35 protein-coding genes, 1 pseudogene and 1 riboswitch are annotated in these 43,782 nt (G+C 71.0%); of the genes and pseudogenes, 17 read left to right on the plus strand and 19 right to left on the minus strand.

What is annotated here, in order from left to right; translation table 11 throughout:
- A partial coding sequence (locus tag AQJ91_RS48950; RefSeq protein WP_234381915.1) for an ALF repeat-containing protein occupies window positions 1–135 on the plus strand: 135 nt, incomplete at its 5' end.
- Here the strand turns inward: AQJ91_RS48950 and AQJ91_RS08245 are convergent.
- Both AQJ91_RS08245 and AQJ91_RS08250 read right to left on the minus strand, forming a co-directional pair.
- Entirely contained in the window at window positions 132–335 is a 204-nt protein-coding gene (locus AQJ91_RS08245; RefSeq protein WP_067017938.1) for a DUF397 domain-containing protein, read from the minus strand. The two genes, AQJ91_RS48950 and AQJ91_RS08245, sit on opposite strands and share 4 nt — an antisense overlap.
- Window positions 316–1,170: a helix-turn-helix domain-containing protein gene (locus tag AQJ91_RS08250; protein ID WP_067017940.1), complete on the minus strand. Its 855-nt coding sequence runs from the start codon at window positions 1,168–1,170 to the stop codon at window positions 316–318. The genes AQJ91_RS08245 and AQJ91_RS08250 overlap by 20 nt, the downstream gene beginning before the upstream one ends.
- Before the next feature lie 118 nt (window positions 1,171–1,288).
- Between AQJ91_RS08250 and AQJ91_RS08255 the strand changes: the two genes are divergently transcribed.
- The 7 genes from AQJ91_RS08255 to AQJ91_RS08285 all read left to right on the plus strand — a co-directional run bounded on the left by AQJ91_RS08255 (window position 1,289) and on the right by AQJ91_RS08285 (window position 8,690).
- Window positions 1,289–1,492: a hypothetical protein gene (locus AQJ91_RS08255; RefSeq protein ID WP_067017942.1), complete on the plus strand. Its 204-nt coding sequence runs from the start codon at window positions 1,289–1,291 to the stop codon at window positions 1,490–1,492.
- Window positions 1,489–1,848 (plus strand): ATP-binding protein, encoded by a 360-nt coding sequence (locus AQJ91_RS08260; protein WP_067017944.1) that lies wholly within the window; start codon window positions 1,489–1,491, stop codon window positions 1,846–1,848. Before AQJ91_RS08255 ends, AQJ91_RS08260 begins: the two co-directional genes overlap by 4 nt.
- Before the next feature lie 134 nt (window positions 1,849–1,982).
- Window positions 1,983–4,373: a glycoside hydrolase domain-containing protein gene (locus tag AQJ91_RS08265; protein WP_079084776.1), complete on the plus strand. Its 2,391-nt coding sequence runs from the start codon at window positions 1,983–1,985 to the stop codon at window positions 4,371–4,373.
- The gene (locus AQJ91_RS08270; protein ID WP_067017946.1) at window positions 4,373–5,032 is read left to right on the plus strand and encodes a hypothetical protein; all 660 of its coding nucleotides are present in this window, start codon (window positions 4,373–4,375) and stop codon (window positions 5,030–5,032) included. Before AQJ91_RS08265 ends, AQJ91_RS08270 begins: the two co-directional genes overlap by 1 nt.
- A gap of 327 nt (window positions 5,033–5,359) precedes the next feature.
- On the plus strand, window positions 5,360–5,947 hold the full coding sequence (locus AQJ91_RS08275; RefSeq protein ID WP_067017948.1) for a peptidoglycan-binding domain-containing protein: 588 nt from the start codon (window positions 5,360–5,362) through the stop codon (window positions 5,945–5,947).
- Between the two features lie 74 nt (window positions 5,948–6,021).
- Window positions 6,022–6,558, plus strand: coding sequence for a peptidoglycan-binding domain-containing protein (locus tag AQJ91_RS08280; protein ID WP_067017950.1), 537 nt, complete (start codon window positions 6,022–6,024; stop codon window positions 6,556–6,558).
- Window positions 6,559–6,818: 260 nt separating this feature from the next.
- The gene (locus AQJ91_RS08285; RefSeq protein WP_067017952.1) at window positions 6,819–8,690 is read left to right on the plus strand and encodes a serine/threonine-protein kinase; all 1,872 of its coding nucleotides are present in this window, start codon (window positions 6,819–6,821) and stop codon (window positions 8,688–8,690) included.
- Between the two features lie 86 nt (window positions 8,691–8,776).
- Here AQJ91_RS08285 and purH read toward each other — a convergent pair whose 3' ends face one another.
- Together purH and purN are read right to left on the minus strand one after the other, a co-directional pair.
- On the minus strand, window positions 8,777–10,360 hold the full coding sequence (gene purH / locus AQJ91_RS08290; protein WP_067017954.1) for a bifunctional phosphoribosylaminoimidazolecarboxamide formyltransferase/IMP cyclohydrolase: 1,584 nt from the start codon (window positions 10,358–10,360) through the stop codon (window positions 8,777–8,779).
- Window positions 10,357–10,986, minus strand: a complete 630-nt coding sequence (gene purN, locus AQJ91_RS08295; RefSeq protein WP_067017956.1) for a phosphoribosylglycinamide formyltransferase — start codon at window positions 10,984–10,986, stop codon at window positions 10,357–10,359. Before purN ends, purH begins: the two co-directional genes overlap by 4 nt.
- A 287-nt stretch (window positions 10,987–11,273) precedes the next feature.
- Here purN and AQJ91_RS08300 point away from each other — a divergent pair, with 287 nt between their 5' ends.
- The gene (locus AQJ91_RS08300) at window positions 11,274–12,062 is read left to right on the plus strand and encodes a hypothetical protein (RefSeq protein WP_067017958.1); all 789 of its coding nucleotides are present in this window, start codon (window positions 11,274–11,276) and stop codon (window positions 12,060–12,062) included.
- A 188-nt stretch (window positions 12,063–12,250) separates the two neighbouring features.
- On the opposite strand, the gene AQJ91_RS53425 is transcribed toward AQJ91_RS08300, so the two are convergent.
- The gene (locus AQJ91_RS53425; protein WP_079084760.1) at window positions 12,251–14,002 is read right to left on the minus strand and encodes a cell division protein PerM; all 1,752 of its coding nucleotides are present in this window, start codon (window positions 14,000–14,002) and stop codon (window positions 12,251–12,253) included.
- Between the two features lie 96 nt (window positions 14,003–14,098).
- Here AQJ91_RS53425 and AQJ91_RS08310 point away from each other — a divergent pair, with 96 nt between their 5' ends.
- Window positions 14,099–15,307, plus strand: coding sequence for a helix-turn-helix domain-containing protein (locus AQJ91_RS08310; protein ID WP_067017960.1), 1,209 nt, complete (start codon window positions 14,099–14,101; stop codon window positions 15,305–15,307).
- A gap of 103 nt (window positions 15,308–15,410) precedes the next feature.
- Here AQJ91_RS08310 and sucD read toward each other — a convergent pair whose 3' ends face one another.
- The 7 genes from sucD to AQJ91_RS08345 form a co-directional block, all read right to left on the minus strand.
- Entirely contained in the window at window positions 15,411–16,295 is an 885-nt protein-coding gene (gene sucD, locus AQJ91_RS08315) for a succinate--CoA ligase subunit alpha (protein WP_067017962.1), read from the minus strand.
- Window positions 16,296–16,316: 21 nt separating this feature from the next.
- A complete protein-coding gene (sucC, locus tag AQJ91_RS08320) occupies window positions 16,317–17,495 on the minus strand; it encodes an ADP-forming succinate--CoA ligase subunit beta (protein ID WP_067017964.1) in 1,179 nt (392 codons plus the stop codon).
- Between the two features lie 487 nt (window positions 17,496–17,982).
- Window positions 17,983–20,451 carry a hypothetical protein gene (locus AQJ91_RS55285; protein WP_234381900.1) on the minus strand — a complete coding sequence of 823 codons (2,469 nt, stop codon included), beginning with the start codon at window positions 20,449–20,451 and terminating at the stop codon, window positions 17,983–17,985.
- A 267-nt stretch (window positions 20,452–20,718) separates the two neighbouring features.
- A complete protein-coding gene (locus tag AQJ91_RS08330; protein ID WP_067017967.1) occupies window positions 20,719–21,687 on the minus strand; it encodes a hypothetical protein in 969 nt (322 codons plus the stop codon).
- Between the two features lie 317 nt (window positions 21,688–22,004).
- Window positions 22,005–23,171: a VWA domain-containing protein gene (locus tag AQJ91_RS08335; protein ID WP_067017968.1), complete on the minus strand. Its 1,167-nt coding sequence runs from the start codon at window positions 23,169–23,171 to the stop codon at window positions 22,005–22,007.
- A gap of 151 nt (window positions 23,172–23,322) precedes the next feature.
- Window positions 23,323–26,088, minus strand: a complete 2,766-nt coding sequence (locus tag AQJ91_RS08340; protein WP_067017970.1) for a DUF5682 family protein — start codon at window positions 26,086–26,088, stop codon at window positions 23,323–23,325.
- Between the two features lie 61 nt (window positions 26,089–26,149).
- Window positions 26,150–27,280 carry an ATP-binding protein gene (locus tag AQJ91_RS08345; protein ID WP_067017972.1) on the minus strand — a complete coding sequence of 377 codons (1,131 nt, stop codon included), beginning with the start codon at window positions 27,278–27,280 and terminating at the stop codon, window positions 26,150–26,152.
- Window positions 27,281–27,413: 133 nt separating this feature from the next.
- On the opposite strand from AQJ91_RS08345, the gene AQJ91_RS08350 reads away from it, so the two are divergent.
- Together AQJ91_RS08350 and AQJ91_RS08355 are read left to right on the plus strand one after the other, a co-directional pair.
- On the plus strand, window positions 27,414–28,769 hold the full coding sequence (locus AQJ91_RS08350) for an SWIM zinc finger family protein (protein WP_067017973.1): 1,356 nt from the start codon (window positions 27,414–27,416) through the stop codon (window positions 28,767–28,769).
- Window positions 28,770–29,055: 286 nt separating this feature from the next.
- Window positions 29,056–30,702, plus strand: a complete 1,647-nt coding sequence (locus tag AQJ91_RS08355) for a DUF5691 domain-containing protein (protein WP_067017975.1) — start codon at window positions 29,056–29,058, stop codon at window positions 30,700–30,702.
- Between the two features lie 98 nt (window positions 30,703–30,800).
- On the opposite strand, the gene AQJ91_RS08360 is transcribed toward AQJ91_RS08355, so the two are convergent.
- Window positions 30,801–31,217 (minus strand): coenzyme B12-dependent isobutyryl CoA mutase small subunit, encoded by a 417-nt coding sequence (locus AQJ91_RS08360; protein ID WP_067017977.1) that lies wholly within the window; start codon window positions 31,215–31,217, stop codon window positions 30,801–30,803.
- 629 nt (window positions 31,218–31,846) lie between these two features.
- Between AQJ91_RS08360 and AQJ91_RS08365 the strand changes: the two genes are divergently transcribed.
- Both AQJ91_RS08365 and AQJ91_RS08370 read left to right on the plus strand, forming a co-directional pair.
- Window positions 31,847–32,716 carry a lipase family alpha/beta hydrolase gene (locus tag AQJ91_RS08365; RefSeq protein ID WP_067017979.1) on the plus strand — a complete coding sequence of 290 codons (870 nt, stop codon included), beginning with the start codon at window positions 31,847–31,849 and terminating at the stop codon, window positions 32,714–32,716.
- Between the two features lie 248 nt (window positions 32,717–32,964).
- Complete coding sequence (locus tag AQJ91_RS08370) at window positions 32,965–34,452, plus strand: M23 family metallopeptidase (protein WP_067017981.1); 1,488 nt, start codon at window positions 32,965–32,967, stop codon at window positions 34,450–34,452.
- A gap of 72 nt (window positions 34,453–34,524) precedes the next feature.
- On the opposite strand, the gene pcrA is transcribed toward AQJ91_RS08370, so the two are convergent.
- On the minus strand, window positions 34,525–37,008 hold the full coding sequence (pcrA, locus tag AQJ91_RS08375; RefSeq protein WP_067017983.1) for a DNA helicase PcrA: 2,484 nt from the start codon (window positions 37,006–37,008) through the stop codon (window positions 34,525–34,527).
- 150 nt (window positions 37,009–37,158) lie between these two features.
- Window positions 37,159–37,653 (minus strand): hypothetical protein, encoded by a 495-nt coding sequence (locus AQJ91_RS08380; protein ID WP_159054509.1) that lies wholly within the window; start codon window positions 37,651–37,653, stop codon window positions 37,159–37,161.
- Window positions 37,654–37,817: 164 nt separating this feature from the next.
- Window positions 37,818–37,985: riboswitch (cyclic di-AMP (ydaO/yuaA leader) on the plus strand.
- Between the two features lie 8 nt (window positions 37,986–37,993).
- Between AQJ91_RS08380 and AQJ91_RS08385 the strand changes: the two genes are divergently transcribed.
- Both AQJ91_RS08385 and AQJ91_RS08390 read left to right on the plus strand, forming a co-directional pair.
- Window positions 37,994–39,187 carry a C40 family peptidase gene (locus AQJ91_RS08385; protein ID WP_067017987.1) on the plus strand — a complete coding sequence of 398 codons (1,194 nt, stop codon included), beginning with the start codon at window positions 37,994–37,996 and terminating at the stop codon, window positions 39,185–39,187.
- A gap of 437 nt (window positions 39,188–39,624) precedes the next feature.
- Entirely contained in the window at window positions 39,625–40,617 is a 993-nt protein-coding gene (locus AQJ91_RS08390; protein WP_079084762.1) for a tellurite resistance/C4-dicarboxylate transporter family protein, read from the plus strand.
- Here AQJ91_RS08390 and AQJ91_RS08395 read toward each other — a convergent pair.
- Window positions 40,595–40,948: a hypothetical protein gene (locus AQJ91_RS08395; protein ID WP_067017991.1), complete on the minus strand. Its 354-nt coding sequence runs from the start codon at window positions 40,946–40,948 to the stop codon at window positions 40,595–40,597. The genes AQJ91_RS08390 and AQJ91_RS08395 overlap by 23 nt on opposite strands.
- Before the next feature lie 434 nt (window positions 40,949–41,382).
- Here AQJ91_RS08395 and AQJ91_RS08400 point away from each other — a divergent pair, with 434 nt between their 5' ends.
- The gene (locus tag AQJ91_RS08400; protein ID WP_067017993.1) at window positions 41,383–42,462 is read left to right on the plus strand and encodes a C40 family peptidase; all 1,080 of its coding nucleotides are present in this window, start codon (window positions 41,383–41,385) and stop codon (window positions 42,460–42,462) included.
- Window positions 42,463–42,518: 56 nt separating this feature from the next.
- Here AQJ91_RS08400 and AQJ91_RS55290 read toward each other — a convergent pair whose 3' ends face one another.
- The 3 genes and pseudogenes from AQJ91_RS55290 to AQJ91_RS55300 form a co-directional block, all read right to left on the minus strand.
- Window positions 42,519–43,373: a M48 family metallopeptidase gene (locus AQJ91_RS55290; RefSeq protein ID WP_234381916.1), complete on the minus strand. Its 855-nt coding sequence runs from the start codon at window positions 43,371–43,373 to the stop codon at window positions 42,519–42,521.
- Window positions 43,292–43,519 (minus strand): annotated as a pseudogene (locus AQJ91_RS55295) (hypothetical protein); the annotation flags it as partial. The gene AQJ91_RS55290 and the pseudogene AQJ91_RS55295, both read right to left, overlap by 82 nt.
- Complete coding sequence (locus AQJ91_RS55300) at window positions 43,516–43,641, minus strand: type I restriction-modification system subunit M N-terminal domain-containing protein (protein ID WP_234381902.1); 126 nt, start codon at window positions 43,639–43,641, stop codon at window positions 43,516–43,518. The gene AQJ91_RS55300 and the pseudogene AQJ91_RS55295, both read right to left, overlap by 4 nt.
- Window positions 43,642–43,782: the final 141 nt, after the last annotated feature.

Here is a 43,782-nt window from a genome sequence, read left to right on the forward strand (position 1 = left end):
GTCGCCCGCATCCTGGCCGACCCGACCATCAGCGACGCGCTGCGCACGGCGGCCGAGGATGTCATCGACGGCACGCCGGAGGAGCTGCGGTACTTCCTGGAGGTGGGGCGGTACCAGGTGGATTCGGGAGCCTAGGACATCTGGAGCGAGCCGAGGAACAGGGCCCAGGAATCGTGGGGGAACGCGAGGACTGGGCCCTGGGGGTTCTTGGAGTCGCGGACGGGGACTGTGCCGGGGAGGTTGTGAGCGACCTCGACGCAGTCGCCGCCGTCGCCATTGCTGTAGCTGCTCTTCCGCCAAACAGCCGTGCTCAAGTCAGTCCTGTTGCTTGCCATTTCGGTAGTCCTCTGCCGCTGCCTCGATCATGGCGAGGGACGCCTCAGGCGGCAGTGCGGCGGCCCTGAGCCGATCGTATGCCTTGCGGTACCTCTTCACGAGGGCCGGGTCGTCGATGGTGTCACCGCTGTACGACGACTCCGTGTAGACGAGGGGTGGGGCGTCCGGGAAGGTCATGATCTTGGCCATGCCCAGCATGAGCGGATGCGGTCCGCAGTTCCACGGAAGGATCTGTAGAGTGATCCGGCGCCGCCGCGCCAACGCCGCGATGCTCTCCAGCTGTACGGCCATCTCCTCCGGCGGGATGATCGGGTTGCGCAGCAACACCTCGGGCAGGATCACCCAGTACTCGGGCTGCTTGGCGTCGTCCTCGAAGAGACGGGCCCGCGCCAACCGGGCGCTCACCTTCTCCTCCACCTTGTCGTCGGACATGTACGGGTGAGCCGCCAGCACCACCGCCCGCGCGTACGCCGCCGTCTGCAACAGCCCGGGGACGACGGTGGGACACCATTCCTCAATGGTCTCCGCGTGCTTCTCCGCCTCCAGCACCCGCTCGAAGTACTCGGCGTGCCCCTTCTTTCGCGCCTTCCGCACATCCCCGCACCGCCGCCCGAAGAACCCGTCCGTCTTCAGCACCCGGTCGACGTGATGCGCCAGATCCTCCGGCATACGGCGCTGCCCGCGCTCGATCTCGCTCAGATAGGTCGGCGAGTAGAACGACCCGGTCACCGCGTCCTGTTGCGACAGCCCCGCCTCCTCCCGCTTCCACCGCAACTCCTTGCCGTAGAACTCGGGAACACTCGCTGAGCCGTCAATGTCCTTGGCCCCAGCCACCCTTGACCACCCTTCTCCACATTCCCCGCAGTGAAGCCCAAACGTCTTTGACGGTACGCCGATCCACGCCACTGTGTGAGTGATTCGTCACCGAGCGCACACAGAAAGGCGTACGGCCATGACCGACCCCCACGAGGCCGACACCCACGTCGAACAACTCCGCGCCGCGCTGGAGGCGAACGGCGTCAGACTCCCCTCCGTGCGCGTCGAACCGACCTCCCTCTCCGCCCCGTACGCCCCACCGCTCATCACGCTCGGAAACTGCAACCTCGCCACCGCCCACGCCCTGACCGCCGCCCTCCGCAAGGCGGCCGACCGGTGACGCCACTCGTCCTCGAACTGCCGGCGCTCCCCAAGGCCGTACCCGAGGCCCGCCATGCCGTGCGCGAGCACCTGGGCATCCCATGCCCCGACGTCCAGCTCTGCGTCAGCGAGTTGCTCACCAACGTCATCACCCACCTCGGCGAGGGCACCCCGGTGACCCTGCGTCTGACCCGGACACCGGCCGGCGCCGTGCGCCTGGAGGTCACCGACCCGGACGTGCACGCCTGGCTGGTCCTGCGCCATCCATCCGGCGACGACGAAACCGGCCGCGGCCTCCTCCTGCTCGACGCACTCGCGCTGCGCTGGGGCGTGGAGCAGGCGTCGGGAGGCAAGACGATCTGGTGCGAGATCTGAGCAGCCCGAAGGCACGTGTTCCACACATTGCACCGGCAGTCATCCTGAAATGTTGCAGGGTCACCTCATCCGTAACTCCCGCCAAAGTAAGGCTCGCCCGGGAAGTCAGGACATTCGCAGGGGGAGAAAATGGCATGAGTGATCCGAACGTGCTCGCGGCCCAGAGATGGGTGAACGCGACCTACGCCGGCGTGGACGGGTACAGAGACTGCGACGAAGACGGCAGGACCGGATGGGGCACCGTGCTCAGCCTCACCCAGGGTCTCCAGCATGAGCTGGGGATCTCACCGACCGTGCAGAACTTCGGGCCCGGCACGTTCGCGAAGGTCCAGGCACGCAACCTCAGACCCGGCTCGGAGACGAACAAGAACATCGTCCGGATCTACAACTACGCCCTGTGGTGCAAGGGCTACTACGGCTCGGCATCGTCTGACACCTGGGACTCCACGGCCGAGAGCTCGCTCAAGGAGCTCTACGTCGACGTGGGGATCCCGCGCGAACTGCAGATCGGCGCCGAGCTGTGGGCCCGTGTGACCAAGGCGCTGCTGCGCATGGACCAGTTCCGCCTGGTGGCGGGCGGCGACACGTTGACCCAGGGCATCCAGCGCCACCTCAACTCCCGCTACGTGGTGGGCATCCGGATCCCCGCCATGAATCTCGTCCCCTGCGACGGCGTGTACTCGCGTGACGTCCAGCAGGGGCTGATGATGGCCATCCAGTACGAGATCGGCATCGCCAAGGCCGACATCAACGGATACTTCGGGGAAAAGACCATCGCGGGCCTGAAGAGCAACCCCGTCTACCCCGGGGACGACGGCCCGCTCGCCTACCTGTTCCGGGTGGCCTGCCTGTTCAACTCCCCCACGTATGACGAGGACTACGGCGAGTACCCCTACGACTGGTCCGCCGACGGGGCGGCCCAGGGCGAGTGGCTCCGCGCGTTCAAGCGCTTCTCCCAGCTGGAACCGGTCAACGCCACGGGCGACTACCAGACCTGGGCACAACTGCTGGTCTCCATGGGGGATCCGACCCGCCCGGCCAAGGGATGCGACGGCATCACGGAGATCACGCAGGCACGCGGCAAGGCCCTGTACGAGAAGGGGTACCGTCTCGTCGGCCGCTACCTGGACGAGAAGCTGAGCGAGGGCGACCAGGGCTGGCTCGACAAGGTCATCAAGCCCGGCGAGCTCCGGACCATCTTCGACTGCGGACTGCGGGTCTTCCCGATCTCCCAGTACTACGGCGGGGAGGCGAGCGAGTTCGACTTCGCGAGGGGCGAGGAAGACGCCGAGAAGGCGTACCAGAAGGCCAGGGGATTCGGCTTCAACCGGGGCACCTGCATCTACTTCGCGGTCGACTACGACGCCATCGGCACCGAGATCAACTCGAACATCATTCCGTACTTCAAGGGCGTCCGCTCCGGCCTGGCCCAGCGCGGCAACTACTACCAGTTCGGCGTGTACGGCTCGCGGAACGTGTGCGACCAGGTGTCCCGCAACACCGGCGCCCGCTGGTCCTTCGTCAGCGGGATGTCCTGGGGGTTCTCCGGGAACCTCGGCTATCCGCTGCCGCGCAACTGGTCGATCAACCAGATCCGCGAGTACGACTTCGACGGGGACGGCGTACGCGACCTCGACCACGACGTGTGGCGGGAGACGACCGACCCCGGTTCCGACTCGGTCAACTCCCCCGCGCCGGGCCTCGACCAGTTCGTCGTCGCCCTCCAGAAGCTGGAAGCCGCGGCCGACTTCTACGAAAACCCCTACGACAAGAGCCGGAACCAGCTGGTCATCGAGTTCTTCCGGTACGGGATCTACAACGATCTCAAGTGGAACGTCCTGCTCAGCCCGATCGAAAAAGAGTGGATCCAGCATGTGCAGGACCGGGACATCTCCGTGCGGGACTTCGACGAGTTCACCGACCCGGTCACCCAGCAGACGCTCGGCACCCAGCACCTGATGGCCTCCACTCAGGGCGCCATGAAATACCCGACCGACACGAGCGGGACGAACTTCGGAGACATCGCCGGCTGGGGCGGCGACCTGCTGACCTTCTACGCCGAGTGGCGCAGGAAGAGGGACGCCTACCCCAGTGGCCTGGCGTTCTGTCAGGACCGCCTCGCCCGGACCGACGTCGACGCCACCTTCGGCTACGCGGACTTCATCGAGGACGCGGACGCGTTCAACCTCGGTCGCCGTATCCGGTCCGGACAGCGCATCTCGCAGGCCGTGGCGGACTACTACACACGGACGGCACCTGGCGGCGACGTCATCGCCACCCACCGCTGGGGCGCCTTCTACAGCGACCGGTTCGGCGCCGACTACGCGACCGTCGAAGACCTGGCCAGGGACGCTCTCGCCAGCGACGACCTGGTTCAGGCCGCCGCAGAACTCTTTGGGCTGCAGATCCTGCTGGACGACACCGACCAGCTGCCCACCTCCATCCCCGCGTCGGAGCTGAACTCCTTCCTGCTGGGCTTCCGCTGGGCGTTGACCGACCGAGTCGAGGCCGAGGAGGGCTCGTGATGACCATCGACCGCCGCACGCTGCTGCTGGGGGCCGGGGCGACCGCCGCACTGGTGGCACTGCCCCGTCCCGCACAGGCCGCCGCCGACGCCACGGCCGCCGCCGCGAACACGAAGACCTGGAGCGCGGACCACAGCGACAACGGCTGGTCCATCGAAGCGGACACCATCGAGCCGTTCCGCATCGAGGGCTCCCCCGCCACGGTACGCCTGCACCCAGGCGCTGCCGCGCTCCTCCTGCACGTCGCGAGACGCTGGCACTACGAGGTCAGCCCGTTGCGTGGTGCCAAGGACGTTCTGGGACACCGCACCGACCGCGCGGTAGCGGCAGCCTTCGAGTCGAACTACCTGTCCGGTACAGCCATCGCCCTGCCCGGGGCGGGCGACGGCCTGTGGCCGCACCAGAAGGCGATCGTCCGCGACATCCTCGCCGACTGCGACGGCGTGGTGAGGTGGGGCGCCGATCTCTCCCCGGCCGCCGAGGGCCACTTCCAGATCGATGTACGCCCTGATTCGAAGACCCTGACGCGTCTCACCGCCACCTTCGACAACCGCTCCGTCAAGCGGAACGGACCACGCCCCGGCGCGGTGGACGACCCGACGGCACGCGAACGGCGAGCCAAGGCGCGTCGGCTCGAGCAGGTGCAGGCCGACAACTGACCACCCCGACCACGGAAACGACGCCGCCCTCACCCACAAGTGCTCGTACAGCACGAACACCCGCAACGCCGACCAGATCTGCTCCTGGATGCACGGCTTCCAGAGCAGCGTCTATCCCAACGGCTATCCCGTCGGCGGCATCTACAACAAGAGCGGCAAGCGCGTCTACTACGGGACCAACGGAACGTGCCAGGGAGACCGCATCGGGTCCACCGGCAGCAACACCGGAGGCGGCCTCGCCGGTACCCACCGGGTCAAGGGCATCAAGTTCGGCAGCAGCGCGAGCGGTTGCCGATCACCTCACTCACGTCCGAAAGGAACACACCCATGGTCAAGCTACGAGGGAAAATCGGCCTCGGCATCCTGGTCGCGGGCCTGTCGACCCTGCTCACCGTCACCCCGGCACAGGCCGCGTACTCGCAGAACTCCGGGGCCTACAGCACCAGCTTCGTCGATGGTGCCGGCACCCTCACCGACGACTTCGGCGACCACTTCGACGAACTCGGCAACTCCCTTTGCTACGGCTGCGGAAACTCCTGGAACACCGACATCGTCGTCCTCTGGCAGAGCATCCTGGTGGCCGAGGATCTTCTCGACTTCGGTGACATCGACGGGAAGTTCGGCCCGGGAACGAGAGACGCCACGATCGCCTGGCAGAACCGTTACGGCCTGGGCGCGGACGGCAAGGTCGGGAACAACACCTGGAGGAAGGCCGACGACCGGCTCGTATGGCTCTCCAACATCGACGTCTCCTACACCGGGAAATACCAGTCCGGTGCGGTGATCTTCCACCGCGGCAGCACGTCGAAGGTCACTGACAGCGGAGCCTACAAACTCGCCGAGGTGTACCAGTACGACGGCGTCAAGTCGATCCGCGGCACACGTGTCGAGTTCAACCAGCTGACCACTCTCTGACCCGGAAGGAACACACTCATGCTCAGACCCGTTGGAAGCTCGGCCTCGGTGTACTGGCCGCGGGACTGTCGACGATGCTGACCGTCAGCCCGGCGCAGGCCGCGTACGCGGGGAACTCCGGGGCGTACGGCACCACCTTCGTCGACGGCGCCGGCGCCCTCACCGACGACTTCGGCGACCACTTCGAGGAACTCGGCAACTCGCTGTGCTACGGCTGCAGCGAATCCTCGAACACCGACATCGTCATGCTGTGGCAGAGCATCCTGGCCGCCGAGCACCTGATCGAGACCTATGACATCGACGGTTACTTCGGCGCTCAGACCAAGGCGGCCACCATCGAGTGGCAGAAGCGCTACGGCCTGACCGCCGACGGATGGGTCGGCGACGCCACCTGGAGCAAGGCCGACGACCGGCTCCGCTGGAACGGCTCCACCGTGCACTACAGCAGCGGCGGGCTCTTCGGGTACGTGGAACTCCACCGCGGAGACACCTCCAAGTATCACGACGGCGGCGCCTACCACCTCCACAAGGTCATGCAGGGCGACGGGGTCTACGTCTTCGAGACGGGGACGCGCATCTACCTCCGCAGCCGGACCATCAGCCACTACTGAGGCAATCTCCGCCATCACCCTGGATAGTTCCAGGTACCGCCCGGCCCGTCATCCCGTCACAGTGTTCACACGTCACCGGGGGGAGGCGTGCGTTCAACCGGCTGCGGCGTCCGTCATGGGCGCCGCAGCCTCCGCACTCCTGCGCCTCCGGGGTACTCCCCGTCCCGGCACGATAGCCTCGCATCCACTGGCGTGACGCATAAGCACGTTGATCACGTGGAGAAAGAACAGCACAGAACAGCACAGCACACGGGGGATCCATGACAGACCAGCGGCACCCCACACCGTCGTACAGCCCGGGGTCCGGTGACGCCGCGCTGAAACAAGCCGGGGCGACGCCGCTGCGGCCCGCCGACCCCAGTCGCATCGGCCCGTACGTGTCGCTCGGCCTGCTCGGCAGCGGCGGCATGGGCCGGGTCTATCTCGCCCGCCCCGCCGACGACAGCCCCGGGCTCGCCGCCGTGAAGGTGATCCGCCCCGAGTACGCCGAAGACCCGCAGTTCCGGCGGCGCTTCGAGCGGGAGGCCGCCGTGCACGCCCGCGTCCACACCCCGCGCACGCCGCATCTGCTCGGCACCGGGTTCGAGGACGAGCTGCTGTGGATGGCCACCCAGTACCTGCCCGGCCTCAACCTCGCCGACGCCGTCCGCGAGTGCGGCCCGCTGGAACCGGCCGGCGTGCGGCGGCTGGTGGCCGACCTCGGGCAGGCGCTCGCGGCGCTGACCGCCGCCGGGGTCGTCCACCGCGACCTCAAGCCCTCCAACGTCATCCTGTCCCTCCAGGGCGCCCACGTCATCGACTTCGGCATCTCGCAGGCCGCCGACAGCAGCGCGATCACCTCGACCGGCAACCGCGTCGGCACACCCGCCTACATGTCGCCCGAGTACCTGCGCGAGGGCCGCTGCGACGCCGCCTCCGACGTCTTCTCCCTCGCCTGTTCCCTCGTCTACGCCGCCACCGGCAACGCCCCCTTCGGTGACGGAACCGGCGTCGACGTCATGCACCGCGTCGCCTTCGAGGAGCCCAGGCCCGAGGTCATGGCCGAAGTCGCCGCCGCCGACCCCGGGCTGGCCGCGCTGCTCTCCGCCTGCCTCGCCAAGGACCCCGCCCGGCGCCCCACCCCGCAGCAGCTGATCGGCGCCGCCGCGTCCGCCGGTCACGGTCCCGCCCCCGCCTGGCAGGAACCCCTGGCCGGCCGCCTGCACGCCCGCCAGCAGGGCTGCGCCCTCCTCGAAGGCGCCTCGGCCCAGCAGACCGGCCACTTCCGCGCACCGACGGAGCGCGTCCCGGCTCCCGCCCCCGGCCCGGGGTTCGGCCCGCCGACGCCGCCCGGGGCCTACGGAGCACCGACCCCGCCGGGCCAGTACGGCGGTCCGTCCACGCCACCCGGGCAGTACGCCTCCTCCCCCCACCCCCCGGCCACCACCGTGCCCGGCGAGAACAGCACCCGCCGCAGGCGCAAGGCGCCGTACCTAGCTGTCGTGGCCGCGGTCGCCGTGTGTGCCGTAGCGGCCGGAGCCTTCTTCCTCACCCGTCCGAGCTCCACGGAGACGACCTCCGCCGCCCCGACGGCAGCCACCGCCACCACCCCGGACGCCGCCCCGACGCCGCCCCTCCCCAGCGCCTCCGCCTCCCCCTCCGCCAAGGAGAAGGACAAGGAGAAGGAGCAGGAGAAGGAGAAGGAGAAAGACAAGGACCAGGGCACGGACGACAACAAGGACAGCGGGACCAGCGGCACCTCCGGCTCCGGAGCCGCCGGCGGCACAGGGGCCGTACCCGCCGCGACCGCCACCCACGACGGCGACGGAAGCGGCGGCGCCACCGGCGGCGGCGCCGAACCGACCCCCACGGTCACCAAGACCACCCCGGCCCCGGCCCCCGCGCCCTGGAACTCCCAGTGCACCTACTACTCCGGCACCGAACTCACCACCTACGGCGACAAGAACCAACGCGTCGTCCAGGTGCAGTGCATGCTCACCAAGCGCGGCTACAGCGTCGGCGACTCGGGCGTGGACGGCCAGTTCGGCAACGACACCCTGAAGGCGGTCAAGCAGTTCCAGAGCGCCAAGGGCCTGGATGTCGACGGCGACGTCGGCCCCAACACCTGGGCCGCACTGCGCAGTTCGACGTGATCTCGGCATGAGCTCGGCATGACGGAGGGCCCGCCGGTCGTCACCGACCGGCGGGCCCTCGCCCGTTCACGTCACGTCACGTCACGTCAGTGGAAGAAGTGCCGCGTCCCCGTGAAGTACATCGTGACGCCCGCCTTCTTCGCGGCCTCCACGACCAGTTCGTCACGGACCGAACCGCCGGGCTGGACCACGGCCTTCACGCCGGCCTCGGTGAGGATCTCCAGGCCGTCCGGGAAGGGGAAGAAGGCGTCCGAGGCGGCGTACGCCCCCTGCGCGCGCTCGGCGCCCGCCCGCTCCACCGCCAGCTTCGCGGAGTCGACCCGGTTGACCTGCCCCATGCCGACGCCCACCGAGGCGCCGTCCTTGGCGAGGAGGATCGCGTTGGACTTCACCGCGCGGCACGCCTTCCAGGCGAAGGCGAGCTCGGACAGCTCCGCCTCGCTCAGCGCCTCACCGGTCGCCAGCGTCCAGTTGGCGGGGTCGTCGCCGTCGGCCTGGAGGCGGTCGGTCACCTGGAGCAGCGCGCCACCGTCGACGGGCTTGAGCTCGACGGGGTTGGCGGGGGCGGCGGCGGCCTTCAGCACGCGGATGTTCTTCTTCTTGGCGAGGGCCTCCAGCGCGCCGTCCTCGTAGTCGGGCGCGACGATGACCTCGGTGAAGATCTCGGCGACCTGCTCCGCCATCTCCTTCGACACCGGCCGGTTGACGGCGATCACGCCGCCGAACGCCGACAGCGGGTCACACGCGTGTGCCTTGCGGTGCGCCTCGGCGACGTCCGCGCCGACCGCGATGCCGCAGGGGTTGGCGTGCTTGATGATCGCGACGCAGGGATCGGCGTGGTCGTACGCGGCACGGCGGGCGGCGTCCGTGTCCGTGTAGTTGTTGTACGACATCTCCTTGCCGTGCAGCTGCTCCGCCTCCGCCAGTCCACCACCAGTGCCGTCGACATACAGCGCGGCCGGCTGGTGCGGGTTCTCGCCGTAGCGGAGGGTGTTCTTGCGCTCCCAGGTGGCGCCGAGGAAGTCCGGGAACTGGGAGTCGTCGACCGGGGCGTAGGAGCCGGCGAACCAGCCGGCCACCGCCACGTCGTACGCGGCCGTGTGCTGGAAGGCCTCCGCCGCGAGCCGCTTGCGCGTGGTGAGGTCGAAGCCGCCGTTCTGCACGGCGTCCAGGACGTCGGCGTACCGCGCCGGGCTGGTGACCACGGCCACCGACGGGTGGTTCTTGGCGGCGGCGCGCACCATGGAGGGGCCGCCGATGTCGATCTGCTCGACGCACTCGTCGGGCGAGGCGCCGGACGCGACGGTCTCGCGGAACGGGTAGAGGTTGACGACGACGAGGTCGAACGGCTCGATGCCCAGCTCGGCCAGCTGCCGCTGGTGGTCCTCGATGCGCAGGTCGGCGAGGATGCCGGCGTGAACCTTGGGGTGCAGGGTCTTGACGCGGCCGTCCAGGCACTCGGGGAACCCGGTGAGCTCCTCGACCTTGGTGACGGGGACGCCGGCGGCGGCGATACGGCCGGCGGTGGACCCGGTGGAGACGAGCTCGACGCCCGCCTCGTGGAGCCCCCGCGCGAGCTCCTCCAGCCCGGTCTTGTCGTAGACGCTGACGAGCGCGCGACGGATGGCCCGCTTGGTGCTCTCGGCCGTGACAGTGCGGTCGGCGGTCACTGGATAACTACCTTTCGTCCCTCAATGCGATAGCCGTTGCGGGCGATCCGCCCCACGACATCGACGAGCAGCCTTCGCTCGACTTCCTTGATGCGCTCGTGCAGAGCGCTCTCGTCGTCCTCGTCCCGGACCTCCACCACGCCCTGAGCGATGATCGGTCCGGAGTCGACTCCGTCGTCGACGAAGTGGACGGTGCAGCCGGTGACCCTGGCGCCGTACGCGAGCGCGTCGCGGACGCCGTGGGCGCCGGGAAAACTGGGCAGCAGCGCGGGGTGGGTGTTCACGAACCGCCCGCCGAAGCGCGCGAGGAACTCCTTGCCCACGATCTTCATGAACCCGGCGGAGACGACGAGGTCGGGCTCGTAGGCGGCGACGGCCTCGGCAAGGGCGGCGTCCCACTCCTCACGGCTCCCGTAGTCCTTCACCTTCGTCACGAAGGTCGGCAGCCCGGCGCGCTCGGCACGCGCGAGCCCCTCGATGTTCTCGCGGTCGGCGCCGACGGCCACGACCTCGGCGCCGTACGCCTCGGCACCGGTGGCGGCGATCTCGTCGAGCAGCGCCTGAAGGTTGGTGCCGGATCCGGAGACCAGCACGACGAGGCGCTTGGCCACGGGCTTGGCGGCCACGGTGGGGCCCTTTCTCGGGGGTACGTCTGCAACGGGCCGGTGGTTTGTACGTCCGTGACATGTACGTTCGTACGAATGCTTCGCGCCCCGGGATACGGGGAAGTCTACGAACCAGCCGACCGTCAGCAACGATACCGGCACACCGGGCGGCCCCCGTGGGACGGGGGCGTGGCCGGAAGGTAGCGTCTGCGAGGAGCGAGCTCGGGAACGCGGTCGGTGTGCGGTGCGTTCACGATGTGACAGCTCAACAAGGCAGTCGTAATCAACAAGGGGAAGACGCTCACTTGATGCCGGACCGCAGCCTGCGACTCCTCACACTCCCCCCGCAGTCGGTGCAGGGAGGGGAGCACAGCGGCGTGCTGCTGCGGGAGCGCCCCGCCTCACCTCCGGACGCGCCCGGCGACGAGCAGCGCGGCGGCACGCAGGGAGACGACAACCCGTTCGCGCCACCGCCGGAGGGCAGCCCGGACCGCCCCTGGCAGCCGCGCCGCCCGACGGCCGGCGACCAGGACCAGGACCAGGACCAGAGAGGCGAAGGCGGCGACGACTCCCCCTGGGGCAGCCAGTGGAGCGACCGCCAGCCCGGCCGCTCCCCCGGCGGCTTCGGCGAGCGCCCCGGTGGCGGCCAGAGCCCCGAGGGCCAGGGCGGCGGCTCCGGCGGCGGCACGAACCTGCGCTGGGACCCCAAGGACCCGGCCCAGCGGCACGCGCGGTACGCCCTGCTCTGCGGCATGTGGGCCTTCTTCTTCGCCCTGTTCGCCTGGCCGTACGTCGCCCTGCTGCTGGGCGCGCTCTCCCTCTACTGGGGGATCAGCTCCCTCCGCACCAAGCCCCGCTCCCCCGACCCGGACACCCCGGCCCCCGCGACCCAGGGCCGCCCCCAGACGTCGGCGGCGATCAGCGGCCTGGTCACGGCATCCCTGGCGATCCTCCTGGTCGCGGCCGGCTTCACCGCCAAGCTGGTCTACAGCGACTACTACACCTGCACGTCCGACGCCCTGACGAACGAGGCGAGGCAGGCCTGCGAGCAGCATCTGCCGGAGGAGCTGAGGGACCTGCTGGGGACGAACGGCTGAGGTCGCGGGGCCGGCCTCTTCCCCGACCGTAAACGGCCCAGCCTCTCTCCCGACCGTAAACGGGTGGTGGGTGGGCAAAGGCCGGGGGTCCAGGGGGCGGAGCCCCCTGGCGGGGTCGAAGGGGCGGAGCCCCTGGAGGACGGGAAGGGTAGGGGCGGCGGGGGCGAAACCCACCCCCACGACCACTGTCACGTGGCGTCCTCCGCAGACTCCGACGGCGCCCCTGAAGGCTCGGCGGGAAGAAAGTCGTACGGCTCGAAGGTGGGATCGGTGGCGTAGACGGTATAGGCGCCGTCCTCACCGAAGTCCGACGGCACAACGTCACGGCCGGACACCGGGCCGGACACCGGCTCAAACACCGGGTACGCACTGTCCTGGTCGTAGGCCACCCCCACCCCACCCGATCCCGCCGGCGTCACAGTCCCCCGCCGCCCGGCCCCCTTCCCCCGCGAGGACCAGCCGCCCCCCAAAGGCAACGCCCACCGCATCCGTCGCCGCCGCCCCGCACGCCTCTCCTCCGACGACGCCCCCACCCGAGGCCTACCGATCCGCATCCCCGCCTCCACCCCACGCTTCCGGCGTTCCCGGCACCGCCACCCCCGCACCCCCACCGCGGTAGGCACCCCCACCCCCACGACCCACCCCAAGGTCGCACCCCCCGCCTGCCACCACACCGGCCCGAACCGAGCAAGCGCGCCACCCCCGAGCGGCCCGCCCGCCACCCCGGCAAGCACAGCAACCACAACCGCACACAGCACCCCCGCCAGCCCAGCAACCCCAACGGTCCGCCCACACGACCAAGCACCCTCACCCCCGCGCCCACGTCCATCAGCACCGACACCGACACCACCAGCACCACGCCCCACCGCACCCCTCGCCACAAACCACCCCACCACCACACCCCCCACCACCGGCACCACCCCAGCCCCCCAATTCACAGCCGTCCCCACCCCCGCATCCGGCACGGCCGCCAGCAACGGAAACGGCGGCAACAACGGCGCCGGCTCCGAAGCCACCGGCCCCACCACATACCCCGCTCCCAACACGAACCCCGGCCCCAACGCATACGCCGCCCCCCACACCGCCGCGTTCGGCACCAACGCCACGCACAGCAACAGCACCGCGAACCGCCCCGACCACCCCTCAGTCAGCTGCAGAAACGCCTCCCGTGCCGCGCCGCCGTGCCACACCAGCGACGCCCCCAGCAGCACCGCTCCACCCCCGACGAGCACCGCCGCCCCGGCCCCCGCAGCCCGCGCGGCCACGCCGAGACGAGCCCGCGCCTCCGCCCCGAGCACCAGCCGCCGCACCCCCGCCGGCAGCACAACCAGCACACTGTCGACGACCTCACGCGGCCGCCCGTACGCCGTCCACACCCCCACCCCCGCCGCCACCATCACAACGACCGGCACACACACGCCCGTCCACACCCACGCCGGCCGCAGATGACCACCCGCGGCATAAGCGGCGACACCCACGCCGACGCCGAGATAGCCGAGCACCACGCCGACCCACGCCGTACGCCCCGAGGCGACAGGCGCCCCGCCACCCTCCCCGTCCCCATCGGCATCCCCGTCCGCCGACGCCGCGTCCCGGGCCGCCCGGTGCACCAGCCACACCGGCACCACGACAAGCAGCAGCGGCGTGACACCCACCGGCGCGGGCACGCCGGACAGCGTGTCCGTACGGACCAGTTCCGCCCCGTGCGCCAGCAGCCACAGCGCGGCCGCGACATGCAACGCGCCCCCCGGCCCGCTGTCCGGATACGGCGAGCTGATCCACAGCACCATCACCAGCACGGCGAACGAACCCAGCCCCAGCCCCGCCGCCAGCACACCACCCAGGAAGCCGGCGGCCAGTCCGGGTGATCGGTCACGCATCGGAGTGAGCAGGAACGACAACGGCGATCGGCGAGCGGTCATCTGGATCACGCCCGCCATGCTCCCAACGACACACGTTTTCCCGTCGTAACAGGCGAACCTCCGTCGTGTCACTCAATATATGTTTATGTACTTTTTCGCACGAAGGGGCGCCCTGTGACGCAGAGCCCTGCCATCCCGCTCCCCCCGCCCAAGGAACGCCGACGCCTGCGCGAGGCCGGGTCGTTGACGCAGGCTCAGGTCGCGGCGCGGGTGGGCGTCACCCGCGAGACGGTACGTGCGTGGGAGTCCGGCCGTACAACTCCCCGCGGCCGAAAAAGAAAGGCGTACGCGCGCCTGCTGGACAAGCTCGCGGAGAGCAAGGAGCGAGAACCGGAACTGAAGCTCGAACCGAAACCGAAACCGAAACCGAAACTGGAGTTGGAGCTGGAACCAAGCTCGGAACCAAAACCGGAACCGGAGCCAAAACCGGATCCGGACCCAGAACCAACACCAACACCAACACCAACACCAGAACCAGAACCAAAACCAGACTCGGAATCGGCGGAACCGGCCCCCGACCCCTCACCCCTGACCCCCGCTCAGGCCTTCGACGCGCTGTACGCGTTCTGCGCCCCGGCGCTCGTACGGCAGACCTACCTACTCACCGGCCGCCGCGAACTCGCCCGCGAATCGGTCGAGCGGGCCTTCCAACTCGCCTGGCAGCGCTGGCCCGAGGTCGCCCGCGACCGCGACCCGGCGGGCTGGATGCGGGCGGCGGCGTACGAGTACGCGCTCTCCCCCTGGCACCGCTTCCGCCCCCGCTACCGGCACCCCGAACCACCGCCCGCCGACGCCGCCGACCGCGCCCTGCTGGACGTACTCCTGAAACTCCCGCCGCACCACCGCCGCACGCTCGTCCTCTACGACGGTGTAGGCCTCGACCTGCCGGACACGGCGGCAGAGACGGAGGCGACCACCCCGGCGGCAGCTCACCGTCTCCTCCACGCCCGTGAGGCCGTCGCCGCCCGCCTCCCGGACCTGGCCGACCCCACCGAACTGCACCACCGCCTCGCCGAGGTCGCCTCGGGCGAACGCCTGCGCGCGGCCAAGCCCACGACAGTCCGAACGGACAGCGAGCGAAGAGCCCGCTTCTGGACGAGGGCCGCGATCGCCTTCACGATCGCCCTGATCGGCACGACAGTCCTGACGGTGCACACGGCAGCCACGCACTACGAGCCGCCGGTCGCACCGGGGGCGGCGGTGCAGGGGGTACCGCCGAAGGTGGCGCCGGGACCGCTGTCGGGGGCTGAGATCGCGCTGCGCGCGAAGCTGCGGGGCGAGACGGCGAGCGGCCCTGACCGGCTGGTGCCCACGACCGAGTGACTGTCCGCCGGGCACCGTTCGGGCCAACGGTGCCTTCAGAGACGCCGGTGGGCCCGTCCCACCAAGGGGAAACGGGCCCACAGGCGCTCAGCTAAGAAACCGTTCAGCCGGCAAGCAGCTCACGCGCCAGCTTCGCCGTCTCGGTCGGCGTCTTGCCGACCTTGACGCCGGCGGCCTCGAGGGCCTCCTTCTTCGCCGCGGCCGTACCGGACGAACCGGACACGATCGCACCCGCGTGACCCATGGTCTTGCCCTCGGGCGCGGTGAAGCCCGCGACATAGCCGACGACCGGCTTGGTCACGTTCTCCTTGATGAAGGCCGCGGCCCGCTCCTCGGCGTCGCCACCGATCTCACCGATCATGACGATCAGGTCGGTGTCGGGGTCCGCCTCGAACGCGGCGAGCGCGTCGATGTGGGTCGTACCGATGACGGGGTCGCCACCGATGCCGACGGCCGACGAGAAGCCGATGTCCCGCAGCTCGTACATCATCTGGTACGTCAGCGTGCCGGACTTCGAGACCAGACCGATGCGGCCCGGCTTGGTGATGTCGCCCGGGATGATGCCGGCGTTCGACTGACCCGGGGTGATGAGACCGGGGCAGTTCGGGCCGATGATCCGGGTCTTGTTGCCCTGCGACACGGCGTAGGCGTAGAACGCGGCCGAGTCGTGGACCGCGATGCCCTCGGTGATGACGACCGCGAGGGGAATCTCCGCGTCGATCGCCTCGACGACGGCGGCCTTGGCGAAGGCCGGCGGCACGAAGAGGACGGACACGTTCGCGCCCGTCTTCTCGATCGCCTCGGCGACCGTGCCGAATACCGGGATCTCGGTGCCGTCGATGTCGACCGACGTGCCCGCCTTGCGCGGGTTCACGCCACCGACGATGTTCGTGCCGTCGGCCAGCATGAGCTTGGTGTGCTTCATGCCCGTGGCACCGGTCATGCCCTGGACGATGACCTTGCTGTCCTTGTTGAGGAAGATAGCCATGGCTGTGTCTGTCCCTCTTCCTTACTTCGCAGCCGCGAGCTCGGCGGCCTTGTCGGCCGCGCCGTCCATGGTGTCCACGCGCTGGACCAGCGGGTGGTTGGCGTCGGAGAGGATCTGACGACCCAGCTCGGCGTTGTTGCCGTCCAGCCGGACGACGAGCGGCTTGGTGACGTCCTCGCCGCGGTCCTCCAGGAGCTTCAGCGCCTGCACGATGCCGTTGGCGACCTCGTCGCAGGCGGTGATGCCGCCGAAGACGTTGACGAACACGGACTTGACGTCCGGGTCGCCGAGGATGATCTCCAGGCCGTTCGCCATGACGGCCGCGGAGGCGCCGCCGCCGATGTCGAGGAAGTTGGCGGGCTTGACCCCACCGTGCGCCTCACCGGCGTACGCGACGACGTCCAGGGTGCTCATGACGAGACCCGCGCCGTTGCCGATGATGCCGACCTCACCGTCGAGCTTGACGTAGTTGAGGTTCTTCTCCTTGGCCGCGGCCTCGAGCGGGTTGGCCGCCGCCTTGTCCTGCAGGGCCTCGTGCTCCGGCTGACGGAACTCGGCGTTCTCGTCCAGGGAGACCTTGCCGTCGAGGGCGATGACGTCGCCGGAGGCGACCTTGGCCAGCGGGTTGACCTCGACGAGGAGGGCGTCCTCCTCGATGAAGGTCTTCCACAGCGTCACGAGGACGTTGACGACCTTGTCGGCCACCTCGGCCGGGAACTTCGCGGCCGCGACGATCTCGCGGGCCTTCTCCTCGGTGACACCCTCGTTGGCGTCGATCGGCGTCTTGGCGACGGCCTCCGGACGGCTGGCCGCCACCTCCTCGATCTCCACGCCGCCCTCGACGGACGCGATGGAGAGGAAGGTGCGGTTGGCACGGTCGAGGAGGAAGGAGACGTAGTACTCCTCCAGGATCTCCGGGGCCGTCTCGGCGATCATCACCTTGTGGACCGTGTGGCCCTTGATGTCCATGCCGAGGATGTCCGTCGCGCGGGCGACGGCCTCGTCCGGGGTGGCGGCGAGCTTCACGCCACCGGCCTTGCCACGGCCGCCGACCTTCACCTGGGCCTTGACGACGGACTTGCCACCGAGGCGCTCAGTGGCTGCGCGGGCCGCCTCAGGCGTGTCGATGACTTCACCGGCCAGCACCGGTACATCGTGCTTGGCGAAGAGGTCCCTCGCCTGGTACTCGAACAGGTCCACGCGCTTCCGTCCCTATCAGTGATCTCGCGGTTCGTTGTCTGCGTGGGCGTGCCGCGAGGGCAACGTGACGTCCGCCGTCTGTCAGTCACAAGGGAGGCGCACACGGTGTCCGAGCGCGCGGCATGTCCGTCTCGCAGGTTATCGCCGCTCGCCGGGGGTCTCTAAATCGCGGGTCACACCTGAGCGGTGATACCTGTCACACGATGCCGAAATCACTGGCACAGAGTGCCGGACGTGCAGGACCTCACCGGGTTGGGGTTGACCCGGTGAGGTCCCTTGAACAGCCCGAAGAGGCACGAATGGGCCGCCCCTGGCGGGCTCTGGCCGGGTGATCCCCACCCCAATGGGAATCACCCGGCCGTTCCGCGGGCCGACGGCCGGACGGACCGACGGTTTTCGGCCGTCCGTGGCCTTCGACCTCGCGGAGTCGGTCGGACGCCGTGCCACATCCGTGGGGTGCGGATACGGCGATCGGGTGTCGGGAAGGTCAGACGCCGTACGTGTTGCTGTACGTGCTGCCGTACTGCGCGTTCTGCAGATAGCCCGGGGTGATCGACTGGGCGACGCCCTGCGCACCGGCGACGGCGTTCCCGGCGAGCGGGCCGGTGGTGTCCTGGACGATCCCGGTCAGGTCCTGCGCGAAGGGGACGGCCTGCCCGGCCACGCCGTACACGAACGGGTCGGCCTCACCGGCCACGCCGTACGCGAAGGACTGGGCGTCACCCCCGACGCCGTACGCCAGCGTCGTGGCGCCGCCGCCGACGCCCTGCACCACCGGGCTGACGGTGTCCACGACGGTGTCGACGAGGGGCTGCACGGCACCGGTGACGCCGTACGCGAACGGCTGCGCCTCGCCCACGACGCCCTCGCCGAAGGGCACGGCCTGCCCGGCCACGCCGTACACGAACGGGTCGGCCTCACCGGCCACGCCGTACGCGAAGGGCTGGACGTCACCCGTGACGCCGTACGCCACCGCACCCGCGTCCGCGACCGCCTGCCCGGCGACCGGCACGACGCCGTGCACCGCGGTGTCCGCGACGGGCGGCAGTACGGCGCCCGTGCCATCGGCGGCGAGATGACCGGTCAGACCGGTGGCGTAGGGGGGTACGTCCGTGGCGACGCCGTTCGCGACGGTCTGCACGTCGGAGACGGCCCCGTAGGCGACCGGCTGGACGTCCGCGAACGCGCCGGTGGCGAGGTGCTGGACGTCGGCGGCCGCACCGTGGGCCACGGGCTGCACGCCCTGCACGACTCCACCGGCGACCGGCTGCACGCCCGCGACGGCACCGGCGGCGACCGGCTGGACACCGGAAACGGCCCCGTAGGCGACCGGCTGCACGCCCTGGACGGCACCGGCGGCGACCGGCTGGACACCGGAGACGGCCCCGTAGGCGACCGGCTGCACGCCCTGGACGGCACCGGCGGCGACCGGCTGGACGTCGGCGACGACGCCGTACGCCAGGGCGGTGGCGGCGTCCACGGTGTGCCCGGCGGAACCCGCGACGCCGGCGACCGCGCCGTGCGCGACGGGTACGACACCGTCGACCGCGTGGCCGGCGACCGGGCTCACGCCATCCACCGTGCCACCGGCGACCGAGGTCACGCCGCTCACGGCGCCGCCGGCCACCGGCGTCACGCCGTCCACCGCATGCCCGGCGACCGGGGCGACCCCGGCCACGGTGCCGGTGGCGGCGGGCACGACTCCGGCGACGGCATGCTCGACGGTCGGCCGTACCTGCCCGACGGCCTGCCCGGCAACCGGCAGCACACCGTCCACAGCAGCACCGGCCACCGGCGGAACGGCCGCGACAGCGGTCTGCTCCACGACCGGGGTGACCTTGCCAGGCACGGCGCCGATGGTGCCGACGGCCTGCTGCTGAACGCCGGTGACGGATCCGGTGGCCTGCTGCTGCACACCCGTGACGGTCCCGACGGCCTGCTGCTGAACGCCGGTGACGGATCCGGTGGCCTGCTGCTGCACACCCGTGACGGTCCCGACGGCCTGCTGCTGAACGCCGGTGACGGATCCGGTGGCCTGCTGCTGCACACCCGTGACGGTCCCGACGGCCTGCTGCTGAACGCCGCCCACCGTGCCGACGACCCTCTGCTGCACACCACCGACGGTGCCGGTGACATGGCTCGGGACGGAGGAGACGGTGGCCTCGGCGGCCGCCTTGACCTTGCCGGCCTCGCCGTCAGCCGTGGCGGCGAGGCCTGCGCCCCGGGCCTCGGCACCGGTGACCGTGGTCTGCGCGGTGCCGTGCGCGCCCGCCGCGGTGCGGCCCGCGCCCACGGCGGCGTACTGCGCCTTCGTCCGCACGACGCCCTCGACGCCCTGCGCCTGGGAACGCGCCGCCACCTGCGTGCCCTGCAGCTTCGTCTGCGCGGCGGCGAGCGCCCGCTCCAGTTCGGGGGCGAAAACGGCGAGCGGGCCGAAGAGGTAGTCGATGGCATCCCCGGGCGCGGTCGGGACGTCCTTCGCGTCGGTGACGACATCGTGGACGGCCGTGGCGGCCTCGCCCTTGACCTTGGCGGCGGCCTTCTCCACCGCCTTGTCCGCGCGGGCGGCCTTGGCGCCCTGGATGACCTGGGCGGCACCACCCTTGGCCTTGGCCGAGGACGTGACACCGACCTCGGCGTCGACGTAGCGGCGGGCCTGGTCGGCGGTGGTCGTCGGGGTGGTGGGTGCGGTCTGCCGCACGGTCTCGGTGGTGCTGGTCGCGGCGCTGGTGACGCCGGTGACGGTGTCCGTCACGTCGGAGACGACGCCGTCGACGGTGTCGGCGACCGTGCCGAGCAGATCGGTGTCACCGGCGGCGTCCGTGGTGTCGGTCGCGTCCGGTGCGGAGAGGGCGGAGGCGGGCAGTTCGTCCGCGCTGGCGACGGTGGAACCGAGCGCCCAGGCGCCGGTGACACCGGCGGCTATGACGATGGAACGGCGGATGTTCTTGTTCATGCGTGCGTCAGATCCCTAGATCTTTGGGTGCTCCGAAGATCCGCGGCTTCCGTGCCGTACCGGAGGTTCGGGACGGAGATTCCGGGACTTCGAAGGGCTGGGGACAGTCCGGCAGCGGTTTCCGGGCGTGGTCCGGGGGGTGGGAGACCAAGGGGCTCGGATACGGCTCCGGCGGCTTTCGTCCGGAGCAAGGGGGCGTCCAGACGGGCGGGCAGACCTGTTCCGCCCCCGCGCGGCAGGTCTACGGCGGGGGAAGGGCCGGCCGGCCTAGGCGGGGGAAACCGGAATGTCCCGGTGCCTGTCCCGGATCTCGTCCGCGTCGACGCGCGCGGCGGCGCCGGGCACGAGCCGCAGGGGCGCCCGGTGGTTCAGGGAGACGGCGTGCGCGTCGCCGCCGTGCCGCGACGAGTTACTGTCGATCGCGGAGTGGTTGATCAGCGCACCGTCCGGGTGATCGGCGGGCGCATGGTGCGCGGGGGCGTACCCGGTGGGCGCGGCGCGGTGGGCGCCGGTGCGGTTCGTGGAGCCGCGGTGCGCTCCGGTGTCGGCCAACGGCCCGTGGACGGCGGTCGCGGTCGCCGTCTCGGAACGCCGTCTCCCGTCGTCATCGTGTCCGTCGCCCGACGAGGAGGGCATGGTGGAGCCGGGCTGCGGCGCCGTGGTGATGGGCGCGGGCAGCGTCTGTCCGGGCAGTGCGGGCAGCCCCGGGAGGCCGGGGAGTTCCGGCGGCTCCGGGACGTCCGGCCAACCCGGGGCGTCCGGCCAGCCCGGTGCCGACGGCGACTCGGGCATCGTCGGCAGGGCAGGCAGCGACGACAGCGGCGGCACCTTCTCCCGCACCTCGGCCAAGCCCTCGGTCACGGTCCCGACCACATCACCGACCGGCCGCAGGACACGCTCGGTCACCGGGCCGTTGTCCTGAGGAGCGTTGCCCTGGGGAACGCGGGGCTCGGCCGGGACACTCACCAACTCCTCGACCGCGCTCCGCGTGGATGAGTTGGATGAGTTGGAGGAGTTGGAGGAGGTGGGGGACGTGGGCGAGGACATGGTCGAACCGACGGATGTCACCGTCGTACCGACCGCCGGCGCCCCGTCCGCCGCATGCGCCTGCTCCCCGCAGAGGAACCCGAGCGCGAACAACCCACCCACCAGCAGCACCACTTGCAGCGCACGCCGCCCGGCCGCCGCGCGCAGGACGCGCAGAGCGGCTCCGGGCAGAGCGGCCGGCCAGGTCAACAGGGAACGGGTCCTCCCGTGCGGCGGAACGAATGACGAACCTACGAAGTACGCGTGACGAGCAGTCGAGCAGTCGAGCAGTCGAGCTGACGAGCAGACGAGCGACGAGTCGGCGTTACGCGGTACGGACGAGCGGAGCTACGGCGCACCGCTGACGAGGCGTCGATACTCGCACGGCCCTCCTGAGGTTGCGCAAGCCCCCCGCTACCGATGCGTACTCATGTCCGTTTTGCTGGCCGAAGCCGGTGTCACCGGGTCGACAAATCCCCCTGGAACAGCCCCCTCCGTCCCCTCCTCGCACCGCCCTCGCACCACCCTCACACCGTGTCCGGCACCGGAATCGGCCGCTTCTCGATCGCCGCCGCCATTACCTCCGGGAACAGATCGGGCGTACAGGCGAAGGTCGGCGCACCCAGCGCGGCGAGTGCGGCGGCGTGCTCCCGGTCGTACGCGGGCGCCCCCTCGTCCGACAGCGCGAGCAGCGCCACGAACTGCACTCCGGACGCCTTCATCGCCGCGACCCGCTTCAGCATCTCGTTCCGTATGCCGCCCTCGTACAGGTCGCTGATCAGCACGACCACCGTCTCGGCGGGCCGGGTGATCTGCGACTGGCAGTACGCGAGCGCCCGGTTGATGTCCGTACCGCCGCCGAGCTGGGTGCCGAACAGCACGTCGACCGGATCGTCGAGCTGGTCGGTGAGGTCGACGACCGCCGTGTCGAAGACGACGAGCCGGGTGCTGATGGACCGCATGGACGCCAGCACCGCCCCGAACACGGAGGCGTAGACGACGGATGCCGCCATTGACCCGGACTGGTCGATGCAGAGGATGACCTCCTTCTTCACGGACTGCGACGCCCGCCCGTACCCGATGAGCCGCTCCGGCACGATCGTGCGGTACTCCGGCAGGTAGTGCTTGAGGTTGTCCGCGATGGTGCGGTTCCAGTCGATGTCGTGGTGGCGCGGCCGGCTGATACGCGCGCTGCGGTCCAGGGCCCCGGTGAGCGTGGCCCGCGTGCGCGTGGCGAGCCGCTTCTCCAGGTCCTCGACAACCTTGCGTACGACGGCCCGTGCCGTCTCCTTCGTCGTCTCCGGCATCGCCTTGTTCAGCGAGAGCAGCGTGCCGACCAGGTGCACGTCGGCCTCGACCGCCTCCAGCATCTCCGGCTCCAGCAGCAGCGCGGACAGGCCGAGCCGGTCGATGGCGTCGCGCTGCATGACCTGGACGACGGAGGAGGGGAAGTACGTCCGGATGTCCCCGAGCCACCGCGCCACGGACGGCGCCGACGCCCCGAGCCCCGCCGAACGGTCCTTCCCGCTCCGCGGTTTGTCTCCCTTGCCGTAGAGCGCGGCGAGCGTCCCGTCCATCGCGGCGTCCCGCCCGGAGAGCGTGCATCCCGTGCCGTCGGCGCTGTCGCCGCCGAGCACGAGCCGCCAGCGCCGCAGCCGCTCCTGTGCCGCCGGATCCATCGACTCGGCCGTCATCCGCGCACCCCCGTACGAAGCCGTTCCCACAGGGGGATCACCGGCACGGTCGTCGTCCGCCCGTCTGCCGCCCGGATCTCCTGCCCGTCCCTGACGACCTCCACTGCCCCGGACCGCTCGCATGCCCTCGGCTCCCTGAGCCCGTCGACCGTCATCCGCCCACCCCCACAAGGTTGTTGTCGGTGTCTGTGTCTCTCCGCGCCCCGTCCAGCCCCAGCAGCAGCCGCACCACCGGCAGCACGGCGTCCGCCCGCGCCACGTCCAGTTCGTCGGCGAAACCAGGTATGCCGGACCCACCGGCCCCCGCACTCTCCCGTTCCCCCTGCCCACGCCGGACCAGCTCCCCCAAGGTCCGCCGCACCCCCGGTTCATACGCCGAGAAGGTGCGCCTCAGCAGCGGCAGCACGTCCGTGAAGGCGTCCGCCGGCACCCCCGTCAGCCACGCGTCGACCAGCCCGAGCAGCCGCTCGTCATGCACGAGCAGCATCCCGCCCCCGGAACCGCCCCCGACAAAGCCCTCGATCCACGCGGCCGCGTCCCCCGGCGGCGTCCCCGGCGACAACACGAGCCCCATAAGCCGCGCGGCTTCGTCCTGCATCAACTCCCCGTCATCCAGCAGAAGCCGCACCGCCCGCCCTCGGATGACACCGGGCACGGTGTCCCGCACGGAGAGCACCCGAAGCACGGTGCGCCAGCGGGCGCGCAGAGGGCTGTGCGGTGGGGTGGGGGAGGTGCCCGTCACGGTGACGGCATCTGGCGCGGGAATGGCATCCGACGCGAGGACGGGATCCAGCGCAGGGACGGCATCCGCCGTGGAGGTGAGGCTCGGTTCAGGAGCGTCGCCCGGCGCAGGCGCACCACCCGGCACGGAGGCTGCGCCCGGCGCCAAGCCAGGCGCATCGCCCGCCAACCCCGCCACCCGGCGTTCCAGCTCGGCGACGTCGCCCGCCGACCCCGCCGCCCCGCGTTCCGCCCTGGAGACGTCACCCGCCGACCCCGCCGCCCCGCGTTCCGCCCTGGAGACGTCACCCGCCGACCCCGCCACCCGACGCTCCGCCCCGGAGGCCTCACCGGACCGGTCCGCACCCCTCCGGCCCGCCCCCGAGACGTCCCCCAGCAACCCCACCGCCCCATGCACCGCATCCACATGCCGCCGCATCTCCTCGGCCGCCTCCGCGTCCAGTGCCGCACAGGCCGGCGGCAGGCCGACGAAGACGCGTTCGGCGAGGCCTTCGGCGACCTCGGCCAGCGCTGCCGTGTCCGTGCCCCGTACGTCGCCGTAGCGCAGGGAGCGGACGAGGGCGGGCAGAGCCTGGGCGAGTTGGCCGACGTCGGCGTCGAGGGCGGCGCGGTCGGCGAGGATCTGCATCACCGTGGGCAGCGCGTCCGGCAGTTCGGCCAGCAGACAGCGCTCGGCGAGCGCGGTGACGTCGGCGAGGCCCTGCGCGGCGACCGCGTCCGCCTCGGCCTTGGCGATCGCGGCGCCGAGCACGGTCGTCCCCCACACCCCGGCCTCGGCGACCCGCACGGACAGCTCCGGCTCCCACCGCAGCCGCCACGTCTCCCGGAACGTCCCCGTGCTCCCCCGCGAGGCGACCGGCTCACCCCACCCGACGACCAGCAACCGCAGCCGGTGCAGCAGCCTGCTCCGCCCGGCGTCGGTCTCCTTGCGCAGGTCGAGCTCCAACTCCCGCTCCAGCGCCTCGGGTTTGAGCCGCAGCCGCCGCTGGATCCGGTCGAGGTCCCGCTGCAACGGCACCGCCGGCGCCGTCGGCGGCACCTCCCCCAGCACGTCCCCGACGACCAGCCGGTCGTGCACCAGCGCCAACGGCACGTCCGACCCCTCGCACATCACCGCCCGCACGGCATCGGTTGTCTCGGTCAGCCCCGGCAGCGGCCGCCCCCGCATAGCGGCGAGCGTCTCCGCCAGCCGCACCGCCTCGATGACGTGCGCCGAGGACACGAGCCGGTCCTCGTCCCGCAGCAGCCCCGCCACCTTGGTCAGCCACCGCTCGACCGGCCGGTCCGGCGCCCCGAACAGATGCCCGTACCACCCGGGCGAGTCGATCCCCGCCCCGTATCCACTGGCCCGCGCCAGCCTGCGATACGTCCACGGCACCCACGTCATGTCCGCCTTGACCCTGGGCAAGCCCTTCAGCAGCGCCCTGTCCCCGGCGACCGTGCTCTTCCGCCGCAGCGCGGGCACATGCCACGCCCCGCACACCACGGCCACCGCGTCCCCGACCTCCCGCTGAGCGGCCCGCACGTGGAGCCGCATATACGCCTCCCGCACGAGATCCCGGTCCTGTCCCCCGGTCCCGTACGTCTCCCGCAGCGCCCCCATGGCCTCCTCGAGCACGACGAACGGCGCGAACGGATCCCCCGCCCTCGCGCCCCGGTGCTCGACGACGTCCTCCCACCACCGCTCGGGATCGTCGTAACCGGCGGCCTCGGCGAGAACGCCGAGCGGATCGACACGAACATCGGCACCACGATCGTCCTCGCCCTCCCCCTCGGGCTCGCGCTCCTCCCCCTCTCCGGCCCCGTCCTCGTCCCTCCCCCACGCCAGCGTGTGCGTGGCCGGCAAGTCGATGAAGCGGGCCGGTACTCCATGGTCCAGCGCCCACCGGATGGCGACCCACTCCGGCGAGAACTCGGCCAGCGGCCAGAACGCAGAGCGGCCGGGCTCGTCCACGGCGTGGGCGAGCAGGGCGACAGGCGGCCGCATGTCCTCGTCCGCGGCCAGCGGGATCAGCTCATCGGCCTCGGGCGGCCCCTCGATCAGTACGACCCGCGGCCGGGCGGCGCCCAGCGCCGCCCGCACGGCCCGCGCCGACCCGGGCCCGTGATGCCGTACGCCGAGCAGCAGCGGCCCGGCACCGGGACCTCCGTTCCCGGCCTGCTCCACCTCGCTCACGCCCTCCCCCTCACCTTCGCGATGCCCGTCACACCCTCACGGTCCCGCTCGACGACACCCCTCACGCGCTCACCTCCCGGCAGGCCCGGTAGAAGTCCTTCCAGCCGTCCCGCTCGCGCACGACCGCCTCCAGGTACTCCTGCCAGATGACCCGGTCCGCCGCCGGATCGCGGACGACGGCGCCGAGGATGCCCGCGGCAACGTCCCCGGACCGCAGCACGCCGTCGCCGAAGTGGGCGGCCAGGGCGAGACCGTTGGTGACGACGGAGATCGCCTCCGCCGTCGACAGCGTGCCGCTCGGCGACTTCAGCTTCGTCCGGCCGTCGGACGTGACCCCGTCACGCAGCTCACGGAAGACGGTCACGACGCGGCGGATCTCGTCGATGCCGTCGGGCGCGGCCGGCAGGTCGAGGGAGCGGCCGAGCTGGTCGACGCGCCGCGAGACGATGTCGACCTCGGCCTGGATGCTCTCCGGCAGCGGCAGCACGACCGTGTTGAACCGGCGGCGCAGGGCGCTGGAGAGGTCGTTGACCCCGCGGTCGCGGTCGTTGGCGGTGGCGATGAGGTTGAAGCCGCGGACCGCCTGCACCTCCTGCCCCAGCTCCGGTATCGGCAGCGTCTTCTCCGACAGGATCGTGATGAGCGTGTCCTGCACGTCAGCCGGGATACGGGTCAGCTCCTCGACGCGCGCCGTCATCCCCTCCGCCATGGCCCGCATGACCGGGCTGGGCACGAGCGCGTCGCGGCTCGGGCCGTTCGCGAGCAGCTGCGCGTAGTTCCAGCCGTACCGGATCGCCTCCTCCGGCGTGCCGGCCGTGCCCTGCACCAGCAGCGTCGAGTCGCCGCTGACGGCCGCGGCCAGATGCTCGGAGACCCAGGTCTTCGCGGTGCCGGGCACGCCGAGCAGGAGCAGGGCGCGGTCGGTGGCGAGTGTGGTGACGGCGACCTCGACGATGCGGCGCGGGCCCACGTACTTCGGGGTGATCACCGTGCCGTCCGGCAGGGTGCCGCCGAGCAGGTACATCGCGACGGCCCACGGCGACAGCTTCCAGCGGGCGGGGCGCGGACGGTCGTCCTGCGCGGCCAGCGCGGCGAGTTCACCGGCGAAGGCGTCCTCGGCATGCGGTCGCAACGCCTCGGCCGGCTCGGTCTCGCGCACGTCCACGGACGTCGGCTCCACAGACACAGTCATGGCAAAGTCCCCCTCCAGCTCAGCCGGTTCGGATCTGGTGTCCACCGTGCACCACGCCACTGACAATGCGTTCCGACCTGCGAAAACGCTCTCGCACGGCCGATTGTCAGTGGGGGGATCTACCTTCGATGACATGACTCAGCAGGGGGTGCGCTGGAGCGCGGACCAGGTGCTGGCACTGGCGCCTGACACCGCGTCACGCAAGGCGGGAAACAAACTCGGCGCGGCCGGGCCGTGGTCCGAGGCGGGCAGTTCTGACGAGGGGACGGTGTGGGGGCTGTGCAAGGGCAGCGGGAGCAAGCCGTATCAGACGGTCGTCGACATCGCCGATGTGTCCGGTCCCGCGTACAAGTGCAGTTGTCCTAGCCGGAAGTTCCCGTGCAAGCACGCGCTCGGGCTGCTGCTGCTCTGGGCCGGCGGGGACGGTGCGGTGCCGCCGGGGCAGCCGCCGGGCTGGGCGGAGGAGTGGATAGCGGGGAGAAGGAAGCGGGCGGAGGAGAAGCGGACGGCCGGTGCGGCCGGTCCGGGGGCCGGTTCCGGTGATCCGGAGGCGGCGCGGCGCAGGTCGGAGCGGCGGGCCGAGCGGGTCACCGCGGGGGCGACGGAGTTGGAGCAGCGCCTGGCGGACCTGCTACGCGGCGGACTGGCCGGCGCGGAGCAGGCGGGCTACGGACTGTGGGAGGAGACGGCGGCCCGGATGGTCGACGCCCAGGCGCCCGGACTGGCCGCGCGGGTACGGGAGTTGGGGGCGATCCCGGCGTCCGGGGCGGGCTGGCCGGTGCGGCTGCTGGAGGAGTGCGCCCTGCTCCATCTCCTCGACCAGGGCTGGCTGCGCCGCGAGAGGTTGCCCGACGCCCTGGCTGACACGGTGCGCTCACGCATCGGCCTGCCCGCCTCGGCAGACGGCCCGCCCGTGCGGGACCGCTGGCTGGTTCTCGCCCAGTACGACACGGCGGACACGAAGCTGACGACGCGCCGGATCTGGCTGTACGGCACCGAGTCGGACCGCACCGCGCTGCTCCTCTCCTATGGGGCCGCCGGCCGCGCCCCGGAGCTGACGCTGCCGGTCGGGCTGGTCCTGGATGCGGAGGTGTCCGCGTATCCGGGTGCGGGGCAGCTGCGGGCGTCCCTGGCCGAGCAGTTCGCCGCGCCGACGCCGTCGCCGATACGTCCACCGGGGGTGACGACGACCGAGGCGGCCGCCCGCTACGGCGACGCCCTGCGGCTCGACCCCTGGCTGGACTCGCTCCCGGTGACGCTGGACCACGTCGTACCAACCCCGGACGGCGACTCCTGGCAACTCGCCGACGCCGACACGGACACGGCCCTGCCCCTCACCCCGGCCGCCCGCGCCCGCCCTGGCCTGTGGCGACTGGTCGCCCTCTCGGGCGGCGCGCCCGTCAGGGTCTTCGGCGAGTGCGGCCACCACGGCTTCACCCCGCTCACAGCCTGGCCGGCGGGAACAGGAGAGGCGGTACAGCTGTGCTGAACCACCTCCGAGGCCGGACCCGCCGCACGACGCCCACCACGAGCGCCGCACGCCGGACTGGCCACGCGACCGACACCGCACACCCGACCGACCCAGCACACCACGCCGCGCGCTCCGCTCCCCCCGCACACCGCCCAACTCCGCCCCAACCCCGTGCGCCCCGTCTCCCACCCCCGCGCCCCAACGCCGCCCCACCCCCACCCGATCCATGCATGTGTCACCCCTCACGGGACCCGCACCGGGTGCCCCTCCAACCACTCCCGGCCGGCCGACGGAAAGGAACCTCATGACCAGGACCTCCGCTCCCGCGGATCCGCATCCGCATGCACCGGCCGCCTGGGAGGAGCTCGTCACGGCGGCGCTGCTCGGTACGGAACGGCGTACCCCGCCGGGTGGCACGCCGGGACGGGAGGCGCCGGTGGCGTTGCTGGACGCGGCGGCCGTGGAGACCGTACGGCGGCGGGCCGGGCTGCGGCCGGCGCGGGCGGCGCGGCGGCCGGACCCGGCGCCCGAGGACCCCCGCCCGGCGCTGCCCGCAGCGGCGGCCCGCAGACTCACGATGCTGCTGGCCGACCGCCCGGGCACAGGGGGCGGCGGCCGCAGGGGCACCGCGCCGGACCTGATGGAGTTGCTGCCCCAGTGGCTCGCGGCGGCGAACGACCGCGGTTTCGCGGCACCCCCGGAGACACTGCCCGCCCTGTTGGACGCGGCCCGGGGCCGGACGGATCTACGGCCGGCGGCGCTGGCGTTCGCGGGACCGCGGGCCGTGTGGCTGGCGCGGCTGAACCCGGACTGGCGGTTCGCCCTGCGGGCGACCCCGGGCGGGGGCACGGCGCTGCCGCATCTCGAGGACGCCGACCGGGTGCGGCAGCTGTGGCAGGAGGGCCTGTTCGCCGAGCGGGTGGCGCTGCTCGCGGCGATACGCGCGCGTGAGCCCGCCGCCGCGCGCGAGCTGCTCGGCACGACCTGGGCGACGGAGCGGGCCGAGGACCGGCTGATGTTCCTCGACTCGCTGCGTACGGGGCTGGGCCCGCGGGACGAGCCGTTCCTGGAGCAGGCGCTGGCCGACCGGAGCCGCAACGTACGGGCGACGGCGGCGGAGTTGCTGTCGGCGCTGCCCGAGTCGGCGCTCGCGGCGCGGATGGCGGTGCGGGCCGGGGCGTGCGTGGCCGTCGACCACACGCGGGACACGCCCACGATCAGCGTCGAAGCGCCGCACGAGTGCGACGCGAGCATGGAGCGCGACGGTGTCGTCCCGAAGGCTCCGGCCGGACGGGGTGAACGGTCGTGGTGGTTCGGCCAGTTGGTGGAGGCGGCGCCGCTCGGGACGTGGTCGGGGCGGCTCGGGGGGCGTACGCCCGAGGAGATCGTGGCGTTGCCGGTGGCGGACGACTGGCAGTCCGAGCTGCACGCGGCATGGTGCCGGGCGGCGGTACGGCAGCGCGACGCGGAGTGGGCGCGGGCCCTGCTGGGGTCGCCGTCGGCGCCCGAGGCCGGCGGGCCGGGGGCGGTGTCGTTGGCCGAGCGGGCCAAGCTGCTGGGCCGACTGGGCGCCGCCGACCGGGCCGATTGGGTCGCCGGGTTCATCGCGACGCACGGCCTGTCGGAGGCGTTTCAGCTGCTCGGGGTGTGCGCCGTGCCGTGGGCCGGGCCGCTCGGGCGGGCGGTGGTGGACGCACTCAACATCGCGCGGGACGCGGGGAGTTATCCATGGAGTTTCAGCGGAGTGATGGGGCTGGCCGAGCGCTGCCTGGCCCCCTCGGAGGCGAGCCGCCTGGACGGCCTGCTGGCGGTACCGGACGAACCGGAGGACGCGTCGCCGGGAGCGGGCGGCTACTGGGCGGAGGCCTTCCAGCGCCTGGTCACGACGTTGCGCTTCCGGGCGACGATGACGGACGAGCTGGGGATGGCGGAAGGGCTGGGGATGGCGTAGGGCTGTCCCGCGCCGCGGAGGCGGGCCAGGCACCCAACCGCCACGCCCCCGGCCCCCGTCGCACCCGCGGGCGCCACGACGACGCGGCCGCCGAAGGCCTACGCCCCCGCCGGCTGGTGCACGTTCGCCCGCACCCAGTCCACGATGGACTGCGTGGTCGCACCCGGCGTGAAGATCTCCGCGACGCCCTTCTCCTTGAGCGGGGGGATGTCCGCCTCGGGGATGATCCCGCCGCCGAAGACCAGGATGTCCGCCGCGTCCCGCTCCTTGAGCAGTTCGATCACCGCGGCGAAGAGCGTGTTGTGAGCGCCGGAGAGGATGGACAGACCGATCGCGTCGGCATCCTCCTGGATCGCGGTGTCGACGATCTGCTCGGGGGTCTGGTGGAGGCCGGTGTAGATGACCTCCATACCGGCGTCGCGCAGCGCCCGCGCGATCACCTTGGCTCCCCGATCGTGGCCGTCGAGCCCCGGCTTGGCCACCACCACGCGGATCGGACCGGCTGCCACACCCATCACTGCCTCCATGAAGCGACTACATCCATCCGTACCGACAAGTACCGCACACATCACGCACGCCGTACACCTCGCACATGTCACGCGTACCGCACATTCCGCCGCCCACCACACCAGATACGCCACCACGGCACGGACGCCCCGCGCCACATCGCCCGGGGAAGTGAACGAACGTTATCGCCAGCATCCCGCAACCGGCAGTTTCGCGGTGCGTACCGAGGGGGAAATCACACGATGGGACACGTTCACCGCGCACCGTTCCACGACTTGGCGGCGCGCGGGCCGCGGACATCCGCGGCCCGCGCGCCGCAGCGGGACCAAGCGCAACGGGAGCCGCAACGAGGTCGCCGCACCACCGCGCCGCGGGCCGCGCGCCGTGGCGGTGCGGCACATCGGCGGTGGCACGAAGAGCACGCAGGGCAGGTACGGCACGACAGCGGGGAGCCTCGTCGCCACACCGGCAGGGGACCTCGTCACGTCATCGGCGCAGCACGCTCCACTCGCGCCACGGGCCACGCTCACCCGGCGCGCTACACTCATGCCCCGCCGGGCACCGCCTCCGCCACGGCTTCCCACGAGGGCACACGGGGGACAGAGCTGTCCTCCTGCGTGCCGACAGGAGGTCGGCCATGAAGGTCACCGGGGCAGTACCGCCCTTTCTGCCACTCTGCCAGCGCCTGCTCCCGAGCAGACTCGCCGACCTCTCCGTAGCCCTTCTCAAGGCGACCGCCCTGGAGATCGCGATCCTCGCCGGACACCTTCTCCTCTATCCGTCCGGCATCACACAGGAGCGCCGCACCGCACCGGCGCTCCCTTCACAGGACGACCCGGACACCGCCCAACTGCCCACGGAGACCAAACCCCCGGTCGTCCTGCTGCACGGCTTCATCGACAACCGCTCGGTCTTCGTCCTGCTGCGCCGAAGTCTCGCCCAGCACGGCAGGCAGCAGGTCGAGTCGCTCAACTACTCGCCGCTGACCTGCGACATCCGCAGCGCCGCCGAACTGCTCGGCCGGCACATAGAGGAGATCTGCGCCCGCACGGGCAGCAGGCAGGTCGATGTCGTCGGGCACAGCCTGGGCGGGCTGATCGCGCGTTACTACGTGCAGTGTCTCGGCGGCGACCTCAGGGTCCGTACGCTCGTCACGCTCGGCACACCGCACTCCGGCACCCGCGTGGTGCCGCTGGCCAACGCGCACCCGATCGTGCGTCAGATGCGCCCCGGCTCCGAAGTGCTCGAGGAGCTGACCCGGCCCGCGCCCGGCTGCCGTACGCATTTCGTCAGTTTCTGGAGCGACCTCGACCACCTGATGGACCCGCTGGAGACCGCCTGCGTCGACCACCCCGACCTGATGGTGCAGAACGTCCGGGTGAGCGGGATCGGACATCTCGCCCTGCCCGTGCACCCCGCCGTCGCCACCGGAATACGGCAGGCCCTCGACACCGACCGGACAGGAGCCGAAGCCGCCGCCCAGGCCGACGGCCTGACAGTGGCGTGACAGCCCTCTGACACCGGCCGGACACCCGACGAACAGCCGAGCCCAGGTCGAACAATCTTCGAACACAGGGCCAAAGTCGTGCCCGCAGTCCCCCGAAACACGGCCGAATGCCCGTTTCCCGCAGACCCGAAACCCGCCGAGGATTGTCGTGCCCGCGTACCGCCGGGTACAGTCACCGCACTGCTCTGGCAGCCCTTGTTGTCGAGGCGAAAGAGAAGTTGGTGAACGACCGTCACCCGTCGGGGAGCATGACCACCCCGGCTCCGGCTTCCGACGCCGCCTCGTCGCACTACGCGTCGTACGGCACCCAGGAAGCCCAGCACGGCGACTTCACCACGTACGGCGGCTACGACGCCACCGGTTTCGAGACCGGTGTCCACGCCACCACCACGACCTTCGACGCGGACCCCCTCTTCGGCTGTCTCCCGGGCGACAGCACAGGCTCATACGACTCCGGCCAGTGGTCCACAGGCAGCCAGCAGACCCTGAACTACGACGCGTACGCGGCCCAGCACCACGCCGCCTACGACACCGGCGCGTACGACACCACCGCCTGGACCGCCGACCACCAGCGGCTTGCCTTCGTCCCGCCGCAGGCCACCGGCCACGACACCTCCGGCTGGGGGTCCCCCCTCTGGGGGAGGGAGGCGAGCGCCTGGCTGCAGCCCGACCAGTCGTGCGCCCCGGCCGACCAGACCCAGCAGTGGGAATGGGGCACACAGGCCTTCGACACGGGCGCCTACGACGCCACACAGTGGAACTCGGACGGCGGCACCGACCAAGCCTCCGACGAGTACGAGCAGCAGTCGGCAGAATCCTTCGACCAGCACGCGACGAGTACTTTCGAGCAGGTCTCGTACGACGAACACGGCCACGACGAGGACGAGTTGGCCGCCACCGGCGGCACCCCCGCCGTGGCGCTCCTCGACGACCAGGAAGAGGCCCCCTCGGCCACTCCCGCCGCCCCGGCCCCCGGCTCGCGCGCCGCCGCCCGCAACGGCTCCCGTTCCCGCCGCCGTACGCCACCGAAGCGCTCCGCGCTGCTGACGGTCGCTGTGCCCTCGGCGTGTGTGATGGGGGTCGCCGGGATCGCCGCCGCCTCCGTCGGCGGTCTGACCGACGACTCGGACACCTCGACGACGGCCTCGGAAGCGCAGCCGGTGAAGCCGTCCGCCGCGAACAGCAAGCTGGACACCCAGCTCAAGAGCCTCTCCGCGGGCGTCGACGACTTCGGCGACCGGGTCAGCCGTACACAGGAGCGCATCGACCTCAAGGCCCAGCAGGCGGCCGAGAAGCGGAAGGCGGCGGAGGAGGCGGCCCGCAAGGAGCGGTTGCGCCCGAAGTTCGCGCTGCCGGTCGCACAGCGCGGACTCAGCGCCTACTACGGCCAGTCCGGCATCAACTGGATGTCCGTGCACACCGGCATAGACTTCCCCGTCTCCTACGGCACGACGGTGATGGCCGCGACCGACGGCACCGTGCGCACACAGTGGAACAGCGCCTACGGCAACATGATGATCGTGACCGCGAAGGACGGCACGGAGACGTGGTACTGCCACCTCTCCAGCTATCGCGTCGCCTCCGGTACTACGGTCAAGGCCGGCGACCCGATCGCGTACTCCGGCAACTCCGGCAACTCGACGGGCCCGCACCTGCACTTCGAGGTGCGCCCCGCCGGCGGCTCGCCGATCGACCCGCTTCCGTGGCTGCGCAGCCACGGAATAAACCCTACGTAGACCCTACGCAGACCGACCAGACGAACGTCCTTGAGAGCCCCCGCTGTTGCAGCGGGGGCTCTTCTGGTGCGCCTACAGCTTCTCCACCGGCGCGTACCGCAGCAGCAGCCGCTTCGGCTTCGCCTCGCCGAAGTCGATCGTCGCCTCGGCGTTGGCTCCGGTGCCCTTCACCCCCACGACCGTGCCCAGCCCGAACTGGTCGTGCGTCACCCGGTCCCCGACCGCCAGCGCGACCACCGGCTTCTCCGAGGCGCGGCGCGTGGCGAAGCCGGACGCGCCCGACGCCGAGGAGCGCGAGCGGGACGACGACAGCGAGGCCGCCACACCGGACGCCGGGCCGGAGGACACGGGCGCGGTGGCGCCGGTGCGCTTCCAGTCCACGTGCTGGGCCGGGATCTCCTCCAGGAAGCGGGAGGGCGGGTTGTACGACGGCTGCCCCCACGCGCTGCGCAGCGACGAGCGCGTCAGATAGAGCCGTTCACGCGCGCGCGTGATGCCGACGTACGCCAGGCGCCGCTCCTCCTCCAGCTCCTTGGTCTGGCCGAGGGCGCGCATGTGCGGGAAGACGCCGTCCTCCATGCCGGTGAGGAAGACCACCGGGAACTCCAGGCCCTTGGCGGTGTGCAGCGTCATCAGGGTGATGACACCGGAGCCGTCCGCCGCCTCGTCCGGGATCTGGTCGGAGTCGGCGACCAGCGCGACCCGCTCCAGGAAGTCGGAGAGCGTGCCTGACACCTCACCCTCGGCGGTCTCCTGCTCGAACTCCAGGGCCACGGCGGCGAGTTCCTGGAGGTTCTCGATGCGGGTCTCGTCCTGCGGGTCGGTGGAGGCCTGCAACTCGGCGAGGTAGCCGGTCCGTTCGAGAACCGCCTCCAGGACGGTCGCCGGGCCCACGCCGGACTCGACGATCGTACGGAGCTCCTCCATCAGCGTGTTGAACCGCTTCACGGCGTTGGTCGACCGCGCGGCCATGCCGTACGCCTCGTCGACGCGCTTGAGCGCCTGCGGGAAGCTGATCTTCTCGCGCTGGGACAGGGCGTCGATCATCGCCTCGGCGCGGTCGCCGATGCCCCGCTTGGGGACGTTCAGGATCCGGCGCAGCGGGACCGAGTCCTCCGGGTTGGCCAGCACCCTCAGGTAGGCGAGGACGTCCCGGACCTCCTTGCGCTCGTAGAAGCGGACGCCGCCGACGACCTTGTAGGGCAGGCCGACGCGGATGAAGATCTCTTCGAAGACACGGGACTGGGCGTTCGTCCGGTAGAAGACGGCGACGTCGCCGGCCTTCGCGTCGCCCGCGTCCGTCAGCCGGTCTATCTCCTCGGCGACGAACTGCGCCTCGTCGTGCTCGGTGTCGGCGACATAGCCGGTGATGCGCGCGCCCGCGCCCGCGTTGGTCCACAGGTTCTTGGGGCGGCGGGACTCGTTGCGCTCGATGACGGCGTTGGCGGCGGAGAGGATCGTCTGCGTCGACCGGTAGTTCTGTTCGAGCAGGATCGTCGTCGCGTCCGGGTAGTCCTCCTCGAACTGGAGGATGTTGCGGATCGTCGCGCCACGGAAGGCGTAGATCGACTGGTCGGCGTCACCCACGACACACAGCTCGGCGGGCGGCACGTCGTACTCGTTGGGCGGTACGTCGACCGGGTGCTCGCCGGTGCCGACCAGCTCGCGCACGAGGGCGTACTGGGCGTGGTTGGTGTCCTGGTACTCGTCCACCAGGACGTGCCGGAAGCGGCGGCGGTAGTGCTCGGCGACGTCCGGGAAGGCGCGCAGCAGGTTGACCGTCGTCATGATCAGGTCGTCGAAGTCGAGCGCGTTGGCCTCGCGGAGGCGGGACTGGTAGAGCGCGTACGCCTGGGCGAGGGTCTTCTCAAAGCCGTCGGAGGCCTGGGCGGCGAAGTCCTCCTCGTCGATCAGCTCGTTCTTGAGGTTGCTGATCTTGGCGCTGAAGGACTTCGGCGGGAAGCGCTTGGGATCGAGGTCGAGGTCCCGGCACACGAGCGCCATCAGACGCTTGGAGTCGGCGGCGTCGTAGATCGAGAACGACGAGGTGAAGCCGAGTTTCTTGCTCTCGCGGCGCAGGATGCGCACGCACGCGCTGTGGAAGGTCATCACCCACATCGCGTTCGCGCGCGGGCCGACGAGCTGCTCGACGCGCTCCTTCATCTCGCCCGCGGCCTTGTTCGTGAAGGTGATCGCGAGGATCTGGCCCGGGTGCACATTACGCTCGGCCAGCAGGTACGCGATGCGGTGCGTGAGCACGCGCGTCTTGCCGGAGCCGGCACCGGCCACGATGAGCAGCGGGGTGTCGGAGTGGACGACGGCCGCGCGCTGGTTCTCGTTGAGCCCCTCGATGAGCGCGGCCGCGTCGAGGGCAGGGCGCGGGGCGCCGTCGCGGTAGTGGGCGTCCCGGTCCGGGGGCACGTCGAACTTCCCGCCGAACAGATCGTCCGGAACCGGCTCCGGTACGTGATCGTCCTCGGGCGGCGGCGGTTCTTCCTCGTGGGCCCGTGGGCCCTGGAGGTCCGCCAGGAAGCTGTCATCAAAGAGGCTGCTCATCGCTCTCCGAGTTTAGGGCCTGCCCGATGGCCCGGTCCGAGGGTCGAGGGTTTCTTGACCAGGCACCGGCGTGAAACCGAACCGGGCCATCGGACAGACCCTAAGCCGCCCCACTGACACCCGGCCGCCGCCCTGAGAACATCGCCGGAATCAGCCGGAACCAGCGGCCCGAAGGACCTCAGAAGCCGAGGATCTTCCAGACCTGCCCGCCCGGCGTCTTCTTCCCCTCCAGGACGGTCTCGTCACGGTCCGCGACCGTCCAGGCCGAGGCATAGACCTTGCCGTCGTACGGGCGACGGCAAGGCCCGCCGGGAACGGCACCTTCACATTGGTCCGCGTGCCGTGCGAGACGACGACCAGGTCATTGCCGGCCCTGTCCGCGACGATCTTGCGGCCGTCGGGGAGCGCGAGGACGGCGTTCGGGTTGGACTCCAGGTTCGCCTTGTGCGGGTTGTACCTGAACTCGACGGCGGAGACCTCGGCGGCGATCTTCGCCTTGCCGTGGGTGATGCGCAGGAGCCTGCCGAGCTTGTTCCAGGGCGGCGACTGCACCTCTTGCCGCCGCGCCACGGCGTCCGGCCGCGGCTGGCTGGAAGTTAGCGTCAGGAAGCGGGCGGACGTCACCACTCCGGTGAAAATACGCATATGTCGTCGCATATCCCTCCGCATTGCCTACGTCCCGCAAGGCGCATGGCTAAGGTCACGAAAATGTATCGGGCATATCGCCCATCAACCTTCACAGGGGCCACACGAGTTGGCTACCGTGCCGGGCAGGCCGTACGACCCCCACCGGCGAACGTCGCCGGGCCGCGCGGCCTCCGCTGAGTCCGGCACCCCTGTGGCAGCCGGAGCCGGGGACCCACCGACCTTGGGGTGAATCGGCCAACTCCCTTTCGGGGAACAGGCTGTAGGGCAACCCTTCCGAACCACCCGCCCGAACCCGACAGCTAACTCGGTAGGCGGAACATGGAAGGAGTCGCCTCCCTTGGCGTCGCACCGCAAGTCGCGTCCCGCAGGTACGCGCGTAGCAGGCATACGGACCCCCGCCCTCGCCACGGCGGCCCTCACCTCCGTTGCCCTGCTGTCCCAGACGGCCAACGCCACCCCCTCGGACGACAAGCCGAGCCTCGAAGAAGTCGAGAAGAAGGTCGACGACCTCTACCGTCAGGCGGAGTCGGCGACCGAGAAGTACAACGCGACCAAAGAGAAGACCACCAAGCAGCGCAAGAAGGTCGACACCCTCCTCGACGACGTCGCCCAGCGCACCCAGAAGCTCAACGACGCGCGTGAGGAGCTGGGTTCCTACGCCGCGGCCCAGTACCGCACCGGCGCGTCCGCCCCCGACACCGCGACCTTCCTGCTCGCGGACTCCCCGCAGGACTACTTCGACCAGACCCAGCTGATGAGCCGGATGACCGGCCGCCAGAAGGAAGCGGTCGACGAGTACGTCACCGAGCAGTCCGCGACGATGAAGAAGCGTCAGGAGGCCAGCGAGAGCCTCGCGGCGCTCACCGAGTCGCAGAGCGACCTGCGGACCGCCAAGGCCACCGTCCAGCAGAAGCTCGCCGACGCGCGTGAGCTGCTGTCGCAGCTGACGGCGGAGGAGAAGGCCCGGCTCGCGGCGATCGAGAAGCAGAAGCAGGAGGAGGCCGCGCGCAAGGCGGAGGAGCTGGCGCGGCAGCAGGCGGCGGCGGAACAGCAGGCCCGGGAGGAAGCGGCAGCGCAGCAGGAGAGCAGCGAGTCGGGTTCCACCACCGGCTCGAACACCTCCACCTCCACCTCCACCTCCCCCACCTCCCCCTCGACCGACTCCTCCTACGCCACCAAGGCCGAGAAGGCCCTCGCCTTCGCCCGCGCGCAGATCGGCAAGCCATACGTCTGGGGCGCCACCGGCCCTGACTCCTACGACTGCTCCGGCCTCACCCAGGCCGCCTGGAAGGCCGCCGGCGTCGACATCCCCCGCGTCACCTACGACCAGGTCAACGCCGGCACCACGGTCTCCCTCTCCAACGCCCAGCCCGGCGACCTGGTCTTCTTCTACGACGACGTCACCCACGTGGGCATCTACATCGGCAACGGCATGATGATCCACGCCCCGAAGCCCGGCACGTACGTCCGCGAGGAGTCGATCTACTACGACGGCGAGTCGTCTATCCACAGCGTGGTACGGCCGGCCTGAGGCACGACTCGGGGGCACTCCTCGGGCACGCTTCGGTGGCGGGCTTCCGGCTTCCGTGAAGGGCACGCGCGCGTGAGGGCCGGTTTCCGGCTTCCATGAAGGGCACGCGCGCGTGGCGCGGCCGGCTTCCGGCACGGGCGGGCCCCATGGAGGCACGGGCGCATGAAGGTGCCCTCGCGCCCCGCGTCGGCGCGTTCCATGGTCCGCCGGCGCACGAAAGCATCCGCGCACGGGCGTGCACTGTCGCGTCGCACGCCGGTGTGCACGCGTCGGCCACACGCCGGTGTGCGCGCGTCTACGTGGGGGGTGCGCACCCACCCCCACTCCACGTAGCCAGGCGCCCGCGCCCATGCCCATGCCCTGCGCCCGCGCGTATTTCACCCCGCCTGCGCGCGTGCCCCGCTCGCAACCCCCGCCGCGCTCCTTAGCATCGGCCCATGCCCCGTGCGCCCCGTATCTCCCCCCTTCGCGCTTGGTGGGCGCAGCGTCCGCCGGCGACCGGGGCCGCTGTGATGGCGACCGGCATCGTGTCGGTCGGGTTGGATCTGGCGGGGTACGAGGTGCTCTCCCGGATCTCTCTCGTGGTGGCCTGCGTCGCGTGGGTGGCGCTGGCCGCCGACTTCGTCGTACGGCTGGTGCGAGAGCGGGAAAGGTGGGTGCGGGAGGCGGGGACGCCGGCCGCGCTGACCGCCATCGCCGCGACCACCGTGCTCGGCGCCCGCTTGTCCGCCCTGGGGTGGCAGACGCTCGCCGAGGCGCTGCTCGCGCTCGCCGCCGTGTTGTGGCCGGGGCTGCTCTTCGTCGTCGTACGGCACTGGCGGCGGCGTATGACGGGCGCGGTGTTCCTCGGGTGCGTGGCCACGCAGGGGCTCGCGATGCTGGGGGCCACGCTCGCGGCGGCGGAGACGGCGGCCTGGCTGGCGCGCGTGGCGCTCGTGCTGTTCTGGCTCGGGCTCGTGCTCTACGGCCTCGCGCTGCCCCGCTTCGACCTGCGGCAGGTGGCCGAGGGAGCCGGTGACCACTGGGTCGCGGGCAGCGGGCTCGCCATCTCGGCGCTCGCCGGGTCGAAGCTGATCGCCGCCGACAGCGCGCGCCTGTACCTGTGGAACGACGACGACAGCGACGTCCTGCGCACGGTGACCGTCGCCCTGCTCGTGCTCGACCTGGTCTGGTACGCCGTCCTGCTCTTCGCCGAGGCGAGGTGGCCGCGGCCCCGCTACGACGTGCGGCGCTGGGCGACGGTGTTCCCGATGGGAATGACGGCGGCGGCGATGCTGTCCGTCGCCGCCGCCGTCGATGTCCCGTGGCTGAAGGGGCCCGGGCAGGCGCTGCTGTGGATCGCGGTGGCGGCGTGGCTCGCCGTAGCCGTAGGTGCCGTACGGAGCTACACGGCCCCCCGGACCGCCGTCACGTCCACAGCACGGCGATGAAGATGTTCGCCGTGGTCAGCGCGCCCACCAGCCCGAACAGGCCCCTCTCCACCTTCTCGTCGTCCCGCTTCACATAGACGAGGCCGAGGATCACGATCAGCAGGGCCAGCTTCACGCCGATCTTGATGTTGTTGACGGACTGGTCGTCGGCCTGGTTGAGGCCGACCAGGATCACGCCGGTGACCAGCATGGTCAGCGCGCCGTGCAGCATCGCGGGGACGAAGCGGGCGGTGCCCTGGCCCATCGCCTTCATCTGGGTGAGGAAACCGCCGAGCAGTGCGGCGATGCCGATGATGTGCAGGCCGACGAAGAGATGGATGAGTACGTCCATGGGACCGGAGCCTAATCAGAGGTGGGTGCCCCGCCCGACACCGGCCCGCCCCACACGACGTGATCTTGCATATATGCGACCCCTAGCACTCCGTCACCCACACATGCCCCGAAAACGCCACATCGGTCAGCACACCGCGCGAAGCCGACGGCTCCGGCCGGGGATCACGCTCACCTGCGGTCATCTCGCGATCCGCTCCCCGCACTTCCGCACAACGCGTTACCGAGCCGACACCGTCAGGTTTAGCGTCCTTCACCAGGTGACCGGCTCCCCACCGCCGCCCGGGCCAGGGGCGGCAGTCGGACACCACCGCCGAGAAAGTCCGGCGGCGGCCTGCTCCCCCTGTGCGGGCCGCCGCCGGACGCGTGAACCGCCCACCGACCGGGCGGCCGTAGGGACGGTCAGGCGGTCGTACGAAAGGACGTGCAGTCCACGTGGCAGCGCACCGCAAGCCCCGGCAACGTTCGGTCAGCGGCAATACAGCCCGTACGGCGGCGACGTTCGCACTGGCGGGCGCGGCGACGGCGACGGGCTTCGACGGGATCGGACACGCGGAGCCGAACCTGACGCCCGCGCAGGTCAAGGCGAAGGTGGACAAGCTGTACCAGGAGGCGGAGGTCGCCACCGAGAGGTACAACGGCGCGAAGGAGAAGGCGGAGGCGGCCGAGGGGCGGCTCAGGACCCTGCGGGACCAGGCGGCGCGCAAGACGCACAAGCTCAACTCGGCGCGGGACGCGCTGGGTTCGATGGCGGCGGCGCAGTACCGCGACGGCGGCCTGGACCCCTCCTTGCAGCTCGCGCTCTCCGACGACCCCGACCGCTACCTCGACGGCGCCGAGTTCGCCGAACGAGCCGGCAGCAGGCAGGCGGCGTCCGTCACCCGCGTACGCGAGCAGTTGCGGGAGATCGAGCAGCTGCGCGGGGCCGCGCACATCGAACTGGCCTCGCTCAAGTCCCGCCAGGCGGAACTGAAGCGGCACAAGAAGACGATCACCGGAAAGCTGGACGCGGCCCGCCGCCTGATGTCCCGGCTGACGGCCGAGGAGCGCGCACAGGTCGGGCAGGCCTCGGGCGGCACGGACCGCGCCTCACGTTCCTCGACGGGCGCCCGGGACGGCCTGTCGACCTCAGGAAACCTGACCTCAGGAAGCGTACAAGCACCCAACTCCCGTGCGGCGGCCGCCGTTTCCTACGCCTACTCCAAACTCGGCAGCCCCTACGTCTGGGGCGCCACCGGCCCCGACGCCTTCGACTGCTCGGGCCTCACCCAGGCCGCGTTCCGCGAGGCGGGCATCTCGCTCCCCCGCACGACCTACTCCCAGATCGACGCCGGCCGCCGCGTCTCCCGCTCCGAACTCCTCCCGGGCGACCTGGTGTTCTTCTACTCCGGCATCAGCCACGTCGGCATCTACGTGGGCAACGGCCAGATGGTCCACGCCCCGAACCCGACGGCACCGGTACGGGTGGCCCCGATCAGCGAGATGCCGTTCGCGGGGGCTACGCGGGTGGCGTGAGAGCCGTTTGCCAGGCGCGGGGCTGTCATTTGGCCCTCGTGCGCGCGAGCGTGAGTTTAGCCGTCACCCGCAGCCGCAGTTTGCCCGAGCCACAGCCGCCGTCCCAAGTCGTCGAGCTCCTCTTTGCGCGCCTCGCAGTCGGGGATGGCGCGCCTGAGCAGCGTCCAGTAGTCCGGACCGTGTCCGGCGATCTTGATGTGCGCAAGCTCGTGAGCGATCACGTAGTCCACGAGGTGCGCGGGAAGCTGGAAGACGGCCCAGTGGAGTGCCACCCTGCCGTTCTCTCCTTCACCCTGCCGGTAGGTCCCCCATCGGTTACCCACGTCCCGGACGGTCACAGCAGGTTCAGGCACCTCCATGCGAGCCGCCCACGGCTGGAGCCGCCCCTCCGCCCATCGCAGACCGGACCTGCGATACCAGGCGATGAGTTTGCGCCGCGCCAGGCGCGGCTCCACTGCAATCGCCTTGTCCAGAACCAGCCGCCCGGCAACCAGCCGAACCGGCGCCCCACCCTCGTCCACCAGAAGCAGCCGGTGCTCACGCCCGAGGTAGCGGAATGTCTCACCTTCTCTGAAAGCGCGTACCGGATGTACTCGCCGCCCTTGCTGCCGGCCGAGTCCGCGAAGTCCTTGATCAGGTACTCGTACGCGGCGCCGATCATGTCGGGGAACTCGAAGTCCTCGCCGCGCAACCGGATACTGCCGAAATGCTCGATGAGCGCCGCGAGCCGCTTGTCGGTCAGCGCGGCGGCGGAGCCCTTGCCGCTGCCCCCGCCGCCGATGCGGTTGAAGTTGACGTGCGCGAACAGACCGCGCAGCTCGCTGTTGCCCTTCTGGCGCTCCAGCGCGTCGAGGGCGGGCTGGAGGTACTCCGTGGCCACGTCGTCGACGGCCCCGGCGAGCTTCGCCCAACGGGCCTCCTCGGGCACGAAAATGACCCCCCGCGGGCCGTACCACTCGTACTGCTCGGCCTCGTCCTCGGCGTCCTCCCGGCTGTCGCCGGCCGCCAGCCGCTCCTTGATGATTGCTTCCCGAGCGGCCTCGAACTCGTCGTTCACCCTCTTGAGGAAGAGGAGTACGAAGATGAAGTCGCGTACTCGGCGGCGTCCATCGTGCCGCGCAGAATGTCCGCCGCCGCGAAGAGATGGCGTTCCAATTGCGCGAGCGTGAGCTTGGCCACGTACGGCACTCCCTGAGGTGACTGGCTTGTCCGGCTGCATCGGGAAGCCTACGGCTTCGCGCGCGCCAGGGATCACCACATGCCATCAAGCACACATTGTGACCGACTATGTCTCTCCGTCATAGCGAGCTGCTTGCTCCC

This window comes from Streptomyces dysideae (assembly GCF_001514305.1).
Classification (GTDB): Bacteria; Actinomycetota; Actinomycetes; order Streptomycetales; family Streptomycetaceae; genus Streptomyces; species Streptomyces dysideae.

What these genes read in the sequence shown, in the direction of transcription:
- AQJ91_RS08265 (WP_079084776.1), top strand. Translation starts at nt 1,983, where the DNA reads ATGAGTGATCCGAACGTGCTCGCGGCCCAGAGATGGGTGAACGCGACC.
- AQJ91_RS08275 (WP_067017948.1), top strand. Translation starts at nt 5,360, where the DNA reads ATGGTCAAGCTACGAGGGAAAATCGGCCTCGGCATCCTGGTCGCGGGC.
- AQJ91_RS08270 (WP_067017946.1), top strand. Translation starts at nt 4,373, where the DNA reads ATGACCATCGACCGCCGCACGCTGCTGCTGGGGGCCGGGGCGACCGCC.
- AQJ91_RS08255 (WP_067017942.1), top strand. Translation starts at nt 1,289, where the DNA reads ATGACCGACCCCCACGAGGCCGACACCCACGTCGAACAACTCCGCGCC.
- AQJ91_RS08395 (WP_067017991.1), bottom strand. Translation starts at nt 40,948, where the DNA reads ATGGACGTACTCATCCATCTCTTCGTCGGCCTGCACATCATCGGCATC.
- AQJ91_RS08390 (WP_079084762.1), top strand. Translation starts at nt 39,625, where the DNA reads ATGCCCCGTGCGCCCCGTATCTCCCCCCTTCGCGCTTGGTGGGCGCAG.
- AQJ91_RS08300 (WP_067017958.1), top strand. Translation starts at nt 11,274, where the DNA reads ATGCCGGACCGCAGCCTGCGACTCCTCACACTCCCCCCGCAGTCGGTG.
- sucD (WP_067017962.1), bottom strand. Translation starts at nt 16,295, where the DNA reads ATGGCTATCTTCCTCAACAAGGACAGCAAGGTCATCGTCCAGGGCATG.
- AQJ91_RS08345 (WP_067017972.1), bottom strand. Translation starts at nt 27,280, where the DNA reads ATGACTGTGTCTGTGGAGCCGACGTCCGTGGACGTGCGCGAGACCGAG.
- AQJ91_RS08360 (WP_067017977.1), bottom strand. Translation starts at nt 31,217, where the DNA reads ATGGGTGTGGCAGCCGGTCCGATCCGCGTGGTGGTGGCCAAGCCGGGG.
- AQJ91_RS08280 (WP_067017950.1), top strand. Translation starts at nt 6,022, where the DNA reads ATGCTGACCGTCAGCCCGGCGCAGGCCGCGTACGCGGGGAACTCCGGG.
- AQJ91_RS53425 (WP_079084760.1), bottom strand. Translation starts at nt 14,002, where the DNA reads ATGGCGGGCGTGATCCAGATGACCGCTCGCCGATCGCCGTTGTCGTTC.
- AQJ91_RS08335 (WP_067017968.1), bottom strand. Translation starts at nt 23,171, where the DNA reads ATGACGGCCGAGTCGATGGATCCGGCGGCACAGGAGCGGCTGCGGCGC.
- AQJ91_RS08285 (WP_067017952.1), top strand. Translation starts at nt 6,819, where the DNA reads ATGACAGACCAGCGGCACCCCACACCGTCGTACAGCCCGGGGTCCGGT.
- pcrA (WP_067017983.1), bottom strand. Translation starts at nt 37,008, where the DNA reads ATGAGCAGCCTCTTTGATGACAGCTTCCTGGCGGACCTCCAGGGCCCA.
- AQJ91_RS08350 (WP_067017973.1), top strand. Translation starts at nt 27,414, where the DNA reads ATGACTCAGCAGGGGGTGCGCTGGAGCGCGGACCAGGTGCTGGCACTG.
- AQJ91_RS08370 (WP_067017981.1), top strand. Translation starts at nt 32,965, where the DNA reads ATGACCACCCCGGCTCCGGCTTCCGACGCCGCCTCGTCGCACTACGCG.
- AQJ91_RS08365 (WP_067017979.1), top strand. Translation starts at nt 31,847, where the DNA reads ATGAAGGTCACCGGGGCAGTACCGCCCTTTCTGCCACTCTGCCAGCGC.
- AQJ91_RS08380 (WP_159054509.1), bottom strand. Translation starts at nt 37,653, where the DNA reads ATGCGTATTTTCACCGGAGTGGTGACGTCCGCCCGCTTCCTGACGCTA.
- AQJ91_RS08355 (WP_067017975.1), top strand. Translation starts at nt 29,056, where the DNA reads ATGACCAGGACCTCCGCTCCCGCGGATCCGCATCCGCATGCACCGGCC.
- AQJ91_RS08245 (WP_067017938.1), bottom strand. Translation starts at nt 335, where the DNA reads ATGGCAAGCAACAGGACTGACTTGAGCACGGCTGTTTGGCGGAAGAGC.
- AQJ91_RS55285 (WP_234381900.1), bottom strand. Translation starts at nt 20,451, where the DNA reads ATGAACAAGAACATCCGCCGTTCCATCGTCATAGCCGCCGGTGTCACC.